40 protein-coding genes and 1 pseudogene (1 of these 41 running past the window's edge) are annotated in these 57671 nt (G+C 56.6%); 36 read left to right on the top strand and 5 right to left on the bottom strand.

The window, feature by feature from the left end; genetic code table 11:
• The 19 genes from ACESLM_RS04595 to ACESLM_RS04505 all read left to right on the top strand — a co-directional run.
• Positions 1–1676 carry the 3' portion of a cache domain-containing sensor histidine kinase gene (locus ACESLM_RS04595; protein WP_372630199.1) on the top strand. It extends 133 nt beyond the left edge of the window, so the window shows 1676 of its 1809 coding nt (coding positions 134–1809); its start codon lies beyond the left edge, outside the window; the stop codon is at positions 1674–1676.
• 20 nt (positions 1677–1696) lie between these two features.
• Positions 1697–3298 carry a response regulator transcription factor gene (locus ACESLM_RS04590; RefSeq protein WP_372630198.1) on the top strand — a complete coding sequence of 534 codons (1602 nt, stop codon included), beginning with the start codon at positions 1697–1699 and terminating at the stop codon, positions 3296–3298.
• A 269-nt stretch (positions 3299–3567) separates the two neighbouring features.
• Entirely contained in the window at positions 3568–5301 is a 1734-nt protein-coding gene (locus ACESLM_RS04585) for a GH32 C-terminal domain-containing protein (protein ID WP_372630197.1), read from the top strand.
• Between the two features lie 114 nt (positions 5302–5415).
• Positions 5416–8274 (top strand): extracellular solute-binding protein, encoded by a 2859-nt coding sequence (locus ACESLM_RS04580; RefSeq protein WP_372630196.1) that lies wholly within the window; start codon positions 5416–5418, stop codon positions 8272–8274.
• Entirely contained in the window at positions 8271–9158 is an 888-nt protein-coding gene (locus ACESLM_RS04575) for a carbohydrate ABC transporter permease (RefSeq protein ID WP_372630195.1), read from the top strand. Before ACESLM_RS04580 ends, ACESLM_RS04575 begins: the two co-directional genes overlap by 4 nt.
• 18 nt (positions 9159–9176) lie before the next feature.
• Complete coding sequence (locus ACESLM_RS04570) at positions 9177–10049, top strand: carbohydrate ABC transporter permease (protein ID WP_372630194.1); 873 nt, start codon at positions 9177–9179, stop codon at positions 10047–10049.
• Between the two features lie 12 nt (positions 10050–10061).
• Positions 10062–12164: a YIP1 family protein gene (locus tag ACESLM_RS04565; RefSeq protein WP_372630193.1), complete on the top strand. Its 2103-nt coding sequence runs from the start codon at positions 10062–10064 to the stop codon at positions 12162–12164.
• 32 nt (positions 12165–12196) lie between these two features.
• Positions 12197–14452, top strand: a complete 2256-nt coding sequence (locus tag ACESLM_RS04560; protein WP_372630192.1) for a DUF5696 domain-containing protein — start codon at positions 12197–12199, stop codon at positions 14450–14452.
• 11 nt (positions 14453–14463) lie between these two features.
• Complete coding sequence (locus ACESLM_RS04555; protein ID WP_372630191.1) at positions 14464–15366, top strand: carbohydrate ABC transporter permease; 903 nt, start codon at positions 14464–14466, stop codon at positions 15364–15366.
• A 19-nt stretch (positions 15367–15385) separates the two neighbouring features.
• Positions 15386–16345: a carbohydrate ABC transporter permease gene (locus ACESLM_RS04550; RefSeq protein ID WP_372630190.1), complete on the top strand. Its 960-nt coding sequence runs from the start codon at positions 15386–15388 to the stop codon at positions 16343–16345.
• Between the two features lie 128 nt (positions 16346–16473).
• Positions 16474–17817 (top strand): ABC transporter substrate-binding protein, encoded by a 1344-nt coding sequence (locus tag ACESLM_RS04545; protein ID WP_372630189.1) that lies wholly within the window; start codon positions 16474–16476, stop codon positions 17815–17817.
• 58 nt (positions 17818–17875) lie between these two features.
• The gene (locus ACESLM_RS04540) at positions 17876–19351 is read left to right on the top strand and encodes a glycoside hydrolase family 32 protein (RefSeq protein ID WP_372630188.1); all 1476 of its coding nucleotides are present in this window, start codon (positions 17876–17878) and stop codon (positions 19349–19351) included.
• 204 nt (positions 19352–19555) lie between these two features.
• Complete coding sequence (locus ACESLM_RS04535; RefSeq protein ID WP_372630187.1) at positions 19556–20563, top strand: LacI family DNA-binding transcriptional regulator; 1008 nt, start codon at positions 19556–19558, stop codon at positions 20561–20563.
• A 91-nt stretch (positions 20564–20654) separates the two neighbouring features.
• Positions 20655–21554 carry an ABC transporter permease gene (locus ACESLM_RS04530; protein WP_372630186.1) on the top strand — a complete coding sequence of 300 codons (900 nt, stop codon included), beginning with the start codon at positions 20655–20657 and terminating at the stop codon, positions 21552–21554.
• Between the two features lie 26 nt (positions 21555–21580).
• Complete coding sequence (locus ACESLM_RS04525; RefSeq protein WP_372630232.1) at positions 21581–22462, top strand: carbohydrate ABC transporter permease; 882 nt, start codon at positions 21581–21583, stop codon at positions 22460–22462.
• A 120-nt stretch (positions 22463–22582) separates the two neighbouring features.
• The gene (locus ACESLM_RS04520; RefSeq protein WP_372630185.1) at positions 22583–24247 is read left to right on the top strand and encodes an extracellular solute-binding protein; all 1665 of its coding nucleotides are present in this window, start codon (positions 22583–22585) and stop codon (positions 24245–24247) included.
• Positions 24248–24346: 99 nt separating this feature from the next.
• The gene (locus tag ACESLM_RS04515) at positions 24347–26608 is read left to right on the top strand and encodes a GH32 C-terminal domain-containing protein (protein ID WP_372630184.1); all 2262 of its coding nucleotides are present in this window, start codon (positions 24347–24349) and stop codon (positions 26606–26608) included.
• Between the two features lie 37 nt (positions 26609–26645).
• Entirely contained in the window at positions 26646–29132 is a 2487-nt protein-coding gene (locus ACESLM_RS04510) for a PfkB family carbohydrate kinase (protein ID WP_372630182.1), read from the top strand.
• 53 nt (positions 29133–29185) lie between these two features.
• Positions 29186–29470 carry an S-layer homology domain-containing protein gene (locus ACESLM_RS04505; protein ID WP_372630180.1) on the top strand — a complete coding sequence of 95 codons (285 nt, stop codon included), beginning with the start codon at positions 29186–29188 and terminating at the stop codon, positions 29468–29470.
• A gap of 446 nt (positions 29471–29916) precedes the next feature.
• On the opposite strand, the gene ACESLM_RS04500 is transcribed toward ACESLM_RS04505, so the two are convergent.
• A complete protein-coding gene (locus ACESLM_RS04500) occupies positions 29917–31068 on the bottom strand; it encodes a virulence factor (protein ID WP_372630179.1) in 1152 nt (383 codons plus the stop codon).
• 194 nt (positions 31069–31262) lie between these two features.
• On the opposite strand from ACESLM_RS04500, the gene ACESLM_RS04495 reads away from it, so the two are divergent.
• The 4 genes from ACESLM_RS04495 (at position 31263) to ACESLM_RS04480 (ending at position 36258) form a co-directional block, all read left to right on the top strand.
• Complete coding sequence (locus ACESLM_RS04495; protein WP_094042103.1) at positions 31263–32207, top strand: MBL fold metallo-hydrolase; 945 nt, start codon at positions 31263–31265, stop codon at positions 32205–32207.
• Positions 32208–32230: 23 nt separating this feature from the next.
• Positions 32231–33862, top strand: coding sequence for an ABC-F family ATP-binding cassette domain-containing protein (locus ACESLM_RS04490; protein ID WP_372630178.1), 1632 nt, complete (start codon positions 32231–32233; stop codon positions 33860–33862).
• Positions 33863–34012: 150 nt separating this feature from the next.
• The gene (locus ACESLM_RS04485) at positions 34013–34888 is read left to right on the top strand and encodes a cation diffusion facilitator family transporter (protein WP_372630177.1); all 876 of its coding nucleotides are present in this window, start codon (positions 34013–34015) and stop codon (positions 34886–34888) included.
• 359 nt (positions 34889–35247) lie between these two features.
• Positions 35248–36258 carry a C40 family peptidase gene (locus ACESLM_RS04480; protein ID WP_372630176.1) on the top strand — a complete coding sequence of 337 codons (1011 nt, stop codon included), beginning with the start codon at positions 35248–35250 and terminating at the stop codon, positions 36256–36258.
• Between the two features lie 144 nt (positions 36259–36402).
• Here the strand turns inward: ACESLM_RS04480 and ACESLM_RS04475 are convergent, their stop codons facing one another.
• A complete protein-coding gene (locus ACESLM_RS04475; RefSeq protein WP_372630175.1) occupies positions 36403–37518 on the bottom strand; it encodes an MGDG synthase family glycosyltransferase in 1116 nt (371 codons plus the stop codon).
• Between the two features lie 103 nt (positions 37519–37621).
• Between ACESLM_RS04475 and kapB the strand changes: the two genes are divergently transcribed.
• Together kapB and ACESLM_RS04465 are read left to right on the top strand one after the other, a co-directional pair.
• Positions 37622–38002: a kinase-associated lipoprotein KapB gene (kapB, locus tag ACESLM_RS04470; protein WP_372630174.1), complete on the top strand. Its 381-nt coding sequence runs from the start codon at positions 37622–37624 to the stop codon at positions 38000–38002.
• A gap of 189 nt (positions 38003–38191) precedes the next feature.
• The gene (locus ACESLM_RS04465) at positions 38192–40465 is read left to right on the top strand and encodes an Ig-like domain-containing protein (RefSeq protein WP_372630173.1); all 2274 of its coding nucleotides are present in this window, start codon (positions 38192–38194) and stop codon (positions 40463–40465) included.
• Between the two features lie 278 nt (positions 40466–40743).
• On the opposite strand, the gene ACESLM_RS04460 is transcribed toward ACESLM_RS04465, so the two are convergent.
• Positions 40744–42015 carry an SGNH/GDSL hydrolase family protein gene (locus ACESLM_RS04460; protein WP_372630172.1) on the bottom strand — a complete coding sequence of 424 codons (1272 nt, stop codon included), beginning with the start codon at positions 42013–42015 and terminating at the stop codon, positions 40744–40746.
• Between the two features lie 289 nt (positions 42016–42304).
• Here ACESLM_RS04460 and gltB point away from each other — a divergent pair, with 289 nt between their 5' ends.
• Complete coding sequence (gene gltB / locus ACESLM_RS04455) at positions 42305–46909, top strand: glutamate synthase large subunit (RefSeq protein WP_372630171.1); 4605 nt, start codon at positions 42305–42307, stop codon at positions 46907–46909.
• Positions 46910–47753: 844 nt separating this feature from the next.
• On the opposite strand, the gene ACESLM_RS04450 is transcribed toward gltB, so the two are convergent.
• Positions 47754–48125 (bottom strand): helix-turn-helix domain-containing protein, encoded by a 372-nt coding sequence (locus ACESLM_RS04450; protein WP_094042093.1) that lies wholly within the window; start codon positions 48123–48125, stop codon positions 47754–47756.
• A gap of 241 nt (positions 48126–48366) precedes the next feature.
• On the opposite strand from ACESLM_RS04450, the gene ACESLM_RS04445 reads away from it, so the two are divergent.
• From ACESLM_RS04445 to ACESLM_RS04425, 5 genes are all read left to right on the top strand, one after another.
• A complete protein-coding gene (locus ACESLM_RS04445) occupies positions 48367–48825 on the top strand; it encodes a hypothetical protein (RefSeq protein ID WP_372630170.1) in 459 nt (152 codons plus the stop codon).
• 16 nt (positions 48826–48841) lie between these two features.
• The gene (locus ACESLM_RS04440) at positions 48842–49930 is read left to right on the top strand and encodes an LCP family glycopolymer transferase (RefSeq protein WP_372630169.1); all 1089 of its coding nucleotides are present in this window, start codon (positions 48842–48844) and stop codon (positions 49928–49930) included.
• 22 nt (positions 49931–49952) lie between these two features.
• A complete protein-coding gene (locus ACESLM_RS04435) occupies positions 49953–50105 on the top strand; it encodes a hypothetical protein (protein WP_158223560.1) in 153 nt (50 codons plus the stop codon).
• Between the two features lie 122 nt (positions 50106–50227).
• Positions 50228–51154: an ABC transporter ATP-binding protein gene (locus ACESLM_RS04430; protein WP_372630168.1), complete on the top strand. Its 927-nt coding sequence runs from the start codon at positions 50228–50230 to the stop codon at positions 51152–51154.
• Positions 51147–51932, top strand: a complete 786-nt coding sequence (locus ACESLM_RS04425) for an ABC transporter permease (RefSeq protein WP_372630167.1) — start codon at positions 51147–51149, stop codon at positions 51930–51932. The genes ACESLM_RS04430 and ACESLM_RS04425 overlap by 8 nt, the downstream gene beginning before the upstream one ends.
• A gap of 91 nt (positions 51933–52023) precedes the next feature.
• On the opposite strand, the gene ACESLM_RS04420 is transcribed toward ACESLM_RS04425, so the two are convergent.
• A complete protein-coding gene (locus ACESLM_RS04420) occupies positions 52024–52986 on the bottom strand; it encodes a GNAT family N-acetyltransferase (RefSeq protein ID WP_372630166.1) in 963 nt (320 codons plus the stop codon).
• A gap of 216 nt (positions 52987–53202) precedes the next feature.
• Here ACESLM_RS04420 and ACESLM_RS04415 point away from each other — a divergent pair, with 216 nt between their 5' ends.
• The 5 genes and pseudogenes from ACESLM_RS04415 to ACESLM_RS04395 all read left to right on the top strand — a co-directional run.
• Positions 53203–54339 (top strand): glycosyl hydrolase, encoded by a 1137-nt coding sequence (locus ACESLM_RS04415; protein WP_372630165.1) that lies wholly within the window; start codon positions 53203–53205, stop codon positions 54337–54339.
• A gap of 92 nt (positions 54340–54431) precedes the next feature.
• Positions 54432–55190 (top strand): WecB/TagA/CpsF family glycosyltransferase, encoded by a 759-nt coding sequence (locus ACESLM_RS04410; protein ID WP_372630164.1) that lies wholly within the window; start codon positions 54432–54434, stop codon positions 55188–55190.
• A gap of 198 nt (positions 55191–55388) precedes the next feature.
• Positions 55389–56051 carry a sugar transferase gene (locus tag ACESLM_RS04405; protein ID WP_372630163.1) on the top strand — a complete coding sequence of 221 codons (663 nt, stop codon included), beginning with the start codon at positions 55389–55391 and terminating at the stop codon, positions 56049–56051.
• Positions 56052–56083: 32 nt separating this feature from the next.
• Positions 56084–57058: a UDP-glucuronic acid decarboxylase family protein gene (locus tag ACESLM_RS04400; RefSeq protein WP_372630162.1), complete on the top strand. Its 975-nt coding sequence runs from the start codon at positions 56084–56086 to the stop codon at positions 57056–57058.
• 11 nt (positions 57059–57069) lie between these two features.
• Positions 57070–57671, top strand: a pseudogene (locus ACESLM_RS04395) (UDP-glucose dehydrogenase family protein); the annotation flags it as partial.

Raw genomic sequence — 57671 nt, 5'->3', positions numbered from 1 at the left:
TGCAGACGATCGACCAGTTCTCCTCCCACGCTCAGACGCTGCTCCGGCAAGTCGAGGATATCGGCACGCAGATCATGAGCAACCGGACGACGCAGGATTGGACGGCTTCGCTGATCAACTCCGAAACGACGCAAGCCGAACGGGTGCTGGCAAAGCAGAGAGTCCGGGAGTTTTTCTCGTCGTATGCGGTCAACAATTCAAACGGCATTACGATCAGCGCGTTCACCGACGATGCCGGCGGACTTTGGACGCAAGACAACAGCTACGTGAGCAGCGATTGGTACAAGCAATTCAAGTTGAGCGGCACACGATGGACGAACGCACATTTCGACCGCGATCAGGCCGATCTGATCATGACCTCGCGGGACGTCAACAGCTTTTTGCTGCCGATGGTTCACTTGCAGTCGCTCAAGGAAGTCGGTTTCGTCAAGATCAACTACCCTACGGATGTGTTGAAAGAATCGATCGAGAAAATCCAATTCGGCAAAACGGGCAAAGCGTTCCTGCTCCGGCGGGACGGAAAGAGCGTGTTAAACCAGCCGCTCGGCGAAAATCGGGAAGTGCTCTCGGCCGCGATGGAGCGCCTCGAAGCGGAGCCTGCGAACGAGTCGGAAGGCGTTATTCCCATCGTGCACGATGGAACGAGGTATTTGCTGTTCTACAGCAAATTGTCCGCGCAGGATTGGGTCATTATCGGAGAGGTGCCGCAAGCGGAGCTGTATGAGCAGATTACCGGGATCAGACGGCTGCTGCTCGGCGTCAGCGTCATCTTGTTGATGAGCGTCATCGCGGCCGCGTTCTGGATTTCTTCCGGCATCACGAAGCCGCTTAGCGCGATGGCGCGGGCGATGAAGCATGTCGAGCGCGGCGAATTCGGCCAAGCGGCGGCGCGAATATTGCCGCAAACCTCGGGAGGGAGAAGCGAGGTCGGGTACGTCACCCGCGTGTTCGAGCGAATGAACGCTCGTCTGCGTTACTTGATCGAGACCGAGTTCGAGACGAACATGCGCCGCAAAAACGCGGAGTACAAGGCGCTGCTGTTGCAAATCAATCCGCACTTCTACAATAATACGCTGGAGATCATTAGCGGACTCGCGGCGATGAAGCGGGAGGACCTCGTCATGGATGCGACGGAGTCGCTCGGAAGAATGATGCGGTATTCGCTGAACCTGAACAGCGACCTCGTTTCGGTACATGAGGAAATGAAGTATATTCGGGATTACGCGTTCATTCTCAAGCTCCGGTACGGAGATAAGCTGGACGTCCGAATGGAAGAGAGCGCGGACGCCATGGAAGAACGCATTCCGAAATTTATTTTGCAGCCTCTGCTTGAGAACGCGGTGAAATATAGCTTGGAGAAGGATGGGCAGGCGGTCGTCTCCATCCGGATGACGGTGACCGAGGATCGGATGCGATTTGCGGTGCAAGATAACGGAACCGGCATGACGGATACGCTCGTCGGCGACTTGCTGAAGGAAGTTCGGGCGAGCGATTCCGTCCATATACTGGACAGCGGAGGCTACAGCATCGGACTTCGCAACGTGCTCGCGCGTTGCCGACTGGCATACGGGGAAAACTTCAAGCTGGACATTACATCGGATCCGAATGCGGGGACGGCGATCGTGCTGGACTTCCCGCGGCAAGCAATGACTTTGAACACCGCTCAAAGATCCTGATGCGAGGAGGAGAACCCGGCATGTACACGATCATGCTCATCGATGACGAAGTCGGCGTACGGAACAGCATCAAGGCGAAGATCGACTGGGCAGGCGCGGGGTTCTGCATGGCGCTGGAGGCGTCCAACGGCGAAGAGGCGCTGCGTATGTTGGAGTCGAATCCGCTGCCCGATCTGATCTTTTGCGATATCCGCATGCCTCAGATGGACGGCGTTGCGTTCATGCAAGCGTGCCGCGAACGCTATGCGGGTATCCGGGTGGTCGTCTTGTCGGGCTACTCGGATTTCGAATACATGAAATCCGCCATCCGATTCGGCGCCGTCGATTATTTGTTGAAGCCGATCGGACGCGGCGAGCTGACCGGGCTCGTCGCCAGGATCGCCGCGGAGCTCGAGGAAGAAGGCGCTCGCAAGCTGGAGGCGCAGAGGGAGCAGGTCAGTCGCCGGGAGCAGCTTCAACTCGCGCAGGAGCAGCAATTGCTTAGGCTCGTGAAGAGCGAGTGGGTCTCGGAGTCGACCGTCCGCGAAAGGCTGCAGCAGTTGCAATTAATCGCTTTAACCGAGGTTCCGATGCACGCGCGGATCATTACGGCGGAGATGCGCATTCCGGCCAACAGGCTGAATACGTGGAGCGAGCGCAAGGATTTGCTCGTGCTCGCGTTTCAGATGCTGGCACGCGAGCTCTCCGGTCTCTCGGATCGAATCTTCACGTTCGCGGACGCGAGCCACCCGCATTTGATGTTCTTCCTGGTCGTCTCGCCGGAAGGGGCGGATCGTTTCGCCGAAGAGCTTGTTCGTTCAGCGAAGCGGGTACTGCGGCTCGATTGCGTAACCGGCATCGGAGAAACGATCCGCGGATTGAACGAGCTGAAGAACGGGTACGCCTCCAGCATGCTGGCGTGGAGCAGGAGCACGGTGCACGGCGCTGGCAGCGAGCGGAATACGATGGATCTGGCGCAAGCGTTCACGCCGGAAATCGAGCGCAAGCTCGTCCATACGATCGAGAACTCGGATATGAAGGCTTTCGCCCGGCAACTGCAGGACTTATTCCGCACGGACCAGGATACTCCCGCGTTCGCATTCACCTTCCTGGCGTTCCGGATCATTCTGATGTTCGTCTCGGTCGCCAAAAAATTCGAACCCGGCGAGTCCGCGCTGCACCAGGTGCTGTGGGACGCTCAAATGGCCGTACGAGACTATCACTCGCGGGAGCAAGTGATGAACCGGCTGCATCGCTTGGCCGAGCTCGTTATGAACGAGGTTCGCAAGACGCGCAGCTCCAGCGGAATGCAGCTTGCCGATGCCATTCGCCAATACGTCGACGAAAATTACGGCTACGAGCTTACGCTGTCGTCGCTTGCGGAGATGTTTCACTTGAACGAGACGTACTTGTCCGGACTTTTCAAGCAGAGCGCGGGCATGACCTTCAGCGATTACGTCACGCATTTGCGGTTGAACCATGCGGAACGGCTGCTCAGGGAGAACGAGCTTAAGCTGACGGACATTGCGACGCTCGTCGGTTATTCCAGCTCGAGCTATTTCAGCACGTCCTTCAAAAAGCGTTTCGGCGTCAGCCCGAAGGAGTATCGAGAGCAGCATGCGGGCGGCGGGGATGAAGCGTAAAATCGAGACAAGAGACAGCCGAGCGGCTGTCTTTTTTGCTTTTCGCAGAAATATTGAAAACGAACATCCAAGCATATTGAAATCTTTGCGCGGACCGTCCCGTTACAATCGGTTCAGAACGAAATAGGGATAACGGGGGAGCGCTCTTGAAGCTTCGACAAGTGAAAACAAAGCATAGGGTTATCGCTGCATCATTGCTCGTTGCGATTGCGGCGGGGGCGATCAGCGCGTTAAGCGGTTGCGCCCAAAGGGGCGAGGAGGAGAAGAAGATGCCGACCGATTACACTTTCAATGCCGACCCTGCCTATTACACCGAGAAATTCCGGCCGCAATACCATCTTTCTCCGGAGACGGGCAACATGAGCGATCCGAACGGCATGGTCTTTTTCGAAGGCGAATATCACCAATTCTATCAGCATTCCGGCCAGTGGGGCCATGCGGTCAGCAAGGATCTCATCCATTGGGAGCATCTGCCGCTCGCGATCGCAAGAGACGAGCTTGGCGACATCTGGTCGGGAAGCGCGGTCGCAGATTGGAAGGACACGAGCGGATTTTTCGGCGGCAAGCCGGGATTGGTGGCGATTTTTACCCATTTCAAACACGGCTTGCAGTCGCAGAGTATCGCGTACAGCACCGACAAGGGCCGCACCTGGGTCAAGTACGAAGGCAATCCGGTCATCCCGAATCCGAACGTCAAGGACTTCCGCGATCCGAAAGTACTTTGGCACGAGCCGTCGCAATCATGGGTCATGGTCGTCTCAGTCGACCAAAAAGTATGGTTCTATCGGTCGCCGGACTTGAAGCACTGGGAGCACAGCGGCGAATTTGGCCTCGGGCACGGCTCCCATGCCGCGGTATGGGAATGCCCGGATTTGTTCGAGCTTCCGGTCGAAGGAACCGGCGAGAAGAAATGGGTGCTGACGCTCAGCATCGGGAATAACGCGGCGACGAAGGGATCGAGGGCGCAATACTTCATCGGAACGTTCGACGGGAAGACGTTCAAGAACGACAACAAGCCGGCCGTGACACTATGGTCCGACTTCGGCAAAGATTTCTACGCCGCGGTCTCCTATTCGGACATACCGGCGGAGGACAGCAGACGCATCTGGCTCGGATGGATGTCCAACTGGCGCTATCCGTTCGCTATGCCGACGGGCGCGTGGAAGGGCAACATGTCGATCCCTCGCGTTCTGAAGCTTCGGGACATCGAAGGCGAGGGCGTCCGCCTCGTGCAGGAGCCGATCGAGGAGTTGGACTCGCTTCGCGGCAAACCGGTGAAGATTGGCAAGGCCAAGCTGACGGAAGGAAACAATCCGCTTGCGGACGTCCAGGGCATCTCCTATGAGCTCGATGCTACGTTTGACGTTATTGACGACAAGCCTTTCGGAGCGCTTGTGCGCGTAGGCCAAGACGGTCAGCAAACGGCCATTCGCTATGAGCCGCAGACGGGAGAGCTCGTGCTGGACCGTACGAAATCCGGCGTCAGCGACTTCGAAGCGAACTTCGCCGAGCGCATGTCCGCGCCGGTGAAGCCGAAGGATGGCGCCGTGAAGCTGCGCGTCTACGTGGACGACACAACGGTAGAGGTGTTCGCGAACGACGGCGAAGTCGTCTTGACTGCGATCGTCTTCCCGGAACCGACGAGCGCGGGCGTCGCGTTGTTCTCGGAAGGAGAGACCAAGCTGCGCGATGCCGTCTACTACCCGATGCGGACCGTGTGGCGCGACGAAGATCCGAATAGCGACAAGCCGCTTCGGATCGCGCTTAGCCCGAGCATTCTTCGCGTTAAAGCCGGAGAGACGGGACGGCTGTCGGCCGCCGTCCTTCCGTTCGCGGCCAGTCAGGATATCGTATGGGAATCCACCGATCCGTCGGTTGCCGAAATCGCGGCGGGCGAAGACGGCATTGCGGCGGTCAAAGGCTTGAAAGCCGGTCAAGCGACGCTGAAGGCGGTAAGCAAAGACGGCAACGCGAGCCATTCTCTGAACGTGTTCGTCGAGTGAGTTTATCGCGCAGATCATGTTGCAAGGCGGACGCCAATGAAAATGAAATCAATCGGCCGCCGGAATGGATATAACAGAGTTCAGAGAGGTTATGACGCTGCACGGGGGTTGCCTATGAAGAAGAAAGCGATATGGCTATGGACATCGGCGCTCTTGTTCGTCTTGATTGTCGCAACATCGGCGGCTGTTGCGCTCACTTTCAGCGAAGCGCCGAACGCCGAGGCGAAGCGCTATGAAGCAGAGAACGCGTCGGCGCCGCTAGCGGGCATCGTATCGCCGGCCGCGCAGATCGCGGCGGTCGACGGGGCGGAGCCGCAGCTGCTGGCGGAGGCTCAAGGACGGCAGCGGGTGCTTCGATGGGACGAAGGGCAGACCGTGGAGTGGAAGGTTGTCGTTTCGGAGGACGCATCATACTCGCTCTCGGTCGGCTATTATCCGCTCGACGGAACCGGCCAGGACATCGAATTCCGGCTTTTCGCCGACGGTTCGCCGGTCGCGGAGAAGGACACGATCTTCCGCCTGAACCGCATATGGAGGGACGCGCAGGCGGATCTCGCGCGCATTAACGGGAACGAGCTGCGCTCCAGGCAGGAAGAAGCGCGCGTATGGCTTGAGTCCCGCATCGGCAGCGCGGACGCGCTTGTCGGTTCCAGCCTGCAGCTGAAGCTTGCGAAGGGCGAGCATCGCATCCGGCTGGAGAACCTTAGAGAGTCGGCGCTGCTCGATTACCTTCTTCTGACGAAGCAGGAAGCCGGGAGAACGTACGCGGAGTATCGCGCAACCCTTGATCCGCAAGCGACCGCCGGAGCAGCCGATTCGGAAGCGATCGTCATCGAAGCCGAGCGCGCGTATTTAAAATCCGAGTCGGGCTTGTACCCGACGGTGGATCGCTCCAGTCCGATCACAACGCCGTACCATCCAACTAAAATCCGGATCAACACGATCGGGGCCTCGAACTGGAACGTTTCCGGTCAATGGATCTCGTGGAAGTTCGAGGTTCCGGAGGACGGCGCGTATAAGATCGGCATGCGTTACCGGCAAAACAAGCTGAAGGGCGCGTTCTCGGCGCGGAAAATGTATATCGACGGCCAGGTGCCCTTCCAGGAGTTAGACGAGGTTCGGTTCGACAACGCTTCAGGCTGGAAAGTGAAGGAGTTGGGCGAAGAGACGGGCGAGCCATACGCGGTATACCTGACCAAGGGGACGCACGAACTGAAAATGGAGGTTACGCTCGGCGCGATGGGACCGTTCCTGCAAGAGGTTCAGGAGACGGTATACCAACTGAACGAGCGGTACCGGAAGATCATTATGATTACGGGCGTCAAGCCGGATTCTTACCGGGATTACGAGCTCGACAAGAGCATGCCGGATCTCGTCGCATCGCTGAAAACGCTTCGCGATCGGCTGAAGGACGAGTCCGACCGGCTCGTGGCCATGACGGGCCGACAGAACGAAGGGTCGCGCGCGCTCTCCCGGTTGTCCGGGCAGCTTGACGGATTCGCCGCCGATCCGGATTCGATCCCCAAGCAGCTCGGTAATTATATCAATAATGTAACGGCGCTCGCGGACTGGATCATCGACGCCAGATATCAGCCGCTGGAGTTGGACAAACTGTACGTCGCCGGTGCGAGCGTCAAGCTGCCTGCGGACGACGCTTCGCTCGTCGCCAAAGCCGCGCATGAAATCCGGGCGTTCGTCGGTTCCTTCTTCGAGGACTATGACAGCCTGGGCACGGAATCGACGGAAGCAGGCGGGCGGTCAGTCGAGGTGTGGATCGGAAGCGGGCGCGACCAAGCGTACGTAGTGAAACGGTTGATCGACGAACAGTTCACGCCGTCGACGGGCATCAACGTGGAGGTCAATCTTGTCCGCAACGCCCTCGTGGTCGCCGTCATGGCCGGCAAGGGGCCGGACATCAACCTGTTCACGAGGCGCGGGGAAGCGATGGATCTCGCGATCCGCGGGGCGTTAAGCCCGCTCGATACGCGCGAAAGCTTCGACGGGCTGAAGGGGCAGTATATGCCTTCCGCGTTCGAACCTTACGAGTACGATGGCCATACGTACGCGGTGCCGGACGAACAGGAATTTTTCATGATGTATTATCGGGAAGACATTCTCGACGATCTGGGACTGAAGCCGCCGCAGACGTGGGACGATCTGATGGATATCGCGCCGGTTCTGCAGAACAGCAACCTGCAGATCGGGCTTCCCTACGAGAATCTCGACGCGTCCCAATTGAAAGACCGAGGCATCGGTACGCTGAACCTGTTCCCGACGCTGCTTATGCAGCGGGGAATCAGTCTGTACAACGACGCGCGAGACGCCACTCGGCTAGACGAGCCAACGGCTGCGGACGCTTTCGCTGCGTGGACGAATTTCTACAAGCTGTACGACTACCCGCTTTACAAAAGCGATTACTATCGTTTCAGGACGGGCCAAATGCCGATCGTGATCGCGACTTACAGGTTGTACAGCCTGCTGTCTGTCGCGGCGCCGGAAATCGCCGGAAGCTGGCGAATGGCGCAAATTCCGGGGGTTCCGCAGCCGGACGGCACGATCAACCGCGCCTCCGCGGCGACCGGTACGTCGGCCATCATGCTGAACTCCGCGAAGGACAAAGATGCCGCGTGGCAGTTCATGCAATGGTGGAATTCTCCGGAGGTTCAGAGTCAGTACGCGCAGGAGCTCGAGAACGAGACCGGCGAAATCGGCCGCAAGACGCCCGCAAACGTCGAAGCGTTCAAACGGAGCCGGTGGAGTGTCGACGAGCAGCGGATGCTGCTGGAGCAGTGGAAGGAAGTTCAGGAGGTGCCCGAACTGCCGGGCAGCTACTATACGACCCGAAGCTTGGACAACGCGTTCCGGGGCGTCGTGTTCCAGTGGAGGAGCCCGCGTGAAAGCCTGAACAAGTGGAACAAGCAAATCAACGAAGAAATCAAACGGAAGCGCTATGAATTCGGGGTGGAACCATGATCCGCGCGCTTAAAGAGCATAAAGAGAGCTACCTGCTGCTGACGCCATACATGATCTTCTTTCTCGCGTTCACGATTGCTCCGGTCATCATCTGCATCGCGCTCGGATTTACGTACTTCAGCATGGTCGAACCGCCGCGATTTATCGGCTGGCACAATTACGTCCGGATGTTCCTCGACGACGATGTCTTCATCATCGCGGTGAAGAACACGCTGATCTTCGCCTTCATTACCGGACCGATCGGCTATGTGCTCAGCTTCATCGTCGCATGGATGATCAACGACATGCCGCGGACGATCCGGTCGATTCTGACGACGATCTTCTATATCCCGGCAATCGCGGCGCCGTCGATCTATCCGATGTGGTTCCAGGTTTTCAGTCCGGACGAATACGGTTACGTGAACTCGTTCCTGATCAACCTCGGTTTCATCGATCAGCCGGTCGCCTGGCTGCTCGATCCGAAGTACATGATGGGCGTGCTCATTCTGATTCAGCTGTGGCTGAGCTTGGGCATCAGCTTCCTTGCCTTCGTGGCGGGGCTGCAAACGATAGACAAGAGCCTCTACGAAGCCGGCGTCATGGACGGGATCAAAAACCGATTCCAGGAATTGTGGTACATTACGCTGCCGTCGATGGTTCCGCAGCTCGTGTTTGGCGCCGTTATGCAGATCGTCGCTTCTTTCAGCATCGCCGACGTTTCGATCGAGCTGGCCGGCTTCCCGAGCACGGATTACGCGGCCGAGACCATCGTTACCCATCTGAGAGACTACTTGAACATACGCTATGAATTGGGCTATACGTCAGCCATCTCGGTCTTCCTGTTCCTGATGATGGTGTTCTCCAGCAGGCTGACGACGAAGCTGCTTCATAAGGTCGGTTCGTAACGGAAGGAGGCATGCGGCATGTGGATGATCAAGACAAGCAAAGCCGGCGCCAAAGCGCGGCGCTCCTTCTCTGGGAACCTCGCGATGTATGCGCTTGTCGGCGCATTGGCGTTGCTATCGGCGCTGCCTTTGATTTATACGTTCATTAACTCGATCAAGCCGGTCGACGAGCTTTATCAGTTTCCGCCCAAATTCACCGTCGCAAGGCCGACGCTCGACAACTACAGCGAGCTGTACCAATTGGCGTCGACGATATGGGTACCGTTGTCCCGTTACATGTTTAACACGCTGTTCGTCGCGACGGCGGGCACCCTGCTGCACGCGCTGTTCGCGACGATGGCGGCCTATCCGCTGGCAAAGCACCGGTTCCCGGGCAAGAACGTCGTTTTCTCCGCGATCGTCCTGGGCCTTATGTTCGTGCCCGCGGTGACGTTTATGCCGCTGTTCGTCATCATGAGCGAAACGAAGCTGCTGAACACGTACGGCGCGCTCATCTTTCCGGGCATCGGCGTATCGCTGGGACTGTTCCTCATGAAGCAATTCATCGAGCAGCTGCCCGACCCGATTCTGGAAGCGGCCCGTATCGACGGCGCGAACGAAACCCGGATTCTGTTCCGGATCATTATCCCGAACGCGACACCGGCGATCATGACGGTCATACTGTTCCAATTCACGCAGATGTGGAACTTCACGCAAACGGATCTCATCTTCTCCGAATCCTTGAAGACGCTCCGCGCGGCGCTCGAACAGATCGTGCCGAAGGGCGACCCGATCCTGAGAGCGGGCGCAGGCTCGGCGGCATCGGTTATCCTCATGCTGCCTCCGATCGCGTTGTTTATTCTGATCCAGCGCAAAGTCGTCGAGACGATGACTTTCGCCGGCATCAAGTGACGGAGGAAGCCCATGAACAACCTATTCGCACGACTCGCCATGGCATTCGTCCTCGCCGTCGGCGCCATGGCCGCAGCCGTTCCCGGCGCCGCCCGGGCGGAGGCGCCGTATCACGCTTACAGCTACGACGAATGGGGGCATTCGCAAGCTTCGCCCGCCGGTTACTTGCCGGAGCGGACGTATACCGGGGCCGAAGTCGGCGGACAGCATTTCAGCGAGCCGCAAGACCTGTTCGTTGACCATGCCGGCAACGTCTACGTTGCCGACACGGGCAATGCGCGGATCGTTGTGCTGGACTCCGAGTTCCGGCTGACGCAATCGATCGATCATCTGAGCTTGAACGGCCAGCCGTTGCCGTTGAAGCGGCCGACGGGCGTATACGTCTCGGCTCAGGGGACGCTCTATATCGCCGACGAAGGCCGCATCCTGCGGGCGAACGGCCGGCTCCAAGCCGACCTTGTCCTTGAGAAGCCGATCCACCCGCTTATCGCCGGCGATTTCGTCTTCAAGCCGGTCAAGGTCGCGGCGGATAAGGCAGGCCGAATCTACGTGTTATCGGAAGGACTGTTCTTCGGCTTGATGCAATTCGATCCGAAGGGCGAATTCATGGGGTACTATGGCAGCAATAAGGTGGAAGTGACCCCCTATGTCGTGCTCGAGACGTTCTGGAAGCGCATTTTAACGAAGTCGCAGCGCGAAGCGATGGCCAAGCTTCTGCCGATTGAGTACTCGAATCTCGATATCGGCGCCGACGGCTTCGTCTATACGACGACGATCATCTCGAAAAATTCGCGCGAGGAGATCAAGAAGCTGAATCCGCTCGGCAACAACGTTCTGGTCAACGCCGACACCGGCAACGACTTTGGAGACCGCGAATTCTCGCAGAGGAAGGGCGTCAGGCAAGATACGTCCTTCGTAGACGTCGCGGTACACCCGGACGGCTTTATCGCGGGACTCGATCGGACGAGAGGGCGCGTGTTCGAATACGACTCGGAAGGCAACCCGGTTGCGGTGTTCGGCTCGCTTGGCAACCAGCGGGGAACATTCCTGCAGCCGACGGCCGTCGCGTACCAAGGCAATGCAGTACTTGTGCTGGACGCGGCCAAACGCAATATCACGCGATTCGTCCCGACGGAATACGGCAGCCTCGTTCATCGGGCTACGCTGCTGTACGCCGAAGGACGCTACGCGGAGGCGGCCGAAATATGGCATCAAGCGTCCAGGCGAGACATGAACAATCGCGAGGCGTACGCTGGCATCGCCAAAGCGCTCGAGAACGAAGGAAAATACGAAGAAGCGCTGCCGTATTACCGGCTCGGCGCCGACCGCGGCGGCTATTCGGACTCCTACGGGAAAATTCGGATTCAGACGGTTCGCGAGCATTTGCCGCTCATCATGTCGTTGTTAGGCTGCCCGCTGCTCGGCTATTACGGACGCAAAGCGTACCGGTACGCGAAAGGAACCGCAACGAAGAAGAAGACGGCGCGCAATCCGCTGCTGTTCCGCCGCAAGCTGAATCCGCTGAAGGCGCTGCTCCATCCATTCGACAGCTTCTATGCGGTCAAAGAGGAAGGCAAAGGCTCGCTCTTGTTCGCGGGCGTCATCGTGACGATATTCTTCTTCGCCAGTATCGCAAGTCGGCAGAACACGGGCTTTATTTTCAACCCCCATGAATTGAACGACTTGAACGTGCTGCTGATCGCAGCGAAAACGATCGTTCTGTACGGCTTGTGGGTCTCCTGCAATTGGGCGGTGGCGACGTGGATGGACGGCGAAGGCAAGGCGAAGGAAATCGCGATCATCAGCGCCTACGCGTTGACTCCGTACGTGGCAGCCCTGATTTTGACGACGTTGCTGAGCAATGTGCTCGTGCTGGAGGAAGGCGTTTTCTTGCCCTACATGACCGCGGTCTCTCTAATTTGGAGCGGCGTGCTCATGCTGGTCGGCTTCCTGGCCATTCACGATTACGGTTTCAAACGCACGCTGACATCCGTCCTGCTGACGTTCGCTGCGATGGCGATTGTCGTGTTCCTGGCGATGCTCTTCTACACGCTGTTTCAGCAAACTTATCTTTTCGTTAAGACAATCTACAACGAGCTGATGTTCCGGATCTAGAGTTCAAAGACAGCAGGAAGGAGGCATACGCGATGAAAATCATGCGATGGTCGATCAAGCTGCTCGCGGTCCTGGCGCTCGTCATCGGCGCGTACGTCGCGCTGAAGGCCGCCGACGGCCGCCAGCCGGCGGCCGTCAGCGGCGAACAAACGGCGGTCGTCCTTCCGGAGGCGGGCGAGCCGAAGAACGGTCCGGCGGTGCGCGTCGCGCGAACGGAACGGCTGGCGATGGACTTCGATCCGGGCACGGCGGTCGTGACGGTGACCGATCTTGCTTCTGGGGCCCTATGGTCCAGCAATCCGGCCGACCGGGAGACGGATAAAGTGGCCAAGGGCGCCAAGCTGCAGGACTTGAACGCGCAACTGTTGCTGGATTACGTGGACGAGCAGAGCAGGCCATTTCAATTGAATAATTATACCGGGAGCATTAAAGACGGTACGTACGCGTGGAAACGGACGGATGACGGCGTTGAAGTGACGTTCGCCTTCGGGCAGGCGGGCTTCGTCATTCCCGTTCGATACAGCCTGCAGGACGACGGTTTCTCCGCGGCGGTTGAGACGTCGCGCATCGAACAGAGGGGCAAGTACAGCCTGGTCAATATCAATCTGCTCCCGTTCTTCGGCGCGGGCGGCATCGCCGATGAGGGATACTTGCTCGTGCCGGACGGCAGCGGCGCCCTCATGCGCTTCAACAATGGCAAGAGTATCTATCAAGCCTTCGACGAACGCGTATACGGCCGGGATCGCGCCGTCGAGAAGCCGCTTAACAACCAGCGGACGGAAACGGTCATGCTCCCGGTGTTCGGGTTGAAGAAGAACGATGCGGCGTTCGTCGCGGTTATCCGCCAAGGCGCTTACCAGGCCGGCATCCGAGCATCGGTAAGCGGCAAGTCGAACGCCTACAACTCGGTATCGGGCTATCTCAACCTGATGGAGATAGAGACGAACGTCGTCATGGAAGGCAGCGCGAACGAGAAGCAGGTGCTGCGGGCTTCCGCTTCCAACGCGGGCGGCGCGCCCTTCGAGGTTCGCTACCATTTTCTCGGCGGAGATCGGGCCGATTACACGGGCATGGCCGGTCGGTACAGACAATATTTGCAGGAGGAGCAAGGCGTGAAGCCTTATCGCGGGCGGCCGTTCTCCCCGCCTCCGCTCATGCTGGAGCTGATCGGCGCCATTCCGGTTCGCGAGACGTTCCTGGGCATTCCGTACGGCACGACGCGGACGCTCACCTCGTTCGACGACATTCGGGACATCGCTGCGAGACTGAGGAGCAGCGGCGTTCCGAATGTCAGCATCCGGCTGGCGGGCTGGCAGGACGGAGGCATGCGAGGCAAGGTGCCGATTTCCCAAGAGGCCGAAAGCGGGATTGGCGGCAACAAGGGCTTTCGCAAGCTCGCGCAGGAGATGGAAGAGCAAGGAAACGCGCTCTATCCCGTCGTCGATCCGATCAATCTGTACGTGAACGGCAACGGTTTCAACCGATTTTTCGACGCCGCCCGCAACATCAGCCGGGCGCCCGCGCTGCAGCGCAGCTACTTGCTCGGCAGCGGAGCCCGCGATCCGAACGTCCGTCCCTCTTATTTGATGAAGCCGGAGTCCGTGGCTGAAGCGATCGGAAAGTTTGCGAAGTCGGCGGAGAAGAACGGCTATTCCCGAACCGCCTACGAGAGCGTCGGCTCGATGCTGTACTCCGACTTCCGAAAAAACTCGCTGTCCAAGAACGAGACGGGGCGCATTTGGGAGGAGAGCTTGCGCGACGCGGCTTCGCGCAGCGACGGTCTGCTCTTCGGACGGGCGAATGCTTATACGTTTCCGAACGCGGAAGCGCTCGCTGACGTTCCGCTAAACGCCAGCGGCTTCGATATGGAGGACGAATCCGTTCCGTTCTACAGCATGGCGGTCAGCGGGTTGATCCCGGCTTACGGGGAGCCGATCAATCTCAGGGGAGATACCCGCGCTTATCTGCTCAAGTTGCTCGAGACCGGCACCTATCCGGCTTACCGGTTCGTCGCCCGCGACGGCAGCCTGCTCGTCGGCACCGCGTATGACGATTTGTACGGCGGCGACTTCAATCTATGGTTCGAGGACGTCATCTCGCAATACGAAGAGTTGAGCGGGGTGCTGTCTCAGACAGCCGGCCAATCGATCGTCAGGCATGACAAGCTCGGCGAAGGCGTGTACCGGACAGAATTCGCGGGCGGCAAGACGGTTACGGTCAATTATTCGAATGACATTTTCATCGCAGACGATGAGCCGATCGAACCGAACGGCTACCGCGTTCGCTAGGGGGGGATTACATGTTCAGACGGTTGCAATCGATGTCCTACCCGAGGAAGAAGCAGCTCTATGGCTTGATGTTCGTTCTGCCGTGGATCGTCGGGTTCGTGCTCTTTTTCTCCGGTCCGCTCCTGACCTCGCTGAAGTTCGCTTTCCAGAACATGGAGATGACCCCGGAGGGCCTTAAAGGGACGTTCGTAGGCGGGGACAACTTCATGTACGCCATCTTCAAGGATCCGCAATTTATCCGCGAAACCGTCGATTCGTTCGTGAACATGCTGTACGGCGTTCCGCTCATTCTCGTTTACGCCCTGTTCGTCGCGGTGCTGCTGAAGAACAAGTTCCGGGGCAGGGGCCTTATGCGGGCAATCGCGTTCCTGCCGGTGATCGTCGCATCGGGCGTGTTGATGGAGATATTGAAGGAAGACATTTTCTCCCAAGGGGTGCGGGGCGGCACGGATACCGTCTACCTGTTCGGAGGCGGGGGAATTAACGGGGTGTTAACCGAGCTTGGCTTCGGACCGAAGCTCATCGAGGTTTTCAACAGCGTCATCGCCCGGATCTTCGATCTGACGTGGCGTTCGGGCGTTCAAGTGCTGCTCTTTCTGGCCGGCTTGCACGCGATTTCCGGCGAGCTGTACGAAGCGTCGTCCGTCGAAGGGGCGAGGTCGTGGGAGCAGTTCTGGAAAATCACGCTGCCGATGCTGACGCCGTTCATTCTGCTTAATGTGATCTATACGATTATCGACACGTTCACCGATTACGGCAACGGGGTCGTGCTTATGATCTACAACACGGCGTTCGAGCAGGTCCGGTTCGGTTACAGCAGCGCGCTCTCCTGGATCTACTGTCTTCTGATCGGCCTGTTCCTGGGCCTGGTGTACGCGCTGCTCAAGAAACGGCTCGTCCATCTGCACAACTAATCGAAAGCGGTGAACCGTTATGAACGTTAGAGTGCCGGCGAAATGGAGCAAGCTGTTCCTTTCCCGCGTCGTTTCCTTCATCCGCTTCGCGGTGTTGATCGTGCTGGCGTACCAATTGCTGTATCCGCTCCTCTATATGTTCAGCATGGCGCTCAGGCTGCCGGAGGAAGTGACGGATCCGAGCGTCATCTGGATTCCGAAGACGGTATCGCTGCAAAATTTCGCCGATACGCTGCGGGTTATGGACTTCTGGGGCGCTTTCGAGAACAGCTTGTATATCGGCTTAGGCTGCGGACTTCTGGACATCCTGTCTTGCGCTTTTGTCGCTTACGGCTTCGCAAGATTCCATTTCCCGCTGGCGAAGACGTTGTTCGCGCTTGTCATCCTGACGCTCGTCGTCCCGGTTCAAACGATCATCCTGCCGCTGTATGCGGACATGAAATTCTTCGACGCGTTCGGATTGATGAAGCTTTGGTCGGCGATTGCGGGGGGGCCGGATTCGATCAGTCTCATCGGCAGCTACTGGTCGTTCTATCTTCCGTCGCTCTTCGCGATGGGGCTGCGCTCGGGCTTGTACATCTTCATCTTCCGCCAGTTTTTCGCGGGGATGCCGAAGGAACTGGAGGACGCCGCTTACGTCGACGGCTACGGGCCGTTCCGGACGTTCTTCCGCATCATGCTCCCGAACGCGAAGAACGCGATCATCACCGTGTTCTTGTTCTCCTTCGTTTGGCATTGGAACGAGTATTACATGTCTAACCTGTTCCTTGGCCATATGAAGAAAAATTTTGCGATCGCGCTGTCTTCGCTCAGGGTCGACCTCGAATCGATCGTGAACGTTCAGACGATCAGCGACCCGCTGGCCGTATTGACCCGAATTCAGGCCGGGGCGTTGCTCGCGATCCTGCCTCTGCTCGTCCTGTACTTGCTTACGCAGCGGTTTTTCACGGACAGCGTGGAGCACGTCGGCATCAAGTAGAGGCCCGCGGGCCGCAGGAAAGGAGGCGATGCCTTCCGGATTTCGGACGAACTGAGGCAAGCAAGGCTTATTCAAGGGAGTCATACGGTACCTATTCTTCAGTAAGTACACAAGGAGGATTATTGTCCATGAATAACAAAAAAATCGGAATCGGATTATCGCTCGTCCTGTCTATCATGCTTGTCATCACGGGCTGCGGCGGCAACGGCAAGGAAGACGCTTCGCCTTCCGCGAGCGCGCCAGCGTCCAGCGCGGCCGCCACCGAATCTCCTTCGGCATCCGCGGAAACGCCGAAGGTCGACGGCAACATCACGATTCTTTATCATACGTCCAAGGAGCAGTACGAGGAGTCGAAAGCGAACAACCCAAGCGCTTACGACGCCGTGTGGGAGACGATCCCGCAGTTCGAAGCGGAGACCGGCGGCAAAGTCACCGTCATCGCAGTTCCGTGGGGCGACCAGAAACCGACGCTCATCTCGATGGTCAACGCGGGCGACCAAGTCGATATCGCGCAGGCGAACGATCAGAACTTCCCGGTGTATCCGCTAAAGAAAATCGTGCAGCCGATTGATCCGTACGTGGATCTGTCCGATCCGATGTGGAACGGCGCGGTCACGAACACGTTCACGTTCGGCGGCAAGCCGTACGCGGTCGGCACGTCCGCAGCGCCCATCGTCATCTACTACAACAAGACGCTGTTCACGAACAACGGCGTGAAGACGCCTTCGGAATACTACCAGGAAGGCAGCTGGAACTGGAATGCGTTCCGCGAGGTCGCGATGCAGATGACGGCCGACACGGACGGCGACGGCAAAAACGACCAGTTCGGCTTCGGCTGGTGGGATGCGGGCTATCCGCTTTACGTAGGCTCCAACGGCAAAACGCTGCTGAACTACGGCGCGGACGGCGCGATCTCGACGAACTACGATTCGGAGAACGTCAAGGAAGCCATGCAGTTTGCGCAGGACGCGCTCTTGAAAGACAAGTTCATCGACAGGGAGAAGGAAGGCGATTACTTCATCTCCGAGTTCAAGAACGGCAAACTCGCGATGACCGCGGAATATGGCCTTTCCGGCTTCACGGTTTTCAAGAGCGATTACGAAATCGATTTCGTGCCGGTGCCGACAGGTCCGAAAGGCGCGAACGACGTCGGTCCGGGCGGACTTTCCGGCTGGGCGATTCCGACCGCTTCCAAAAACCCGCAAGGCGCGGCTGCGTTCATCAAGATGATGTCCGCGAATGAAGCGAAAGTCGCTTCGGAAGCGAACGTAACGAACTTCGGCCAAGATAAAGTCGACCTGATCAACAAGCTGGCCGGCAAAGTCCTTTTCGCTCCGATCGGCGTAGAGAAGTATTGGGACGCGAACGGCATCGTCCTGGCGGGCATCAAAGACGGTACGCCGGCAGGCACCTTCTCGCAAAACGCCAAGAACATGCTCGAAGAAGGCATCAATATTACACTTAGTCAATAATGGGCGACGGGTCCGGACGGCTTTTGCCGAGCCGGGCCTTTTCCGAGGAGGAACCGGGATGAAGCATCAAGAACGGATCGCGCTCGCGAACGGGGCGCTCGGCGGCGAGTCGCACGCGGTCAAGAACGAGCGCTACCGCCTTCGCTACCATTTGATGCCGGCGGTCGGATGGATGAACGATCCGAACGGCCTCATCTATTTCAAGGGCAAGTATCACGTCTTCTATCAGCATTATCCGTTCGCGCCGAAGCAAGGACCGATGTACTGGGGCCATGCGGTCAGCGCGGATCTCGTGAACTGGGAGCACCTTCCCGTCGCGCTCGCTCCGTCCGAGCCTTACGACTATGTGACCGACGGCATCGGCGGCGGGTGCTGGTCCGGCTCCGCTGTGGACGATAACGGAACGCTTACTTTGATCTATACGGGTCACGTTGACGGACGCAAGCCGGAGGAGGTGCAATGTCTGGCGACGAGCGCGGACGGCATCGTCTTCGAGAAAGCCGCGTTCAACCCGGTCATTGAAGGACCGCCGGAGGAGGGCGGGTTCGGATTTCGCGATCCGAAGGTATGGAGGCGGGACGGCAGGTGGCACATGGTCGTCGGATACGGTAAGGATGGCAACGGCAAGGCGCTGTATTACCGGTCCGACGATCTTCGCGTGTGGACGTTCATCGGCGCGGCTGCCGAAGGCGACGGAGCGATGGGCAATATGTGGGAATGCCCGGACTTGTTCCCGCTGGGCGGCGAAGACCGCCACGTGCTGATCGTGTCGCCGATGAACATGGGCGACACGAAGACGCTCTATCTGTCCGGGAGCTTCGATTACGAGAGCGGCAAGCTGGACGTCCGCTATAGGGAGCGTCTGGACTACGGCTTCGACTTTTACGCGCCGCAGACGCTGCTCGATGAACGCGGACGTCGCATTCTCATCGGCTGGATGAACATATGGGGCAGCGATATGCCGGAGCGGGAGGACGGCTGGATGGGCGCGATGACGTTGCCGCGGGAGTTGCGGCTGACGGAAGACGGGTTGCTCGTCATGGAGCCGGTCGAAGAACTGCAAGCACTGCGGGGGAAGCACATTTCCTTCGGAGCGCATGTCGTTGCCGAGGGAGTGGGACTGTCCCATCTCGGCATTCACGGGGATGCGCTCGAATTGATCATGGCGTTCGACGCCGGCGCCTCGTCTGCCCGAGCGTTCGGAGTGCGGGTGCGCTGCTCCGCGGACGGCGGCGAATATACGGAAATCAGATACGATCGCGAGAAGGGGAACGTATCGGTCGATCGCGATCGCTCCGGGGCGAACGTCAAAGGCGTCGCGGAGATGGAACTTTGGCCGGACGCGGACGGGATCGTAATGCTGCGTCTTTTCGTGGACAGAACTTCAGTCGAGCTGTTCGCGGGCAATCGCGCGATGTCGAACAGAATATACCCGCGTCCGGACAGCCTCGGCGTCGAGTGGTTCGCGGAAGGCGGAGACGCGGTGCTCAGGTCGCTCGACGCATGGGAAATGCGGCAGGAGGGACCGGAATGAAGCTTGGATTCAGATGAGACAACAGGAGAATACCAATCCGGCCGGCTGCGGGCGGCCGGATTTTTTGTTCAACTGTTCATGGATTCACGCTGTAATTCAAATAGACAATCACGTGGATTATCGTTGACAGCCCAGCTTGAAAGCGTTTATAATCACCATATAAAAACGATTACGTAAACGTTTTTCTGAAAGGTGAGGGAACGGATGAAAGTCGGAATTAAAGAAGTTGCCGAAGCCGCGGGAGTTTCCATCGCAACCGTTTCCCATGTGGTGAATCATACGAGATTCGTGTCCGAAGAGACGAAATCGAAAGTGTACCGCGCCATGGAGCAGCTGGATTTCCGTCCTAACGCCGTCGCGCAAAGCTTGAGAAGCCAGAAGACCAACACGATCGGGCTGATCGTTCCGATGCTTCCATCCGACACTTCGAATTTTTTCTTCATGACCATCGCGCAAGGCATTCAGAAGACGCTGAGACAGTATGGGTATCAAATGCTGCTCAGCAACAACTCGACGGAAGAGCTCGAAGAGGAGAAGGAACAGATCAAGCTGTTCAATTCCAAGCTGATCGACGGGCTCATCATCGCATCCATAGCGGATGAAGCGAGCTATTTGAACGATACGGTACGCTCCCGTTATCCGGTCGTGTTTATTGACCGCAAGCCGGCAGGCTACTCCGGCGATTATGTATTGGCGGACGGATTCGGCGGTTCGTTGCAGGCGGTTCAAACCTTGTTGGAGAGAGGACATACCAGAATCGGCTTCATTACCGGGTCGCTGGGAATATCCACGAGCAACGAACGATTGGACGGCTACAAGAAAGCGCTCTCCGATCGCGGAATCGCATTCGATCCATCGCTTGTGAGAGAAGCCGTAGCGAGCTTCGAAAGCGGATACGAATGTGCGAAGGAGCTTCTTGCTTCCTCCGACATTACCGCTTTGTTCGTGGCCAATAACGTGTTGACTATGGGGGGGGTGTCCTACCTTCAGGAGCAAAGGATTAAAATCCCGGAAGAACTCGCGGTGATCGGATTCGACGACTATGATTGGACGAAGATTACGACTCCGCCGCTGTCGGTCATTCGCCAGCCTTCTTTTGAAATCGGCGTAAAGGCTGCGGAAGCGATGATTCAAAGAATCGAAAACCAGGAACATGAGCAAGGAAATGAGTACCGTCTTCCAACAACGTTGGTGTTGAGGGGTTCGTGCTAGCCGATCGTTTCATTTGAAGCTGGCACTCTTTTTTACTGCTTGATAAAAACGTTTACGTAAACGTTTCAACAAGGAATTGGAGGAGTTCGGAATGCGCTTGAAACGAATTCGGGTCAATTGGGAGCTTTATTTGCTGATGTCTCTTCCCGTGGCCTACTTCATCATTTTCCGATATATGCCCATGTACGGGGTCCAAATCGCGTTCAAAGATTTCTCCGCCGCCAAAGGGATCTGGGACAGCCCCTGGGTCGGGTTCGATCATTTTGTCCGGTTTTTCGAATCCTATAACTTCGAGCAGGTACTGAAAAATACCGTCTATTTGAGCTTGCTTCTGCTCGCCGTCGCCTTCCCGATTCCGATCTTTATTGCGCTTATGTTGAATCAGGTCAAGCGACAAAGACTCAAAAAATTCATGCAGACGTCCATCTATGCCCCCTACTTTATCTCGACCGTCGTTCTGATCGGCATGGTGTTCGTGTTCCTGTCCCCGAACAGCGGCATCGTTAATCATCTCATTGTGGCCTTCGGCGGCAAACCGGTCATGTTCATGACGGATTCCGAGTGGTTCAGACCGATTTACGTCTTTACCGAAGTGTGGCAGACGACCGGATTTTCTTCCATCATCTATTTGGCGGCGTTGGCCGGGATCGATCCGCACTTGCACGAAGCGGCCGTCGTGGACGGAGCAAGCAAATGGAAAAGGATTAGGCATATCGATATTCCCGGCATTATGCCAACGATCGTCGTGTTGTTCGTTCTGGCCGTTGGCAATCTGATGAACATCGGCTTCGAGAAAGCGTTTCTCATGCAAACGGACATCAACGTGGACGCTTCCGAAATCATACCGACTTACGTGTACAAAATCGGAATTCAACGGGCGCAATACAGCTTCTCCGCGGCGATCGGGCTGTTTAACGCCGTCATCAATTTGATTCTGCTGTTCATCGTCAACCGGGCGGTTAAAAAAATGAGCGGAAACAGCTTGTTCTAAGAGAGGAGTGAACGGACTTGCTTACCATGAAAAGAAAATCGACCGGCGACGTGCTGTTCGACATCGCCAACTATACGCTTCTCATCGGATTTACGCTCATGATCTTATACCCGCTTTACTTTATTCTGATCGCTTCCTTCAGCGACCCGAATCGGGTCGGCACCGGCGATGTCTGGTTGATTCCGCAAGGAATCACGTTCGAAGGGTATCAGCGGATTTTCGGCGACGGCGCGATCTGGACCGGGTATCGGAATTCTCTGCTGTATGCGGCGCTGTCGGCGTTCATCGGCACTTCGCTGGCCATCATGGCCGCTTACCCGTTGGCGCGCAAGGATTTCTACGGCCGAAACGCGTTCATGCTCTTCTTTGCGATCACCTTGTTTTTCAACGGGGGCCTGATTCCGACCTATCTGCTTATCCGGAACATGCATCTGATGGATACGATCTGGCCAGTCGTCATGCTTCCCGCCCTGGACGCTTTCGTCATCATCATTGCCAGAACGTTCTTTCAAGGTCTTCCCGAAGAAATCCGCGAATCGGCCAGCATGGACGGATGCACGAATTTGCGGTACATCTGGAGCTTCGTTCTGCCGTTATCGAAGCCGATCATTGCCGTGCTCGCCCTGTTTGCGATCGTAAGACAATGGAACGGTTTTTTTGACGCTTTGATTTATCTCAAAGACGATGCCAAGTACCCGCTTCAGTTGATTCTGAGAAATATTTTGATTCAAAACCAGCCTACCGGAAATATGGTGTCGGACATTCAGACGGCCGTCGAGCAGCAGCGGATCGTGGGATTAATCAAATACGGCGTAATCATCGTCGCTGCGCTTCCGCTCTTGATTCTGTATCCGTTCCTGCAGCGTTATTTCGTTCAAGGGGTGTTCATCGGTTCGGTCAAAGGCTGAGAACGAAGCGAATCCGGGCACTATTTAAGGAGGTGATTCTCTCCTGAGTGAAAACCGCGCAACATAAGCAGGACCGGTTTTTGCAATGCGGCAAGCCAATAAAAGGGAGGTTTTTGAACAATGAACAGAAAAACGTCATTCGGGTTGGCAATCCTTCTAGGTTTGACCTCGGTACTCTCCGCATGCAGCGGCAACAGCAACAACAACAACGCATCGCCTTCGGCAAGCGCAAGCGCCAAACCGTCCGCAAGCGCATCGGCATCCGAAACGAATGATGCCGGCCAATTCCCACTTAAAGACAAAATCACTTTGAAGGCGTTCGCGCACCGACCGTCGCTCGCACCGGGCGACTTCAACACGCAGCCTCTTATTCAAGAGCTTGAGAAAAACACGAACGTTCACGTCGAATGGGATACGACCGTAGACAACGACTATATCGAAAAGCGCAATTTGCTCCTGGCGAGCGGCAGCCTTCCCGACTTCTTCTTCAGCGGTCGTTTCTCGGATACGGAGCTGCTCCGATACGGCCAAGACGGCACGCTCATTCCCCTTAACGATCTGATCGAGAAGCATATGCCGAACCTGAAGTCGATCCTGGACAGTCGGCCGGACATCAGAGCGTCGATTACGGCGCCTGACGGCAATATCTACGCGCTGCCGCAAGGAGAAGAACTCGGCTCCGGGCAGGAAGAGATCGGCGCGAATCCGGACTTCCTGTACATCAACAAAGAATGGCTTGACAAGCTGAAGCTGCAAATGCCGACGACAATCGACGAGTTTACGGCCGTATTGAAAGCATTCAAAACGGAAGATCCGAACGGCAACGGCAAACCGGATGAAATTCCGCTGACGTACATCGACAATTTCTGGACCGGCGATATCGGCGTTCTGTTCGGGGCGTTCGGTGTGCCGGACAAGACGTATCGTCCGAACAATCCGACGTTTATCGATCACCTAAACGTGGTGGATGGGAAAGTCTCCCTCTCCGCTCAGCAAGAAGGCTTCAAGCAAGCGACGTCTTATTTGCACAATTGGTTCAAAGAAGGTCTAGTAGACCTGGATGCGTTCACGCACGATTATGATACGTACTTCGCCAGAGGCAAAACGGAAGACGAAACGATCGGCGCCTTGATCTGGTGGGACAAAAACGACGTTGTCGGTCCCGAAAGAGGCGAACATTGGGTCATCGTGCCTCCGTTCAAAGACATGGTTGTCAAATGGAACAACGGCGGCGGGATCGGCCGCGACGGCGCGACCATCACGAGAAATAACAAACACCCGGAAATTACGGCGGCATGGCTGGATTCCTTCTACGAGCCTGAGATGGCGGCGCAAACCCGCTTCGGCCCGACCGGCGTTTGGTTCGACAAGGACGCCGGCGGCAAGCTGATTCAGAAGACGGTAGAGAACCCGGGCGAGTTCAGACAAAAATCTGCGGTCACGAACGGCATCGGTCTTCTCCTGTCCGGCATGGAGGACAAAGTCGCTTTTGTCGAACCGCGAGCCCAACAACGTATTGACGACAGTGTCAACTATTACGTTCCGCAAATGGAGGACGAAAAGTTCCCGAACCTCTTCTTCAAACCGGAGGAATTGGAAGTCATCGATCGTCTGAAGCCGGATATTTCCGCCTACATCAACAAAATGCGGGCCAAATGGCTGCTTAAAGGCGGTGTTGAAAAAGAGTGGGAAGAATTCCAGAAAACCTTGGACAAAATGGGGGTCCAAGATCTGCTGAAAGCCCACCAAACCGGTTACGACCGTTATGTAGCCGCTCAGAAATAATAGATCCAATTGGAGTCTCGGGAAGACCGGCCGGAACGGATATCGTCTGTTCCGGCCAGTCTCCTATTATTCTCGTACGGCATAGAACAGGAGGAGAAGGTGTTGCGAGCAGAACGAGAAGAGCAATCGTTGATCGCATACTGGCCGTTCGACGAAGGTCAAGGAAACAAGGCAAGAGACATCGCGTCGGGCAGGGAAGACATCATTGAATTTGCCCTGAGCAAGGGACGGTTTCAACCGCCGCGGCATCCGGTTTGGCGTCCTGGAATATCCGGAACCGCCCTGATCTTCGACGGATATTCCACCTCTATTCGCCGTTCGTCCGGCGAGGTAGGGAAACCGGCCGACGGATTGACGATTTCCGCGTGGATTGCGCCGCGTACCTATGACATCGACCATGATCATCGGCTTTGCCCCATCGTGAACCAGCATAATGGCGAGCTTCGGCAAGGCTACGCGTTCGGGCTCTACAAACACGGATCCTGGTCGTTGCAGCTTGGGCTCGGCAACGAATGGGTCGAAGTCTGGTGCCATGACCGGCCGATTCCGAAAAACCGGTGGTCGTTCGTGGCCGCAACCTACGATACGAGTACCGGCACGTTGAAGCTGTATCTCAACGGAGAAGAAGCCGCCAGTCTGACGCATCCGGCGTCGGCAAGCATTACGCCATGCGAAGCCGATTTGCTCGTCGGGCGCCATAACGAAGAAGCGGTATTGGCCGGGCCTTTCATCAAGCATCACTTCGACGGTCTCATGGACGAACTCCGGATTTATTCCAGAAGCTTGCAAGGGGAAGAGGTGCTTCGCCTATTTCGGGATGCGCTGGAACCCTATGGCGGTCGAATACCGGAAATTCCGCGGGAGGACCTGACAATCCCGCGTGAACTGTTCACTCCGGACCGGCACCGGCCCCAATTCCATCTGAGCCCTCCGGGCCATTGGATGAACGAGCCCCATGCTCCGATCTATTATAACGGCCGCTATCATTTGTTTTATCAGGCCAATCCGAAAGGCCCGTTCTGGCAATCGATCCATTGGGGGCATTGGGTGAGCGAGGATTTGATCCGCTGGCGGGACCTGCCGCCGGCGCTCGCGCCCGAACCGGGCATCGATCCGGACGGCATATGGTCGGGAAGCGCAGCGCCGGACGAGAACGGGGTTCCCGCTCTCTTTTATACCGCAGGGGACTTCGGCAAGACACCCGATCAATGCGTAGCATTGGCGAGGAGCACGTTTCCGGAAGACGGGGATTTGGACTTGGTCCGGTGGACGAAACGTCAGACGCCGCTTGTCGAGTTGCCGCAGGACGACGAAGCGCTGCCCGGATTTTTCCGCGATCCGTTCGTATGGAAGGAAGACGGGCGCTGGGTCATGCTGGTCGGCGGCGGTCTGGTCGGACGGGGCGGAACGGCCTTCGTCTACGTCTCCGATAACATGGAGGATTGGGCGTACAAGGGCGCGTTCTTCGTCAGCGACTATACGAAGCACCCTCATCTGGGAACGGGATGGGAGTTGCCGGTGCTGCTGCCGTTGAAACGCGGCGGGATGGAGACGGGCAAGCATATCTTTCTGATCAGCCCGTGGGGTTCCGGGGCGAAGATGACCGTGCATTATTGGATCGGAACGTATGACGCGAAGAACTTCCGGTTCGTTCCGGACGATGAAGGGCCGCAGCAAATCGATGCCGGGGACTTCCACTTCTCGGGCCCAAGCGGGATGATCGATCCGATCACGGGACGGTCTTTGCTGTTCACGATCGCTCAAGGTGAACGCACGCTCGAATCGGAGTACGACAGCGGATGGGCCCATGGCGCGGGAATGCCGGTTTCGCTTCACTTGCGGGAAGACGGTCGGCTGGGAATTGAGCCGCTCCGGGAGATCGAGCATTTGCGCGACCGGCTGCTGCTTTCGCTGTCAGAGGTGTCCCTGGAAGAAGCGAATCGGCGGCTGGAGAGTATTCTCGGCGATCGGTTGGAAATCGAGCTTATCTTCCGAGAGAGCCCCGCGAACCGTTACGGCGTGTCCGTTCGTCGTTCGCCGGGAGGCGAAGAAGAGACGATCCTCTATTACGATCGACTTCGGGAACGGTTCGGCGTCGACCGGAACCGTTCGACGCTGGATCCGAGAGAACGGCCGACCGGCGTACAAGAAGGCGCGCTGGAATTGCGGGGCGAGCCCCTGCGTCTGCGGATCTTCGTCGACCGCTCTCTGATCGAAGCTTATGCGAACGGATTGAAGAGCTTGACGACCCGATCTTATCCGTCCCATAGGAACGCAGAAGGGATTCGACTGTTCGCAGACGGGGAGCTATGGATCGAATCGCTGCGGATTTGGAGCATGCAGCCGATTTTTCAACCGTAACCTCCCGTAGAAACTAGAAAAAGCAGGTGGTGGAGAGATGTTGGATGTTGCGTCGCTTGGAGAAGTATTGATCGATTTTACGCCCTCCGGCTCGTCCGATAGCGGCAACGCTCGATTCGAGCAAAATCCGGGCGGGGCGCCCGCCAACGTGCTGGCGGCGTTATCGAAATGGGGAAAACAAACGGCTTTCATCGGCAAGGTAGGCGATGATCCGTTCGGCCGTTTCCTGACCGACACGCTGGAAGCTTGCGGCATAGAGACGACGGGCGTTGTCCGTACCGACGAGGCGAGCACTACGCTTGCTTTCGTTCATTTGGACGAAAGCGGGGACCGGACGTTCAGCTTCGTACGGAACCCGGGTGCGGACAGGCTTCTTAACGAAACGGATGTCGATTATACGATCGTGGAAAAATCGAAAATTTTTCATTTCGGCTCGATATCCATGACGCACGAGCCGGCGTCAACCGCGACGATCAACGCGGCCATCTTCGCCAAAGCGAGCGGGGCGGTCGTGTCGTTCGATCCCAATCTGCGAATTCCGTTATGGAACAATCTCGAACACGCTAGGGAGAAAATCCGAATCGGATTAACCTATGCGGACGTGCTCAAAATTTCGGAAGAGGAGCTTGAATTCATCTCTGGAACAAACGATCTTGTTCGGGGGTCTCAATATATCCGCCTCCATTACGGCGTGCGTATCGTTCTGGTCACGCGAGCGGAGAAAGGCTGTTATGTGCGCAAAGGAGACATCGCGTTCTCCGTTCCCGGATTTCCGGCGGAAGCGGTGGATACGACCGGAGCCGGAGACGCTTTTTGGGGCGGCTTTCTATATCAACTGCTGGAAAGAGACTGCAGGATCGACGACCTGGGCGAAGACGAGCTTTACGCCATGGCTCAGTTTGCCAACGCGGCCGGCGCCCTTGCCACGAAGAGGAAAGGCGCGATTCCGGCGATGCCCGCATTAACGGAAATAGGAGAGATCATGTTGACAGCGAATTCGCAAACGACACAAGAAAAATACCGGCCTCAATTCCACTTCAGTCCTTCGTCGGGTTGGTTAAACGATCCGAACGGGCTCGTCTATTTCGAAGGCGAATATCATTTGTTCTACCAGCACTATCCCGATAAAAACGTATGGGGTCCGATGCATTGGGGGCATGCGGTAAGCCAGGATCTGGTTCGTTGGGAGCATCTGCCGATCGCAATGTCGCCCGATCGCAACGGCATGATCTTCTCCGGCAGCGCCGTCGTGGATTGGAACGACGCGAGCGGCTTCTTCGATGGCGGACACGGCCTCGTCGCCATCTTCACGCATGCGGATACGTATCCGGGAACCGTCTATAACGAGGACAATGCTTACGTGATCGACGGAAAGAGAGTAGCCGAACGGCCGAGGCAGCGCCAGAGTCTCGCGTTCAGCAAGGACAAAGGCCGAACGTGGACGATGTTCGAGGGCAATCCGGTGCTTGCCGACGTTGAAATCACGGACTTCCGAGATCCGAAGGTAATTTGGCACGACGCCGGCAAGCAATGGGTGATGGTGCTGGTCGCAGGCGACCATGTCCGATTCTATGCGTCCGTGAATTTGAGAGATTGGACATACACCGGCGAATTCGGAGCGGGGGAAGGTTCTCACGCGGGGGTGTGGGAATGCCCGGATCTGTTCGAGCTCTCCGTCGACGGCGAAACCGGGAATGCGAAGTGGGTGCTGCTCGTCAGTATCGGAGATAACCCGACATACCCCGAAGGCTCTCGAACCCAATATTTTATCGGCCATTTCGACGGACGTACGTTCACGAGCGACCTGGAGCCTGAAGAGATCCTCTGGATGGACTGCGGACGTGACAACTATGCCGGCGTCACTTGGTCCGATGTCCCCGAGAAGGATGGACGCCGTCTCCTAATCGGATGGATGAGCAACTGGAAGTACGCAAACCAAACGCCGACGGCGGAATGGCGCAGCGCGATGACGATCCCGCGTTCGCTCTTTCTGACGAGGACGGCCGAAGGAATTCGTCTTGTCTCGATGCCAATCGAAGAGCTCGGCGAATTGCGGGGAGAGCCGGTATCGCTGCCTTCCGGGACCGTTGTGTCGGGAGAGCGCGCGCTGTCCGGCTTGAGCGGGAACTGTTATGAAATAGAAGTGGAATTCGCGTGGGAGGAAGATACGGCGGAGTTCGGGCTGAAAGTTTGCCTTTCCGATCGGGAGGAGACAGTGATCGGTTATGAGACGGCTTCGGGTTTCCTGTATATCGACCGTACCCGTTCGGGCGAGTCCCGCTTCCATGAGGCGTTCCCGTGCAAACACGGCGCTGTCGTGCAATCCGCCGGTAACCGCTTGAAACTCCGCGTGTTTGTCGACCAATCTTCCGTCGAAGTGTTTGCCGAGGATGGGCTTCTCGTGCTGACCGACCTTATTTTTCCCGATCCGTCCAGCAATGGGGTGTCGCTATACAGCAAAGGCGGGGACGTGCAAGTGAGTGCCTTCGTCTATCCGCTGAAGTCTATCTATTCCCGGTTGTAACAAATTATGAAGCGATTGTTCTCTCTACCTATACGGAGGCAAGATCGGTATAGATGGAGAGAACAAACTCACTTAAATGGGATACCATCACTCGTCAAGAAATGGCGATGATCCTGGTAAGAGCGTTCGAGTACAAAACAGGCAAACCTGTCCCAGCTTCGGTCGATGCATCATTTACGGATGGAGCAAATATCAGCCCATGGGCTAAAAATGCAGTCAGTGCAGCGGCTGAACTCGGTCTAATCCAAGGCAGAGGTAACAAGCAGTTTGTACCGAAAGGACATGTAAACCGTGCCGAAAGCGTACAGGTGATTTCGAAGCTGCTTGCCGTAAGCTAGAGCAATTCAAGGGCGGAAACGACGGAGCGCGCGAGGTTGCAGAGAGGAGGGCCGTTGGTCCGCTTCCATTGTTGAAAGGGACTGGGGGGACGGGATAGTTTTGGGCGGAAAATCCGCGCTAATTTTGTCGAATGGGGAAGGTGAGCAGAAATAGAGCGGGAAATCCGCTTTAATTTCTCCGAAACAGGATAATCGTGGAATTAGAGCGGGAAACCCGCATTAAATCGCTCGAAAAAGGTGCGGCAGCGAATTTAAAGCGGATTTTCCGCTTAAAATCATCAAGGCGTGTACGCTTACCTGAACGGATCGAGCTGGACAGCGCTCTGGCGGATCGAGCTGGACAGCGCTCTGGCGGATGTTGCTGGAAATGACGGTTCGGACGCATTCACCGACTTCAATAACGGGCAGCTTGCCCGTTATTTCTTATCTGCCCTATGCGGCGAGTCTTACTCGCGCTCCTGCTCGCGCTCCTGCTCGCGCATGCGAGTCATCTGCTGCCAGACGGAGCCGGCGGCTTCTTCGCCGCGCTCGATGCGGGCGACCGCCATCTCGGCTTGCAAACGCACCTCGAATTCCGTTTCGCTGCCCGTTGTGCGCCGAAGCGCCTCCAGCGCCGTTTCGTCGCCGGCCTCGTACAGGAATCTCGCCGCGCGCCAGCGGACGAGCTTGTTGGAGTCCTCCAGCGCTTCGATCATCGGCGCGATCGCGATCGGGTCGCCGATGTCGGACAACGTGTCTCCCGCAGTCCGGCGAACGGAGCCGGAGGAGTCCTTGAGAGCCTCGAACAGCAGCGGGAACGACTCGGGCGTACGCAAGTCGCCCAGATAGACAACGGCCAGCCGCCGCACCGACATCTGGCTGTCCTTCAAAGCGCGGGCTACCACCGGCAAATCCTTCGGTTCCGGCTTCAGCCGCTCCAGCGCCGCGTAACGCTCGCGCCAATCCTGCGAATCGAGCGCCTTCATCACCTCTTCCCCGCTAAGCGGAGCGGGCGGCTTCGGCGGCGGCGCTTCCGGTCCCGCGGCTTTGGCCTGCTCGATCAAGTCGCGCAGCCGTGCGTCGGAGTAGGCCGCGTCCAACTCCCGGCCCACCTCGTCGAGCACTTCCTGCGGTTCGCCGTAGCGCACGCCCAGATCCTCGAGCATCCGCTCGCGGATCATTGTCGCGCCGGCGGCTTCCGTAACGGCCGCGGAGAACCGTTCGGGCATCGCCGCGCGGAATTCCTGGCCGCCGCTGCGTACGCGGATCTGGATCGGAATGCCGCGGTACATCTGCACGCGGACATGCGCTTCGCCGAAACCGGCCGCATCGACGGCGCCGGACAGCGAGCCTTCCGCCGCGACGCCGAAAGAGGCCTTCACGCCGTCGAGAATCGCCGCCCAGTCCGCGTTAGCGCCTTTGCGGTCGATGGCCAGAAAGTCCGCCGTCTGGAACACGCTTTTCACGCCGGGAATGTCCAGCAGTTTGGCGATCAGCGGCGGAGGGACGGGCTTGGAATCTTTGCTATAGTTCAATTGAACGCCGGGGTCGAGCCGAACATCCACGTTAAGCTTCATCGTATTCGGACTCGGGGTCGGCTCGATAGACAACAGTTTCATGTCATTCGCCTCGCTTTCCTACCTCCACAATACCGCAAATGCCGTCAAAATGCCAAGAATGGGAAACAGCTCGCTGCCGTGCTCCCCATTCGCGCTGTCTTTGACCGAGAATAGGAAGTCATTTTCGCCGCAACCTTGGTACAATTCGGAGTTTCCTGCTATAGTATACATGAGCACATCATCGGAGGGATTTCATGCTTAGAAGACGCTTCGGCAACTTGGACTCCGTCGGTGCTGGCAAAGCATCGCTGGATCAATTCGACCGTTGGCGTGAGAATCGGATTCGCAAACTGCGCGACAAGACGGGGTACGAGAAGTGCGTTCCCGGCGTGGAGCCGGACCTGAGGTTTCTACAGCATAATCGTCGCGAGCCGTCCGTGACCTGGATCGGCCATTCGACCTTTCTCATTCAGATGTCGGGATTAAACATCGTCACCGATCCGGTGTGGGCGCGCAGAATGGCATTCCAGAAGAGGCTGTCGCCGCCCGGAATCGAATTGTCGGACATGCCGTCCGTGGACGTTGTGCTGATCTCCCATGCCCACTACGATCACCTCCATGTATCTTCGCTTCGAAGGCTGAGAGGGCCGAAGAAAATGATCGTGCCCGCCGGTTTGCGGAGGAAGCTGCTGTTGAAAGGTTTTTTGCAAGCCCAGGAGCTGCATTGGTGGGAAGATACGTCTTTTCACGGCGTGAAGTTCACGTTCGTTCCCGCCCAGCACTGGACCCGCCGCAATCCATGGGACATGAATACTTCCCATTGGGGAGGGTGGGTGCTTGAGATCGATCACGGACCGACGATCTATTTCGCCGGCGACAGCGGGTATTTCCGCGGTTTCAGCGAAATCGGCCGCAAGTTCGATATCGACGTCGCCCTGCTTCCGATCGGGGCTTACGATCCCGAATGGTTCATGTCGTCCCAGCACGTAAGCCCGGAAGAAGCGCTGCAAGCATTCTTGGACCTGAAGGCCAAATATTTCGTTCCCATGCACTACGGCGCGTTCAAGCTGTCGGACGATACTCCCGAGGACGCCTTGCAGAGGCTGGAGGCGGGAAGAGCCAAGTTGGGCATTCCGGAGGAGAAGCTGCTCCTGCTGCACCACGGCGAGACGCTGCGTTTTGAAAGCATAAACCCATAATAAGAAAAGGATGGATCAGACTCATGATTACCGTATCCGGCGTTAGCCTGCGTTTCGGCAAGCGCCCCCTGTTCGAAGACGTCAACATCAAATTTACGCCCGGCAACTGCTATGGCTTGATCGGCGCGAATGGAGCGGGCAAGTCCACGTTCCTGAAAATTCTGTCCGGCGAAGTCGAATCTTCCTCCGGCGAAGTCCACATCACTCCGGGCGAACGCTTGGCCGTCCTGAAGCAGAACCATTTCGAGTACGACGAGTTCAACGTGCTGGAGACGGTCATTATGGGACACGAGCGTCTGTACAAGGTGATGAAGGAGAAAGACGCGATCTACATGAAGGAGAATTTCTCCGACGAAGACGGCATGCGCGCCGGGGAACTCGAAGCGGAGTTCGCGGAGATGAACGGTTGGGAAGCCGAGAGCGAAGCAGCCGGCATGTTGAACGGCCTCGGCATCACGACCGACCTTCACGACAAAAAGATGGCGGAGCTGAGCGGCAACGAGAAGGTCCGCGTCCTGCTCGCGCAAGCGTTATTCGGAAGCCCGAACATTCTGCTGCTTGACGAACCTACCAACCACTTGGACTTGGATTCGATCAACTGGCTGGAAGAGTTCCTGTCGCGCTACGAGGGCACCGTTATCGTCGTATCCCATGACCGTCACTTCCTGAACCAAGTATGTACGCACATCGCGGATATCGATTTCGGCAAAATCCAGATGTACGTCGGCAACTACGATTTCTGGTACGAGTCCAGCCAATTGGCCCTGAAGCTCGTTCGCGATCAGAACAAGAAGAAGGAAGACAAGATCAAGGAACTGCAAGAGTTCATTCAACGCTTCTCGGCGAACAAGTCCAAGGCGAAGCAAGCGACGAGCCGCCGCAAGCTGCTCGACAAGATTTCGCTGGACGACATCCGTCCGTCGAATCGCAAATATCCGTTCATCAACTTCAAGCCCGAGCGCGAAGTCGGCAAGCAAGTCGTTACGGTCGAGAACGTCTCGGCAACTATCGACGGAGAGAAAGTGCTTAACGGCGTGAACATCGTCGTCAACAAGGGGGACAAAATCGCCCTCGTCGGCCCTTACGGCCACGCGAAAACGCTGCTGTTCCAGATTCTCGCCGGAGAGAAGGAACCGGACGAAGGTACGGTGACCTGGGGCGTTACGGCGACGAAAGCTTATTTTCCGAAGGAGAACTCGGAGTATTTCGACGGCGTGGAGCTGAACCTCGTCGAATGGCTTCGCCAATACACGAAGGACCCGGACGAATCGTTCATCCGCGGCTTCCTGGGCCGTATGCTGTTTTCCGGCGACGAGGCGCTTAAGAAGGCTTCCGTTCTGTCCGGAGGAGAGAAGGTTCGCTGCATGCTGTCCCGCATGATGCTGACGAACGGCAACGTGCTGCTGCTCGACGAGCCGACGAACCACTTGGACCTCGAATCCATTACGGCGCTCAACAACGGCTTGATCGACTTTGACGGCCCGATCATTTTCACCTCGCATGACCATCAGTTCATGCAGACGATTGCCAACCGGATTATCGAGATTACGCCGAACGGCGTCATCGACCGCTTGATGACGTTTGACGAATACTTGGAGCATCCCGAAGTTCAGGAGCTTCGCGCCAAGCTGATTCCGGAAGAAGACAGAAAATAACCCGCGACGCTTGCCGGATATCCGGCAGGCGTTTTTTTTGCAAGACGGGGCAGGGCGCATGACAGGTTTCAAGCGAGGATCGAAAGGGAACACTGTTGCGATGAAAGTAGAATAGATTGACTGAAGCAGCTTAGGAGGGGAGGAGGCGAGGTGGACGTATACGGCGATATCCGCAAAGGGGAAAAGGGAGCCTGGGTCAGCATAACGGCGTATCTCATACTCTCTTCCCTGAAGCTGGCGGCGGGATGGCTGTTCCATTCCGAGGCGCTGACCGCTGACGGATTCAACAACGTCACCGACATCGTCGCTTCGGTCGCCGTATTGATCGGGCTGCGCATCTCCAGAAGGCCTCCGGACGCGAATCATCCCTACGGCCATCTAAGAGCGGAGACGATCGCCGCTCTGATCGCCTCGTTCATTATGGCGACGGTCGGCTTGCAGGTCGGGCAGGCGGCGATTCTTAAGCTGTGGCGCGGCCAGTTCGAGGTGCCGGATTGGAACGCGGGCTGGATCGCTCTGGCCGCCGCGGCCGCCATGCTGGCGGTGTACGGCTATAACGCCCGGCTGGCCAAACGCATTCGCAGCCAGGCGCTGATGGCGGCCGCGAAGGACAATTTCTCCGACGCCCTTGTCAGCGTCGGCGCCGCGGCGGGCATCTTCGGAGCGGCGCTCGGGGTGGTCTGGCTGGACGCCGCCGCCGCGATCGTCGTGGCGCTGTTAATCTTGAAGACGGCCTGGGAAATTTTCTGGTCGGCGACGCACGACTTGACCGACGGCTTCGATGCGAAGCAGCTCAGGACGCTGAGAGGCGTCGTCGAGCGGACCGAAGGCGTTCGCGGGATCAAGGACATCCGCGCCCGCATTCACGGCAGCACCGTGCTCGTCGACGTCATCGTGACGGTCGATCCGACGCTGTCGGTCGTCGACAGCCATCGGATCAGCGATACGGTGGAGCAGCGGCTAAGGCGCAAGCGCGATATTTTGAACGTGCACGTGCACGTCGAGCCGGAAGAAAGCATGATCTGACCCGGTTATCGGAAGGGAAATCCGGGATGATTTCCTGATTGTTCCTGGGACTAACGAATCGATCTATCCCTTTTTATTCCTCCTGAAGATACATTTTCGCCAAGGCGGCCGCTTGATAGCGGCTTTTTTTCTTATATCTGGTCCTAATTAATTGGTAAGTTCGGGAAAAATAATCGGTTCCCGACCCGCGGCGTAAGCGCTTTTGCGGTCCTCGGTCCCATGCGCGTCTGAATCGGCTTGCCCATTGAAGGTCCCATTTGTTGGGTGTATGGGCCGATGGAAGGCTTTGGGCGCGCCTCTATAATGAAGCAAGTAAGGGCTTTTTGTCCTTAACGCCGAATCTAGAGGAGGACTGCATAATGAAGTTTAGGCGAACGTTGATGAGTCTCTTGGCGGCGATGATGGTATGGGGGAGCTATCCTTATTCCGAGGCGGGCGCGGCAACGGTCACGACGGGCACGATCCAGTACGGGGTGAACTTCCGGACGACTCCGAGCACTTCGTCTTCGGTGGTGCGAATGATCGGCAAAGGCGAGGAAGTCGTCGTCCTAGGCCAGTACAACAGCGCATGGTATAGGGTTCAGGACGTATTCGGCACGATCGGATACCTATCCACGGACAGCAAGTATTTGAAAATAAACGAGCCCGTTCAGGCGCCGTCCGAAGGCGGCGGAACGGTCGGCGCGAACGCCAGCATCGTGGCGAGCGTGTCCTTCCGCACCGGCCCTTCGACGAGCGATTCCCGCATCCGCTATTTGTCCAAGGGCGAGCAGGTGACGGTGACGGGACAATATAACTCTTATTGGTACGAGGTAAAAGATTCGAAAGGCCAGACCGGTTACGTAAGCACGGATACCCAATACATCCGGGTGACGGGGCAGATCGGGGGCGGGGGGCCGTCCCAGCCGACTCCGCCGACCAACGGCGCGGGCAGCCAGATCGAAGCCGTAATCGCCGCCGGCATGAACTATCTGGGCACGCCTTACGAATACGGCTCCAGCCGGAACGACACGAGCACGTTCGATTGCTCCGATCTCATTCGCCAGATGTTCAAGGACGCGCTCGGCATCGTCCTTCCGGCTGATTCCCGGGGACAAGGCGACTACGTGAGGGACAAAAGCTCCGTGACGACGGATTGGCGCGAGCTGAAGCGCGGCGATCTGATGTTCTTCATGGACTACAAGGGAACGAGCGCTTCTCTCTATTCCGGGAAAAAATCGTTCTCCGACAAGATCAGCCACGCGGCGATCTATCTCGGCGACGGCAAGGTGCTGCACACGTACTCGAAGGATTCGGGCGGCGTCCGTACGGACAGCATTGCCGGCAAGCATTGGGAGTACCGCTTCCTCTATGGAGGAAGCGCGTTGTAAAGGACGATACTGATGGATGCGGCGATCCTCTTCCTGAAGCGGCGCCTGCGCAATAGAGCAATCCGTCTGATATCGAAAAAGGCTCGGGCTTCCTGTCGGAAGATCCGGGCCTTTTTGGCTGTTCTGCAGCCGTTGCCGGAAGCGTCACTTCATCAATGAGAGGACGGCCTCCGAGCATTTGGCGGGATTGTATTCGGCATTGCGAAGCGCAAGCAAGGCGTCGCGGTGTTGTCCGGCCGCATACGGCTCCTGGATGAGGCGAAACCAGCGGTCGATCGTCTCGTTGGTCGTCATCAGCTCGCCGAACCCGTGCTTGACGAAATACTCGGCGTTCTCCTCTTCCTGGCCGGGAATCGGCTCGTAGAACAGCATCGGAATGCCCTTGGCCATTCCTTCGGTGCAGGTCATGCCTCCCGGCTTCGTCACGAGCAGGTCGGAGACGTCCATCAGCTTGCTGATCTCTTTCGTAAAGCCGAGCACATGCACGTTCGGATGCTGGAATCGGGTATCGGAGAGCAGCTTCTCCCGGGCTTTTTCGTTATTGCCCATGCATAGAATAAGCTGGATGCGGTCGGCGTAGTTGGCCATGTACTCGACGAGCTCTTCGCCGTATAGCAGCCCCCATCCGCCGCCCATAATGAGAACCGTGGGCATGTCCTGCAAGCGGAACTGGGACAAAATCTCGGCTCTATCGTGCGGATGCCAGAAGTTCGGATGGACCGGAATGCCGGTCACCTCGATGGCTTTGGCCGGGACGCCGCGGGCGATCAGCTTGTTCCTGACGGCCGGCGTGCTGACCAGATAGGTGTTGACCTCCGGGTTCGTCCATGTCGCGTGCGCGTCGTAGTCCGTAATCAGCGTATACAAAGGGACGTCCAACCCCAGTCTCTTCAGTCGGCTGACAACGGCGTTGGGAATCGGATGGGTGCAGACGATGGAATCCGGCTTGAGCTGCCGGACGACGTCCGATACCTGATTGTAGAAAATACGGTGCAGCGCGAATTGCGTGACCCGGTTCAGCGATTTATGATAGCCGCTTCGGTACATTTTCCCGACGAGCTTAGGCTGTTTGCTTACGGTTTTGCGGTAGGCGGACAAGATCAGCGGGCCTATGACGGGGTTTAGAAAAGTGCCAAGCTCGATGACCCTCGTCTGAATCTTGGGCGAGAGCTGGCGCAGCCCCATGGCAAGCGCATACGCGGCTTGCGTATGTCCCGTACCGAAACCTTCGGAAAGCAGCAGAACTCTCTTTTTACGCATCAGCAATAATCCTCCACTTTTCCTACTACCATATTACGCTGAAGCGGGACGAGGAACAAGTGGTACAATAAGAAGAAACTTGTCGAATGGGAGGATGGCCACAATGAAAGAGGCGGAAGCCGGCAATGAAATCGTGAAAATCAGCTATAAAACGGGGGACTACATCGGAGAGATCATCGATCGGGACGATCGGAGGGCGCTCGTCAAAGTTCTCGCGGTGCTGCAGCACCCGACCCAGGGCGATCTGCACAGCTCCTACGACCCCGACGCCCCGATCTTCCACGAACGCAGGGCGCTAGCCTACACGGAGAAGGTATGGGTGCCTCTGGCGACCGTAAAACCCTATACGGGAACGATTCCGGACTATCGCGAGTCGCTGCGGGCGGCGCTCGACGGCGAGCAGGAGAGGATCGACCGGCTGAAGAGATGGGCCGAGCGGTGCCTGGGCAATCTGGAGACTTTGCGCAAGGATTACGGAATGTAAAGCGGCCGGAGATTCCGGCAGCCGTAGCAAACGGCAAGCCGTCTTTATAGGCAAATTGGCCTAAAGACGGCTTTTTGTGCGTGAAAAAAGAGGGGAATTTCCGTTTCCATCTTCAGGAACAGGTTCGAAAAGCCGTTATAGAGGTAGAGTGTTCAAAACGAATGATGCTTATGGAGGATCCGCTTACAAATGAAAATGTGGAGCAATGCAGCGAAACATCGAATCATGCCGTCACGTCCCCAAGTCATTTATAATCGTATTCTCGCTATGTTTCTTGCGGTCGCGCTGGTCGGAGGCTCGTTCGGCGGCGTAGCCGCGGCGGCTGACGACGTCGTTAATTCCGTCTACATCACCACTTCCGTGCAGGAGCCGGGCCGGCTTTACGTGGACGACAACTCGATTCACTTGACCGCGTACGCGAGTATGTCCATATCCGGGGAGAAGAACGTGACCGAGGACGCGACCTGGTCGTCCACCTCCTCGTCCGTCAAGGTGTCCAAGGGCGTCGTAACCGCAACGGGTCCCGTCTCTTCGGCCACCATTACGGTGAGGTACAAGGAGAGGACGGCCGCGTTCGTCGTTACGGCCGAGCACTATTTCAACGAGCTCAGACTGAAGCTGGAAGGGGCCGACGCTCCTGAGAAGAAGGACGTCGAGCTCGGCGAGGAGCTTCAATTAAACGTCTCGGGCACCCGGAGCAGCGGTTCGTTCGAAGACGTTACGTCGACGGCGCAGTGGACGACTTCAGACGCCAACGTGGCGACGGTCGAGAAGGGCAAAGTCAAGCTCGTCTCCGCCGGCGAAGTCAAGATTACGGCCAAGAGCAAGGGGAAGACGGACTCGATCGAGCTGAAGGTTAAATCTCCTTATAAGGAAATCAAGTTCAGGACCGAAGCAGGAGTTACGCTGCAAGGTCCGGTTGAAATGTACATCGGCGGACCCGAGCAATCGCTGGTCGCCGTAGCGACGCTGAACTCGGGAACGGAGCAGACGGTTACGAGCGATGCGACGTGGACGAGCAGCAATGCCGCCGTCGTTACGGTCGATGAAGACGGCAAGCTGAAGGCCGTCGGCAAAGGCACGGCCGTCATTACGGCGAAGCACAACGGAGCTTCCGGAACCATAACGGTTATCGTGAAGACGCAGTACGAAGCGCTGAAAATTTCTCCGAACAATTCGATTTACGTCACGCTGTTTGGCTCGAAAGTGGAGCTGACGGCTGCCGCCAATAGCGGCAAGCTGGAGAATGGTCCGGTTGACGTTACGAGCCTCGTGGAGTGGAAGATTTCCGACACCGATCAGGCGGTCGCGGTCATCCGGAAGGAAAACGGCAAAGTATACGTACAGCCAAACGGAACGGGCTCCGCGACGATCAACGTGTCTTACTTGGGCTTGTCCAAGTCGGTCTCCGTGACGGTGTTCCCGACGATCGAATCGGTTAAAGCCGACAAAACGGAGATGGACGTGTACGTAGAAGACGATGGCAATCTCCCGGGACTGACCGGAACGACGGTCGCCGAAGAGACGAAGGACGTCACCAAGCTGGCTCAATGGACTTCCAGCAACACGGACGTCGTTTCGATCGAGGACGGCAAGTGGAAGGCGGAAGGTCCGGGCAAGGCCGTGCTGACGGCCAGAATCGAGAGCGTCGAAGGGAAATACATCGAAGCGACGGTTACCGTTACGGTACACAATAAAATATTGGCGCTGATCGCCGAGCAGGAGACGATTAGCGTCGTCATCGGCAAGGAAGTCGATCTGCCGAAAGTCAGGCTGATTTACGAGAACGGCGACGAAGTGTCGAGCGAAGAGATCGCCCAGAAGATCGAGTGGAAGTCGTCGACGCCGAACCTGCTCGTCAAGCCGACTTCGATGAAGGGTCTGCTCGCCGCCAACGCGACGCTGACCGGAACGTACTTGAACAAAACGGTCAAAGTCAAAGTGACGGTGGAAGAAGAGTTTACTTCGTTCGAGATCACGCCTGCCAAAGTCAGCGTCACGTTGAACAAGTCGAAGTCGATCAAAGTCGTCGGCACGACGAAAAGCGGCAAGCAGGTGAATGTGAGCTCCAGAGTTTCCTGGGTTGCGTCGAACGCGGAGCATGTATCGATCAAGGGCGCATCCGTGAAAGGCTTGACCGAAGGCAGCGGCAAGCTGACGGCGAACGTACAGGGCAAAACGCTGGAGGTTCCTTACGACGTGACGGCCAAGCTGACGAAGCTGACCGCTTCGGATACGTCGTTCAAAGCGGCCGTGGTAGGCAATCAGCTTAGCGTACAGCTTACCGCGTTGTACGAGAACGGCAAAACCGAGAACGTAACGACGAAGGCGGTGTGGACGACTTCCAAAGCGTCCGTGGCGACCGTCGTAGACGGCAAGATCACGGTCAAAGGCAAAGGCACGGCCTCGATCAAAGGCGCCTTCGGAGGCAAGACGGTCACGATTCGCGTCACGGCGAAATAGTGAGAATACAGAAAAGGCTGTCCCATAAGTAGAAACATACAAGATTATCGATGAAAAAAAGAAGGGCATCTATCTCCTGGAGCCTGCCTCATACGGTCCTGAAATCACCTTGTAACGGGTTAACCGTTCCCATTTCAGGATCGTATAGCAGCGGAAGGAGATAGATGCCTATTTCCATGCATCCATCGATAATCGTTCGTACGGCTCTGTTTACTTATGGAACAGCCCTTTTTTTGCGAAGATCGTTCGGAATGATGGGCATGCTAAACGTTGAAGAATCAGGAATTAATGAAGACGGTCATGATCGACTTGCGGAATACGACTTGATAGTCCAGGCTGTCGCTGACGACGGCAAGCGGAACGTAGGTTTTGACGTTTTTGCCGTCTTGCTCGAAGTAGGCCGGCGTTGGAATCTGGCGGGCGACCCCGTCGACGTAGACCGTATTCGAACCGATCGTGACGACGACTTCCTTGCCGTTCTTCTTGAAGGTAGCGCTCTTCGCCGCTTGGTTCCATTTCAACTCGGCGCCGACCGCGTTCGAGACGTCCCTGAGCGCGAGGAAAGTCGTTCCTTTGATCAAGACGGGCTTGCTCGGCGGCTCCTTGCCGTTGATGACGACGGACAGCTCGACGCCCTCCGCTCTCGGATCGGGTTTGCGATAGCCGTCGCTCCAGATCTTGTCCGCGAACGCCTGCGCGATCGCTTCGTATCCGGGTTGCTTGGGGTGGATGTCCCATTTGTCCCATAAGTTGAAATACGTATAGGCGCTTTCGTTGCCGGCGAACTTTCCGGAGACGTGAGCGATCTTCAGCGGAATGCCGCGCTTGGTCATCTCTTCGGCGAATAAGTCCAAAGCTTGGGAGAGCACTTTGACCTTGTCCAGAAGCAGCGGATAAAGCTCGTGTCCCTTGAACAGCGGCAAATATTGATCGGCGAGGACGATGCGGGCGTTCGGCGCCAATTCGTGCAAGCGAGTCGCCATTTTATCCAAATCTTTTGTATAATCATTCATTCTAATCTCGAAGCTGTCCTGTATAATTTGACGTGCAGACTCGGTAGAGCTGTCAGCCGCCATTTTGATGAGCGAGCTGAAGTCGTTGCCTCCGATCGTCAGGACGACGAGGTCGGCTTGGGCAAGATCGGCCGCCAGCTCCCGTGTCCTTTTGGCGACGCCATCAGCCATGACGACGACTCTGGGGTCGAAGGACGAGAAGTCCTGCAAGTCGGACGCCTGAAGCGGTTGGCCGTTCGCGGCGCCTTGAAGCAGATTCGCAAGTCCGGGAGTCGTCAGCCCCAGAATGGCGTAGTTGGTCAGCGCCGAGCTTGTCCGGAACAAGGACTGTTCGAGCAGGCGATCTGCATAGCCATAGGGTGCCGTCGTCCCGTTTTTGATTTCTTCGATCGGTTCGTACCCGGCGCTGACGGAATCGCCCAATACGACGATTCGATAGCTTGCCGGAGCGGCCGCTGAGGCCGACGAGAGGGCGGTTGTCAGCAGAACGACAGCCGAGATCGTCATCATGAATGCGCGACGCAATGAGAGCGACATGGTCGAATCTTCCTCCTTTGGAGTCGTCCGCGAAGCTGCCCGAAGGCATAACAACGCTTATCGACTTCATAAAAATATTAAATTGCCATTCGTTTCGCGGGGGTGGTAAAATAATTTAACCATTCATGACGATGCCGCCGCCCGATCGAAATTCCGCCGAGACGACCCACGACTTTCAAACCCCGCTAACGCCCGCTGCTCCTTCCTTTACCTATATTAGGTGAAAAGGGACGGGATTTGAAGCCGTTTTGCATATTTTCCTACACTGTCCACAGAAAGGTTGATATACATGGTAGAGATGCGTAAAGGTCTTCCCGTCAAACAGGGAATGTACGATCCGCAGTTCGAGAAGGACGCATGCGGAATGGGATTTGTCGCCCATATCAAAGGCAAGAAGTCGCATGAGATCGTGGAGCAGGCGCTGACGCTGCTATTCAATATGGAACACCGCGGCGGCCAGGGCAGCGAGCCCAGCACCGGAGACGGAGCCGGCATTCTGCTGCAGATCCCGCACGGATTCTTCAAGGCGGAGACGGCGAAGCTCGGTCTTTCCTTGCCGGAAGAAGGCCAATATGCGGTAGCGATGACGTTCCTTCCGGAAGACGAGGGCGTTCGCCGCAATCACGAGGAAATCTTTGCGAGGATCGTGGAAGAGGAAGGCCAGACGTTGATCGGCTGGCGCACTGTGCCTACGAACGACGAACCGCTCGGCGAATCCTCCAGGAAAGTTAAGCCGTTCGTTCGTCAAGCGTTCATCGCACGCTCGGCCGCGTTGACAGACGATCTGGCGTTCGAACGCAAGCTGTACGTCATCCGTAAGCGCGCGGAGCTGGCGATTCGCTATGCGGACATCCCGGGGTCCGATATGTTTTACTTCCCGAGCTTCTCGAGCAAGAAGATCGTATATAAAGGAATGCTTACGACGGAGCAGGTCGGCCTGTTCTATCCGGAACTGCACGATCCGCGTCTGGAGACGGCGATGGCGCTCGTACACTCGCGCTTCAGCACGAACACGTTCCCGAGCTGGGAACGCGCCCATCCGTTCAACTATTTGATCCACAACGGCGAGATCAACACGCTGCGCGGCAACATCAACTGGATGCATGCGCGGCAGACGCTGTTCCAGACCGAACTGTTCGGGGACGATCTGGAGAAGATCAAGCCGATCATCGCTCCGGACGGCTCGGACACGGCGATGTTCGACAATACGTTCGAATTCATGTACTTGGCCGGACGCTCGATGGCTCACGCCGCGATGATGATGGTGCCGGAGCCGTGGCAGAACGACGAACATATGGACGAAGAGAAGAGAGCTTTCTACGAATATCACGCGTGCCTGATGGAGCCTTGGGACGGACCGGCTGCCGTAGGCTTCACGGACGGCGTGCAGATCGGGGCCATCCTGGACCGCAACGGCTTGCGCCCGGCGCGCTATTACGTGACGAAAGACGACTTGATGGTGCTGGCTTCGGAAGCCGGCGTCATCGAGATTCCGCAAGAGGATATCGTGCTGAAGGACCGGCTGCGTCCGGGGCGGATATTGCTCGTCGATACGAAGGAAGGACGCATTATCTCCGATGAGGAAGTGAAGCGTTCGATCGTCACTCAGCATCCTTACCGGGAATGGTTGAACGACCATTTGGTCGACCTCGAGGACTTGCCGGAAGCGCCTGAACTGCCCGAGCCGGATCATGAGACGGTTCAGTTGCGTCAGCAAGCGTTCGGGTACTCGTTCGAGGACGTCCGCAAAGTGATGGAGCCGATGGCGCTGACCGGAGTGGAGCCGCTTGCCTCCATGGGCTACGACTCTCCGCTGGCCGTGCTGTCCGAGAAGCCGCAAAGGCTGTTCAACTACTTCAAGCAGTTGTTCGCGCAAGTGACGAACCCGCCGATCGACGCGATTCGCGAGGAAATCGTAACTTCCACTTATACGACGGTAGGTCCGGAGCGCAACCTGCTGAATCCGGAGCCGGAGAGCTGCCGCCATATCCGACTGTATACGCCGGTTCTCTCGAACGAAGAGTTCGCGAAGCTGCGGCACGTGCATCGTCCGGGCTTCAAGTCGATTACGCTGCCGATCTTCTTCTCGCCGCAGGACGGCGAACAGGGATTGCGCGACGCGCTTAAGCTGCTGTGCGACGCGGCCGATCGCGTCATCTCGAGAGGGCACAACATTCTGATTCTGTCCGACAAAGGCGTCGACGCCGACAACGCGCCGATTCCGTCGCTGCTGGCCGTATCGGCGCTGCACCACCACCTGATCCGCCAAGGCACGCGGACGAAGGTGAGCATTCTGCTCGAGTCCGGAGAACCGCGCGAAGTTCATCACTTTGCGTTATTGGTCGGCTACGGCGTCAGCGCGGTGAATCCTTATCTGGCGTTCGAGACGCTCGACGACTTGATTCGTCAAGGCATGATCCGCAACATCTCGCACGAGAAAGCGGTCAAAAACTTCATTAAAGCAGCAACCAAGGGCGTCGTAAAAGTGTTGTCCAAAATGGGCATCTCCACGATCCAGTCTTACCGCGGCGCTCAAATCTTCGAAGCGGTCGGCTTGAACACGGAAGTGATCGAACAGTACTTCACCGGCACGGCGTCCCGCATTCAGGGCATCGGTCTGGACGTCATTACGAAGGAAGCGTTAGCGGCGCACAACCGCGCGTTCTCGGCGCAGGAAGGCGCCGAGCGCGAGCTCGATTCGGGCGGAGATTACCAGTGGCGCAAGGGCGGAGAGGATCATCTGTTCAATCCGCAGACGATTCATACGCTGCAGATGGCGACCCGTACGGGCAATTACGATACGTATAAAAAGTATTCCGCCCTCGTTCAGGGAGAGTACGAAGAAGTGCGCACGCTGCGTTCGCTGCTGCAATTCAACTTCGATCAGCCTCCGGTGCCGATCGAAGAGGTCGAGCCGGTCGAGTCGATCTTCAAGCGGTTCAAGACCGGAGCGATGTCGTTCGGCTCGATCAGCAAGGAAGCGCACGAGGCGCTGGCCATTGCGATGAACCGGATCGGCGGCAAGTCGAATTCCGGGGAGGGCGGCGAAGATCCGGCCCGCTACGTGCCGGACGCGAACGGCGATTCCCGCCGCAGCGCGATCAAGCAAGTCGCCTCCGGACGCTTCGGCGTTACGAGCTACTATCTGTCCAACGCGGAAGAGATCCAGATCAAGATGGCGCAAGGAGCCAAGCCGGGCGAAGGCGGACAATTGATGGGCCGCAAAGTCTATCCTTGGGTCGCGGAAGTTCGGGGCACGACTCCGGGCGTCGGGCTGATCTCCCCTCCGCCTCATCACGACATCTATTCGATCGAGGACTTGGCGGAGCTGATTCACGATCTGAAGAACGCCAACCCTCGGGCGCGCATTAACGTCAAGCTCGTCTCCGAGGTCGGCGTGGGCACGATTGCCGCCGGCGTGGCCAAAGGGCGCGCGGACGTCATTCTCGTCTCCGGCTACGACGGAGGAACGGGAGCTTCGCCGATCGGATCGATCCGCCATGCGGGTCTGCCGTGGGAGCTAGGCCTGGCGGAGACGCACCAGACGCTGATTCTGAACAATCTGCGCGACCGCGTCGTCGTCGAGACCGACGGCAAAATGATGACCGGACGCGATATCGCGATCGCCGCGCTGCTCGGCGCGGAGGAGTACGGCTTCTCGACCGCTCCGCTCGTCGTGCTCGGCTGCGTCATGATGCGCGTCTGCCAGCTTGACACTTGCCCGGTCGGCGTCGCGACGCAAAATCCGGAGCTGCGCAAGAAGTTTATGGGCGACGCGGATTACGTGGTCAACTTCATGAAATTCCTGGCGCAGGAATTCCGCGAAATTATGGCCGAACTCGGCTTCCGTACCGTCGAAGAGATGGTCGGACGGGTCGACCGTCTGGATACGAAGCTGGCGATCAAGCATTTCAAGACGCAGGGCATCGACTTGACGCCGCTCCTGTACATGCCGGAATTGCCGGAAGGCTCGTTCCGCTTCAATGCCAAAGCGCAGAATCATCTGCTGGAAGAATCGCTCGATCTTCAATCGCTCCTGGCCGCCGCCGCGCCGGCGCTGGAGAGCGGAGAGCGGGTATCCGGAACGTTCCCGATCAAGAATACGAACCGCGTCGTCGGCACGATCGTCGGATCGGAAGTGACGAGCCGGTACGGGAAGAACGGGCTGCCGGAGGACACGATCAAGTTCCATTTCGTCGGAACGGCGGGGCAGAGCTTCGGGGCGTTTATCCCGCAAGGAATGACGCTGACGCTTGAGGGCGATTCCAACGACTACGTCGGCAAGGGACTGTCCGGCGGGAAAATCGCCATCTATCCGTCCTCTAAGGCTGCGTTCAAGGCGGAGGACAACGTCATTATCGGAAATACCGCGTTCTACGGAGCGACGAGCGGGGAAGCGTACATTCGCGGAGCCGCGGGCGAGCGGTTCGCCGTGCGCAACAGCGGCGTCAACGTCGTCGTGGAAGGCGTGGGCGATCATGGCTGCGAATATATGACCGGAGGACGGGTTGTCGTGCTCGGGAAGACGGGACGCAACTTCGCTGCGGGAATGTCCGGCGGTATCGCCTACGTGATCGATTGGGACGGCGAATTCACGAGGCGCTGCAACTTCGAGATGATCGGCTTGGAGACTCTCGAGGACAAGGACGAGATCGCGGAGGTCCGTTCGATGATCGCCAAGCACGTTCAATACACGAACAGCGATCTTGGTCGCCGCGTGCTCGAAGATTGGGACGGATTCGTCGGCAAGTTCGTCAAGGTCATTCCGAAGGACTACAAACGGATGATGGAACAGATCGCCAAGGTGAAAGCCCAGGGCTTGAGCGGAGAGCAGGCGATGCTGGCGGCTTTCGAAGCCAACATGCGCGACCTGTCCCGCGTCGGGGGCAACTAATTGAATGAAAAGAAGACCTCAAGCTCCATTATTAGTGGAAGGAGAGGTCTTCTTTTTCTTCAAATTCCTAGGCTATCAAGTCTCAGATGAATTCTTGGAATGAGGTAATTATTTTTCTAGGCAGCGCCGAGGCACTTTTTTGGCCTTAGCCTCGCAGCATGGGAAGCGCGGAGGCACTTTTTTGGCCTTAGTCCCGCAGCTTGGGCAGCGCCGAGGCACTTTCTTGGCCTTAGCCGCGCTCCTGGAGTAGCGCGGAGGCACTTTCTTGGCCTTAGCCGTGCGCTTGGAGTAGCGCCGAGGCACTTTTTTGGCCTTGACCCCGCAGCTTGGCTTGCGCGTCACCTTGACGGCATGGTATGGAAGATTGTTCCGAAAATAATCCACGAAGCCTCCGTGAATGCGCAGGTATTTTGGATTAATTTGGTCCTACAAGGATATTTGAAAAGGAAAACCGGAATTGCACGGAGGAAGCACGGAATTCGACAAAACTTCTAATTAAAAAAGTTAGGAATGCTTACATTGGTCGACACCCTCCGCAAGTCCTATATCCTATACTAGGATTAGTTTTGCAATCCGGGATCGAAGAGAGGGTATGGGAGCGGAGATGGAGAGAGGATTACCGATGGAACGAAGCGTTAGCAAGCAGCCATTGGAAGTTGACATCCGCAAGATTCTGGAGCAATTGGGCATACATAAGGAGAAGTGGCCGGAGGAATTCGTGACCGCGAATCGCCAGTCGTAGTTCTAACTTACCTTCATAGAAGCTACATTTGAAAAAAACCTCGGCATGAGGAGGATGACGAAGCGCATCCTTCAGCGAGGTTTTTTTGTATTTTAAATAGTATTATCCGTTCATATTGCGTTCCGCCCGCACGAAAGCGATGAAGCGTCGCGCTTCATCGGCGGTCAGCTTGCGTCCGTCGATCGTTAGAGCGAAATGATCCAACAGCTGTTCGTCCGACAGTTCAAGCTCGTCGGCGAATTGACGTACCTCGGGATCCAGAGTCGTCTGGGGGTGAGGCGTCCTTCCCACCAGATAGTCGATGGAGACCTGGAACAGATCCGCGATTTTGCCTAGCGTCTCGGTATCGGGTTCTCTGCGGCTTTTCTCGTAGTGGGACAGCGCCGCGCGCGAGATGCCCAGGGAAGCAGCAAGTTCTTCTTGAGTTAAACCGCGTTGATCTCTTAGAAAGGCGAGACGACTGCCAATATTCATCAGATCCCTCCCAGGATGTTCTTTGATTTCATCATAATATGGAACCTGTCCATTTGCATCAAATGAGACAAAATGTCGCATTAAGAACTATTCTATTTTATTATTTACCAAGCCGAATTGCAAATAAACGCAGGAATCTAGCGGTGTTTTATTAATTTATTATTGACTTGATACGAATCGTATCGTAAAGTATAGCCATCGTTAAGTTACAATTCGTATCAATCGGGAGATCGGTAAAGCGATGAACGAACAGATTGCCGTGAATAGACGCGCGCATATCCGATTCAGGCCGCAAACGCCCGTATACGTGGAATTAACGTTGTGGCAGGTGCGGGACAGGGAGCTGAGAAGTCGCGCGCAGCGCGTATTGCTTCGGGATATCGGGTTAGGGGGCTGCAGCTTCGCCACCAACCTGAGATTGCCCGTTCGGGACGACGTGGAATGGATGGTCGAAGTGCAGCTCGGCCATTACGCCGCGAAACCGAGAATCGTTCTGCTGCATGGCGGAGAAGAGGACGGGTTGTTCTTCTACGGCGGGCAGTGGAAAATGACGGGACTGGAGCGGCAAGCCTTCCAATATCGATTCGACGAATACGTTCGGTTGATGCTGTCGGCCAGTCCGCACATTCATACGCTGTACAAAAAGGTAACCGACCGCCGGGACGATGGGGAGTTCAAGCGTCTCGACGTGACTTCTTAGAGATGGAGAGGGGATCGTGAAGGTGAAGCGGGCTACGATCGTTAAGATGGTTATATATGCAGTTGCGGTTCTATTGCTCATCGGAATCGGGGCCGGCGGATACGTCTGGGTATCCGCACAACGGACGATGAACGCTATGTATGAGCCGCTTCCGTCCACCGAGTGGGTGGATCCGGTGTTCGAGGCGGAAGAGGAGACGAAAAGTCCGGCGAACGCCGAGCCAAGCCCGGCAGAGAAAGAAGAGTCCGAGACGGAGAAGCCGGAAGCGCTTCCGGTCATTCCGGTGAAGGTCGTGGACCGCGATTCTTCGGAGCCGGCGAAGATCGCCGAAGAGGACATAGCCCGGTTAAGAAATCCAAAAACGGCGGATAAGGAGCCGTTCGCCATGCTGCTGCTGGGGGTGGACGAGCGTCCTTGGGACCGGGGCCGAAGCGATACGATGATTCTGCTTACCGTTCAGCCGCGCAGCGGCAAAGCGGTCGCCCTGTCGATCCCGAGGGACACGAGGGTGCTGATGCCGAACTCGGGCAAGTACGACAAAATCAACCACGCCTACGCCTTCGGCGGCACGGCCTTGTCCGTCGAGGCGGTAGAGAGAGCTTTCGGAGTGCCGATCGCTTTCTATATGAAGACGAATATGGAAGGTCTGATCAGCATCGTCGATACGCTTGGAGGAGTCGACGTCAACAACGAGCGGGCTTTCCATTACGAGGGCTATTCTTTTCCGGCAGGCAGCCAGCATCTAAGCGGAGAAGAAGCGTTGGCCTACAGCCGAATGCGCAAGGAAGACCCCCAGGGAGATTTCGGCCGAACGCAGCGGCAAAGGCAGATCTTGTCCGGCGCGATCGATCGGGTAGCCGATGGGGGAACGGTAACGAAGCTTCCGAAGCTGCTGTCGCACTTGTCCGAATATGTGCGAACGAATCTCACCTCCGGAGAGATGATCGACTTGATCGTCAAATACCGGTCCGCGATAGCGAGCGTCGACACGATGTACTTGCAGGGAACAGGAAAGATGATCAACGGGATTTATTACTACACGATCACGCCGGAGGAACGCCGAAGAATTCAATCCGAGATGCTGAAGGGTTTGGAAGCGATCTAATAATGACGATGGAGGGCTGCAAATGAAAGATCAAGCCGTATTATTCTATTGCGTGAAATGCGAGCAGTTGAAGACGATGGAGCAAGCCGGGCTGTTGTTCCGAACCGGTTATTACCGCGCGCAATATCCGTTGGGCTGCTGCATTCATTGCAAGGTGATGGCGCGAACGGTATAACAACGGCCTAATCGGGGGCAGGCGCGGCGCGACATGAATTAAATTTACCTAAAGCTTCGGATTTGAAGGGGAATGTTGGTATAATAAATCTGGAACAAATTTACCATGTCGGAGGTTAGCGCATGTCACAGGCCCCTGTCGTCCGGCTGCAGAACGTGACCAAGGTCATCGGCAAACGGACGATCATCGACCGAGTGTCTTTCGAAGTTCGTCCGGGCGAAGTGTTCGGTTTCCTGGGTCCCAACGGTTCGGGCAAAACGACGACGATCCGGATGATCGTCGGGTTAATGGGATTAACCGCGGGAGATATTCACATCGCGGACCACAGCATCAAGACCGAGTATCCCCAAGCGATTGTCCATGTCGGCGCGATCGTGGAAAATCCCGAAATGTACAAGTTTTTGACCGGTTATCAGAATTTGCTTCACTATGCCCGCATGATTCCTTCCGTCACCGAGGAGAGAATTCAAGAGGTCATCGAATTGGTAGGGCTCCAAGGACGCATTCACGACAAGGTGAAGAAGTATTCTCTCGGCATGCGCCAGAGGCTCGGTGTCGCGCAAGCGATCATGCACAGGCCCAAGCTTCTCGTTTTGGACGAGCCGACGAACGGGCTCGATCCGGCGGGCATTCGCGAGCTAAGGGACTATTTGCGCAAATTGGCTCAAGACGAAGGAACGGCCGTGCTCGTCTCCTCGCATCTTCTGTCCGAGATGGAGCTGATGTGCGACCGGGTCGCGATTCTCCAGAAAGGCCAGATCATCGATATTCGTTCGATCAGAGGACAAGCAGCCGAAGGAGAGAACGTCGCGCTGGAGGAAGTGCAATTCGACGTCGACCATCCCGACGCCGCGCTTGGCATTCTGGAAGGTCAAGGAGACGGACGGATCGAGGGCGGCATCTTGACGTTGTCGTCCGACCGCAAGGGCATCGCGGTCGTGAATCGCAGATTGGTGGAGGCGGGAATCAACGTCTACGGAATCCGCGTGAAGACGAAGTCGTTGGAAGACCAATTCCTCGAAGTGACGGGAAGTGAAACCATTGGCTAACTTTATCAACCTGATTCTGAACGAGAATATGAAAATTTACCGTCGAATCCGCACTTGGATCATGTTCGGCTTTATCTTGCTCATTCCGCCGCTAGTGTCCTTGGCGATCTATCTGGCCGGGGGGGACGACATGTCCGGCTGGAGCATCATGATGACGGAGTCGTACATTCTCTACTCGCTCATTACCATATTCGCCGTCGTGGTGGCTGCCGACAGCGTCGCGGGCGAGTTTACGTGGGGAACGATCAAGCTCCTGCTGATCCGCCCCTGGAGCCGTTCGACGATTCTGCTGTCCAAATATTTGGCAACGCTGCTGTTCGCCTTGTTCTTCACGGCGGCGGCGTTCGTCGTGACGTTCCTGTCCAACTGGCTGATCTTCGGATTGGGCGATACGACGCTGTCCACGTCCGGGCTGTCCAATTGGGAGTATATCATCCGGTTCTACCTGTTCCAATTCATTACGCTCATCATGATCGTGACGTTCGGCTTCACGATGTCCTCGGCTTTCCGCAGCGGGGGACTGGCGATCGGCTTGTCGATCTCCTTCCTGTTCGCCGGCAATCTCATCACCGGCTTGTTCGCGCTCGCGAACAAAGGCTGGGTGAAGTACGTTCTGTTCATGCATCTCGACTTGACGAACTATATCGACGGGGGCACCGGGCCGATTCCGAACCATCCGACTACGCTCGGCTTCTCGCTCGCGGTTCTGGCGGTTTATTTCATCCTCTTCAACGCCGTCTCCTGGACGGTGTTCAAGAAGCGGGACGTGGCGGCTTAAGTTTCGGACGCCAAGAGCCTCACTCCTGTCGGATGCAGCAAGAGAGGGCTGTCCCGCAGCTGGCAAACCGCCGCGGGACAGCCCTCTTTCGTTATCGCAACAATCGGATTCCCTCTTTAACCAGAAGCGACCACTTCATCAGCTTTCCGTTCGTTTTGGAGATCTGCATGTAAGGCTTCTGTACGGCGCCGAAGCCCCGAAAGAAGCGGTCGATCGGTTCGAACATACTTCCGACGAAATCGAATTGCTTCCCCTGTCGCGAAGCCTCCCGGATAGCTTCCCACAAGAGCAGCGAACTCGCGCCGCTTGTCCGGAGCTGCGCGTCCGCCCCTCCCATCAAATAGTAGACCGTCTTGGCGTCCCATACGACATAGACCGCGCTATGCGCCTGACCCGTTTGATCGCGAGCAATCCATATTTTGCGGCATTGCCTCGACCGGCAGGCTTCGTCCAGCCGTTCGACCAATTCCACGGGGTACGGCGTGCTCATGAGCTGCCGGTCGAACGTTTTGCAATGAATGCCGTAAAACCTATGAATATCGTCTTCCTCGGTCACGATAAGCCTCTTCTCCGCTTTGCGAATTTCCCGACGGATATTTTCCCTGAAGCCGGCAAAGATCTCTCCGGGATCTCGCGTATTCTCGATAACGTACGTATAATCCGTGCTTTGTTTGAAGCCCTCCCAATGAAAAGGCATCCAGTTCGTCGTCGTCCAATGGAAATGCTGATAAAACAGATGGAAATCCGGTAGGTTATCGATAAGCTCCTTAAAGATCTCCTTCTCGTAGGAAAGTTTGGTCGTATACTTTTGGTTTTCCGGATACTTGATCCATACCCCCATGGACGGCGTCAGCTTCGGCATATGTATGACGTCAAACCTAATCTTTTTATAAAAGTAGTAGGGCAAGCTGGCCACGATTTCATGGTTCCGTTCCACGATGCTGACGTCCCAATTGTCGGAGCCTGCGGTAACGTCAAGCCACCAGTCCATGGAAAAGAGCGGAATCTCCCGTTCTTTCTTGCAGAGGTCGCGGTACTTGCTTTTGTCGTTCATCTCCAAATCTTCTCCCCGTCATCTCGATTAGTTCCGTGTAGTCTCGCTAGCTCGATTATATGATACATAATGTATCTGGTCAATTCGCTGGAATTGCCTAATTTTCGCATATTCTGTTTGAATTACGAAAGGGTCTATTGATTTTTTTTAGTTGACAAAGATACATATTGTATCATAATGTAAAAAAGCAGGAGCAGAGAAATCGGAGGAGCCGCTGTGAAGTTGAAGCTATTGTTGACGATGTTGCTGCTATACGGATTGCTAGGGTGCTATTTCGAGAGAAAATACGAAGCCTTGACGTCGAGTTCTTCCCCGCGGCCGCTGGAGGGCAAACGAAGCGGCTATACGGGAGATCCCCCGGTCAATCCCGACGCCTCGATTCAAGCCCGGCAGCTATTGGCCTATTTGAACGAGCTGTCCGGTTCTTATTCGGGAATGCTCACCGGTCAGCATAACTGGCTTGGCGCCTCGAGCGCCAACATCAGAGATCTGGTGCTGCCGATCTCGGAAGGCAAGTATCCCGCGATATCGAGCTTCGAGTTGGGAGCGATCGGGGGGCAGGACGACGCTATCGTCCATAATCACCGAACCGAAGCGATACGGGCGGCAAGAGCCTATTGGAGGGCCGGAGGCATTCCCTCATTTTCCTGGCATCAACAATTTCCGTTAACGGCGAACACATGGAACAACGTATGGAACGATTCGAACAAGGACGGATTTAAAACCCAAGAGGAGTTCGATCGGGTCGTTACTCCGGGAACGCCCGAGTATGCTTGGATGATGGCCGAATACGATAAAGTCGCGGAATATTTGAAAGTATTGAAGAAAGCCGGGGTACCCGTCTTGTTCAGGCCTTACCATGAAATGAACGGGTACTGGTTCTGGTGGGGCAAGAAGGAGAATTACGCCGCCCTTTGGAACATGATTTACGAACGTCTGGTCGAACACCACGGCCTGAATAACTTGCTATTCGTCTGGAATACGCACAGTCCAAGAAAGATCGACCCCGACATCGACGATTACCGTCTTTATTATCCCGGCACGGTGCTCCCCTCGGGCGTAATCGGCGGCGACGGCAGGGTGGACGTTCTTACCCACAATATTTATCATGGAGAATTTAGGCAGAGCCATCATGACGATCTATGGCTTTTCGGAGGCGGAAAGCCGATCGGTCTATCCGAGGTCGGCGGTCTTCCCGACATGGAGACGATGCGGCGAAGCCAGTTCCGGTATGCCTTCTCGATCGCTTGGGGGGAAAAGTATTGGTCCGAACAAAACGACGAGGATCGAAAACGGCAGTATTATTCCCATTCCTTCGCAATCACGAGGGACGAGGTTAAGCTTCCCCGCTAGTTTCTGCATGGCACGTTATCCCGCCGATCCCAAGGACGGCGTAAGCCGTTTATGCTTGGGTCGAAGCTTTCATAATACGAAAGGGTGAGGGGATGAAGATTCCGTCGTACGAGCTGCTCGGGATTAAGGTTCATGCGCTGAACGAGACGGAGCTTATGGCTTACGTTCAGGACTGCATACGAACGTCAAGCGAGACCAGGGTTATCGGCAACCACAACCTGCACAGCGTCTATCTGATGCATCATACCGCGGACATGCGCCGCTATTACGAAAGGGCGGATCTGATCCACATCGACGGGATGCCGATCATCTGGCTCGGCCGACTGTTCGGCTGCCGCTTGAATCGCTCCCACAGATTGACGAGCATGGACTGGCTTCCCCGGCTGTTCCGGGAATGCGAGGAACAAGGCCGGAAAATCTTCCTGCTCGGTTCGCGGCCCGGCGTTGCGGAGAAGGCGATCGAGCGCTTTCACGCGAGATTTCCCGGTTTGAGCTTGGCGGGACATCACGGATATTTCGATAAAACACCCGGCTCCGCCGACAATGAAAACGTCATCGATCTTATTCGAAGCTGGGAACCCGATCTAGTCTTGGTCGGCATGGGCATGCCCATCCAAGAAAATTGGATTCTTCAGAACGCGCACAGGCTCGGCGCGAAAGTCGTATGGAGCCTGGGAGCTTTCATGGATTATTATGCCGACGTCAAGCCGCTGCCTCCCCGCTGGATGGGCAGACTCGGACTGGAATGGCTGTACCGATTAGTGTCCGAACCGAGAAGACTGTGGAAGAGGTATGTCCTTGAACCGTGGTATATTCTGTTCCTCCTTATGAAAACCGTCATCAAGAGATAGCTTGGTTAAGCGAAACCGATGAGAGCGGATGCCTGGTTCAATGGGTATCCGCTCTTGTTGCGCGATCGTCATATGCGGGTTCAATCCTGGTTCGGCAAGAAGGAAGAATAATGATTGACAATGATACATATTGTGTCGTATTGTAGGATTCATAAGATAAAAAGATACATAACGTATCAGTGAAAGGCGGTATCAAGTTTGCCGACGTTAGAAGCTACACAATCGAAGATCGCGGAATCTGTATACGCCGGGCCACAGTCAAGCGCGGGGGCGATTCGCTCGCCTCGCGGATATTATGTCCAAATCGGGAAACCCTTCTTCGATTTCGGGTTCGCGCTGCTCTTGCTGATATTGCTTCTCCCGCTGGCTGCCGCGATCGCGATCGCGATCAAGCTGGATTCGCAAGGAACCGTCCTGTTCAGGCAGGAGAGATACGGTAAAAACGGCAAGGCGTTCCGTATATTCAAATTCCGAACGATGTATTCGCACGTTCCGAAGGAGGGACGCTCGCCGGACCGCAAAGACGATACGAGAGTGACCCGGGTCGGCCGCGTCCTGCGCCGCGCCAGCCTGGATGAAATTCCGCAGCTGCTGAACATCTTGCGCGGAGAGATGAGCTTTATCGGTCCGCGTCCGGAGCAGAAGTCGATCGTGGAGCAGTATTATACTCCTCTCGAAAAGCAGAGATTTATGGTGACTCCGGGTATTACCGGTCTCTGGCAAACGAGTCCGGACCGCTTGGCTCCGATCCATGAAAACCTGCATCACGATTATGAGTATATTCGCAATCTCTCCATCGGCCTGGACCTGAAAATCGTATACCGCACGTTCAAAGTGATGATTAAAAGCAATACGCATTGAACCCGTATAGACGAGAGGGAGAGAGGAAGACGATGAAAAAAATCGGCATTACTGGGGCGGCGGGATTTCTCGGCTCGCAATTGGCGAAGGAGCTCATCGCGCAAGGCCATCGCGTGATCGGACTGGACAATTTGTCGACGGGGAGGAAGAGCAATCTGGAGCTTCTCCTGAGCGTTCCTTCGTTCGCCTTTCTCGAACGAAACGCGGCTGACCGGCAGATCGTCGATTTGCCCGAGCTGGAGGGGGTTAACGAGATTTACCATCTGGCTTCTCCGGCGTCTCCCAAGTTCTATCAGGCCGCGCCGATCGAGACGATCTACGTCAATTCGATCGGAACGCAGAACATGCTGGAGCTCGCGAAGAAATATCGGGCCAAAATCCTGTATGCCAGCACAAGCGAAGCCTACGGAGATCCGGAAGTTCATCCTCAGCCGGAGGATTATCGAGGGAACGTGAACACTTGGGGGCCGCGCGCTTGTTACGACGAGGCCAAGCGGCTCGGGGAAGTGTTCTGCTACGAATATCACCGGCTGCACGGCGTTCAAGCGAAGGTGGCGCGGATCTTCAATACTTACGCCGCGGGATTGCGGAACGACGACGGCAGAGTGATCTCGAATTTCGTAACGCAGGCGCTGGCGGGAGAACCGATTACCGTATACGGCGATGGAAGTCAGACTCGATCGTTCTGCTACGCGGACGATACGCTTCGGGCCTTGCAGCTGATGATGGAGTCCGATTCGGCGACCGGGGAAATCGTCAACGTGGGCAATCCGCACGAATATTCGGTCCTTGAGGTGGCCCGGATGGTGAAGCGGCTGACGGGCTCGACGAGCGAGATTGTGTTTCGTCCGCTGCCTCAAGACGATCCTAGAGTCCGGAGGCCGGTTATCGATAAAGCGAAGAGACTGCTGAAATGGGAGCCGACGGTTTCGCTGGAGGAGGGATTGCTTCGGACGATCGAAGCTTACAGGCAGAGTCCGGCGCAGGCGGAAGCAACCATACGATAGGGGGAAGAAGCATGAACGTCGTTTGCATCGGTTCAGGGTATGTAGGTAGCGTAACGGGAGCGGCTTTCGCGGCGTTGGGGCATCGGACGACGCTGCTGGATATCGACGAACGCAGAATCGGACTGCTTTCCTCCGGAATAAGCCCGATCTACGAACCGGGCCTCGATCTTCTGTTGTCGGAATGTATAGGCAAGACGTTGTTTGCCTCCACCGACTACGCCACGGTCAGGAAGGCGGAGGTCGTGTTCATTGCCGTCGGGACGCCGTCCAGGCCGGACGGCACGGCGGAGCTCAGCAATATCAAGCTTGCCGCGGAAGGGATAGGCAAGCATCTGAATCCGGAAGGATTTACGGTCGTCGCCAATAAATCGACCGTTCCCGTCGGCACGGCGGATCTCGTATCCTCCATTATCGAAGAGCAATCGGGCCTTGTGCCCGGAATTCATTTCTCCGTCGTGAGCAATCCCGAGTTTCTAAGAGAGGGTTACGCTTTACAGGATGTCTTTTTTCCCGATCGCATCGTCCTCGGGTCCCGTCATGATAAAGCGAGCGAAGTGATGCGGCGTCTCTATCACAAATTGGTGCACCGCGTGAATTACGACGAGCTGTTCCG

It is taken from the genome of Cohnella sp. (assembly GCF_041641335.1).
Taxonomy (GTDB): Bacteria; Bacillota; Bacilli; order Paenibacillales; family Paenibacillaceae; genus Cohnella.
Note: the sequence above shows the minus strand (reverse complement) of the source record. Positions and strands in the feature narration are given on the sequence as shown.

Excerpts from the sequence above, each read along its gene's own strand:
- ACESLM_RS04565 (WP_372630193.1), top strand. The coding sequence starts at position 10,062 with ATGAACAACCTATTCGCACGACTCGCCATGGCATTCGTCCTCGCCGTC.
- ACESLM_RS04575 (WP_372630195.1), top strand. The coding sequence starts at position 8,271 with ATGATCCGCGCGCTTAAAGAGCATAAAGAGAGCTACCTGCTGCTGACG.
- ACESLM_RS04530 (WP_372630186.1), top strand. The coding sequence starts at position 20,655 with ATGCGCTTGAAACGAATTCGGGTCAATTGGGAGCTTTATTTGCTGATG.
- ACESLM_RS04495 (WP_094042103.1), top strand. The coding sequence starts at position 31,263 with ATGCTTAGAAGACGCTTCGGCAACTTGGACTCCGTCGGTGCTGGCAAA.
- ACESLM_RS04570 (WP_372630194.1), top strand. The coding sequence starts at position 9,177 with ATGTGGATGATCAAGACAAGCAAAGCCGGCGCCAAAGCGCGGCGCTCC.
- ACESLM_RS04450 (WP_094042093.1), bottom strand. The coding sequence starts at position 48,125 with ATGAATATTGGCAGTCGTCTCGCCTTTCTAAGAGATCAACGCGGTTTA.
- ACESLM_RS04555 (WP_372630191.1), top strand. The coding sequence starts at position 14,464 with ATGTTCAGACGGTTGCAATCGATGTCCTACCCGAGGAAGAAGCAGCTC.
- ACESLM_RS04410 (WP_372630164.1), top strand. The coding sequence starts at position 54,432 with ATGAAGATTCCGTCGTACGAGCTGCTCGGGATTAAGGTTCATGCGCTG.
- ACESLM_RS04505 (WP_372630180.1), top strand. The coding sequence starts at position 29,186 with ATGGAGAGAACAAACTCACTTAAATGGGATACCATCACTCGTCAAGAA.
- ACESLM_RS04430 (WP_372630168.1), top strand. The coding sequence starts at position 50,228 with ATGTCACAGGCCCCTGTCGTCCGGCTGCAGAACGTGACCAAGGTCATC.
- ACESLM_RS04490 (WP_372630178.1), top strand. The coding sequence starts at position 32,231 with ATGATTACCGTATCCGGCGTTAGCCTGCGTTTCGGCAAGCGCCCCCTG.
- ACESLM_RS04535 (WP_372630187.1), top strand. The coding sequence starts at position 19,556 with ATGAAAGTCGGAATTAAAGAAGTTGCCGAAGCCGCGGGAGTTTCCATC.
- ACESLM_RS04460 (WP_372630172.1), bottom strand. The coding sequence starts at position 42,015 with ATGTCGCTCTCATTGCGTCGCGCATTCATGATGACGATCTCGGCTGTC.
- kapB (WP_372630174.1), top strand. The coding sequence starts at position 37,622 with ATGAAAGAGGCGGAAGCCGGCAATGAAATCGTGAAAATCAGCTATAAA.
- ACESLM_RS04420 (WP_372630166.1), bottom strand. The coding sequence starts at position 52,986 with ATGAACGACAAAAGCAAGTACCGCGACCTCTGCAAGAAAGAACGGGAG.
- ACESLM_RS04545 (WP_372630189.1), top strand. The coding sequence starts at position 16,474 with ATGAATAACAAAAAAATCGGAATCGGATTATCGCTCGTCCTGTCTATC.
- ACESLM_RS04540 (WP_372630188.1), top strand. The coding sequence starts at position 17,876 with ATGAAGCATCAAGAACGGATCGCGCTCGCGAACGGGGCGCTCGGCGGC.
- ACESLM_RS04465 (WP_372630173.1), top strand. The coding sequence starts at position 38,192 with ATGAAAATGTGGAGCAATGCAGCGAAACATCGAATCATGCCGTCACGT.
- ACESLM_RS04445 (WP_372630170.1), top strand. The coding sequence starts at position 48,367 with ATGAACGAACAGATTGCCGTGAATAGACGCGCGCATATCCGATTCAGG.
- ACESLM_RS04550 (WP_372630190.1), top strand. The coding sequence starts at position 15,386 with ATGAACGTTAGAGTGCCGGCGAAATGGAGCAAGCTGTTCCTTTCCCGC.
- ACESLM_RS04525 (WP_372630232.1), top strand. The coding sequence starts at position 21,581 with ATGAAAAGAAAATCGACCGGCGACGTGCTGTTCGACATCGCCAACTAT.
- ACESLM_RS04475 (WP_372630175.1), bottom strand. The coding sequence starts at position 37,518 with ATGCGTAAAAAGAGAGTTCTGCTGCTTTCCGAAGGTTTCGGTACGGGA.
- ACESLM_RS04520 (WP_372630185.1), top strand. The coding sequence starts at position 22,583 with ATGAACAGAAAAACGTCATTCGGGTTGGCAATCCTTCTAGGTTTGACC.
- ACESLM_RS04510 (WP_372630182.1), top strand. The coding sequence starts at position 26,646 with ATGTTGGATGTTGCGTCGCTTGGAGAAGTATTGATCGATTTTACGCCC.
- ACESLM_RS04580 (WP_372630196.1), top strand. The coding sequence starts at position 5,416 with ATGAAGAAGAAAGCGATATGGCTATGGACATCGGCGCTCTTGTTCGTC.
- gltB (WP_372630171.1), top strand. The coding sequence starts at position 42,305 with ATGGTAGAGATGCGTAAAGGTCTTCCCGTCAAACAGGGAATGTACGAT.
- ACESLM_RS04480 (WP_372630176.1), top strand. The coding sequence starts at position 35,248 with ATGAAGTTTAGGCGAACGTTGATGAGTCTCTTGGCGGCGATGATGGTA.
- ACESLM_RS04590 (WP_372630198.1), top strand. The coding sequence starts at position 1,697 with ATGTACACGATCATGCTCATCGATGACGAAGTCGGCGTACGGAACAGC.
- ACESLM_RS04560 (WP_372630192.1), top strand. The coding sequence starts at position 12,197 with ATGAAAATCATGCGATGGTCGATCAAGCTGCTCGCGGTCCTGGCGCTC.
- ACESLM_RS04500 (WP_372630179.1), bottom strand. The coding sequence starts at position 31,068 with ATGAAACTGTTGTCTATCGAGCCGACCCCGAGTCCGAATACGATGAAG.
- ACESLM_RS04400 (WP_372630162.1), top strand. The coding sequence starts at position 56,084 with ATGAAAAAAATCGGCATTACTGGGGCGGCGGGATTTCTCGGCTCGCAA.
- ACESLM_RS04435 (WP_158223560.1), top strand. The coding sequence starts at position 49,953 with ATGAAAGATCAAGCCGTATTATTCTATTGCGTGAAATGCGAGCAGTTG.
- ACESLM_RS04585 (WP_372630197.1), top strand. The coding sequence starts at position 3,568 with ATGCCGACCGATTACACTTTCAATGCCGACCCTGCCTATTACACCGAG.